General features: G+C 62.6%; 51 protein-coding genes, 1 tRNA gene and 1 other RNA gene (2 of these 53 running past the window's edge). 21 read left to right on the plus strand and 32 right to left on the minus strand.

Annotated features, from left to right (window positions below):
- The 4 genes in view from KR52_RS01490 to hisS are tightly spaced (at most 2 nt apart) and all read right to left on the minus strand, a layout consistent with a single transcriptional unit that may run on beyond the window.
- Nucleotides 1-622: the 5' portion of an NAD-dependent epimerase gene (locus tag KR52_RS01490; RefSeq protein WP_038551593.1), read on the minus strand. The gene continues 398 nt to the left of window position 1, outside the view; only the first 622 of its 1,020 coding nucleotides appear in the window; it begins with the start codon at nt 620-622; its stop codon lies off the left edge, out of view.
- The gene (locus KR52_RS01495) at nt 622-2,025 is read right to left on the minus strand and encodes a nucleotide sugar dehydrogenase (RefSeq protein ID WP_038551596.1); all 1,404 of its coding nucleotides are present in this window, start codon (nt 2,023-2,025) and stop codon (nt 622-624) included. Before KR52_RS01495 ends, KR52_RS01490 begins: the two co-directional genes overlap by 1 nt.
- On the minus strand, nt 2,022-2,972 hold the full coding sequence (locus KR52_RS01500) for a UDP-glucuronic acid decarboxylase family protein (RefSeq protein WP_038551599.1): 951 nt from the start codon (nt 2,970-2,972) through the stop codon (nt 2,022-2,024). Before KR52_RS01500 ends, KR52_RS01495 begins: the two co-directional genes overlap by 4 nt.
- Nucleotides 2,973-2,974: 2 nt before the next feature.
- A complete protein-coding gene (hisS, locus tag KR52_RS01505) occupies nt 2,975-4,267 on the minus strand; it encodes a histidine--tRNA ligase (RefSeq protein WP_038551602.1) in 1,293 nt (430 codons plus the stop codon).
- Nucleotides 4,268-4,377: 110 nt separating this feature from the next.
- Here hisS and galE point away from each other — a divergent pair, with 110 nt between their 5' ends.
- Both galE and selD read left to right on the plus strand, forming a co-directional pair.
- Nucleotides 4,378-5,412: a UDP-glucose 4-epimerase GalE gene (gene galE / locus KR52_RS01510; RefSeq protein WP_038556687.1), complete on the plus strand. Its 1,035-nt coding sequence runs from the start codon at nt 4,378-4,380 to the stop codon at nt 5,410-5,412.
- Complete coding sequence (gene selD / locus KR52_RS01515; RefSeq protein ID WP_038551606.1) at nt 5,409-7,433, plus strand: selenide, water dikinase SelD; 2,025 nt, start codon at nt 5,409-5,411, stop codon at nt 7,431-7,433. Before galE ends, selD begins: the two co-directional genes overlap by 4 nt.
- Here selD and KR52_RS01520 read toward each other — a convergent pair.
- The gene (locus KR52_RS01520; RefSeq protein WP_038551608.1) at nt 7,378-8,802 is read right to left on the minus strand and encodes a hypothetical protein; all 1,425 of its coding nucleotides are present in this window, start codon (nt 8,800-8,802) and stop codon (nt 7,378-7,380) included. The two genes, selD and KR52_RS01520, sit on opposite strands and share 56 nt — an antisense overlap.
- Nucleotides 8,799-10,010 (minus strand): CCA tRNA nucleotidyltransferase, encoded by a 1,212-nt coding sequence (locus KR52_RS01525; RefSeq protein ID WP_038551612.1) that lies wholly within the window; start codon nt 10,008-10,010, stop codon nt 8,799-8,801. The genes KR52_RS01520 and KR52_RS01525 overlap by 4 nt, the downstream gene beginning before the upstream one ends.
- An 18-nt stretch (nt 10,011-10,028) precedes the next feature.
- On the opposite strand from KR52_RS01525, the gene KR52_RS01530 reads away from it, so the two are divergent.
- Both KR52_RS01530 and KR52_RS01535 read left to right on the plus strand, forming a co-directional pair.
- Entirely contained in the window at nt 10,029-11,042 is a 1,014-nt protein-coding gene (locus KR52_RS01530) for an SIS domain-containing protein (RefSeq protein WP_173402182.1), read from the plus strand.
- Complete coding sequence (locus tag KR52_RS01535) at nt 11,039-11,590, plus strand: HAD family hydrolase (RefSeq protein WP_038551618.1); 552 nt, start codon at nt 11,039-11,041, stop codon at nt 11,588-11,590. Before KR52_RS01530 ends, KR52_RS01535 begins: the two co-directional genes overlap by 4 nt.
- Nucleotide 11,591: 1 nt before the next feature.
- Here KR52_RS01535 and kdsB read toward each other — a convergent pair whose 3' ends face one another.
- Genes kdsB through KR52_RS01550 form a run of 3 tightly spaced genes read right to left on the minus strand, consistent with a single transcriptional unit; the run spans nt 11,592 to nt 15,497 of the window.
- Entirely contained in the window at nt 11,592-12,371 is a 780-nt protein-coding gene (gene kdsB, locus KR52_RS01540; protein ID WP_038551621.1) for a 3-deoxy-manno-octulosonate cytidylyltransferase, read from the minus strand.
- A complete protein-coding gene (locus KR52_RS01545) occupies nt 12,371-13,081 on the minus strand; it encodes a hypothetical protein (protein ID WP_038551623.1) in 711 nt (236 codons plus the stop codon). Before KR52_RS01545 ends, kdsB begins: the two co-directional genes overlap by 1 nt.
- A gap of 25 nt (nt 13,082-13,106) precedes the next feature.
- A complete protein-coding gene (locus KR52_RS01550) occupies nt 13,107-15,497 on the minus strand; it encodes a UvrD-helicase domain-containing protein (protein WP_038551626.1) in 2,391 nt (796 codons plus the stop codon).
- 89 nt (nt 15,498-15,586) lie between these two features.
- Between KR52_RS01550 and KR52_RS01555 the strand changes: the two genes are divergently transcribed.
- From KR52_RS01555 to KR52_RS01570, 4 genes are all read left to right on the plus strand, one after another.
- A complete protein-coding gene (locus KR52_RS01555) occupies nt 15,587-16,411 on the plus strand; it encodes a sulfotransferase family protein (protein ID WP_038551628.1) in 825 nt (274 codons plus the stop codon).
- Nucleotides 16,412-16,512: 101 nt separating this feature from the next.
- Complete coding sequence (locus tag KR52_RS01560) at nt 16,513-18,321, plus strand: hypothetical protein (protein ID WP_038551630.1); 1,809 nt, start codon at nt 16,513-16,515, stop codon at nt 18,319-18,321.
- A 55-nt stretch (nt 18,322-18,376) separates the two neighbouring features.
- Nucleotides 18,377-19,234 (plus strand): 3-deoxy-8-phosphooctulonate synthase, encoded by an 858-nt coding sequence (gene kdsA / locus KR52_RS01565; protein WP_038551633.1) that lies wholly within the window; start codon nt 18,377-18,379, stop codon nt 19,232-19,234.
- Nucleotides 19,235-19,258: 24 nt separating this feature from the next.
- Nucleotides 19,259-20,089: a sulfotransferase family protein gene (locus KR52_RS01570; protein ID WP_038551635.1), complete on the plus strand. Its 831-nt coding sequence runs from the start codon at nt 19,259-19,261 to the stop codon at nt 20,087-20,089.
- Between the two features lie 5 nt (nt 20,090-20,094).
- On the opposite strand, the gene KR52_RS01575 is transcribed toward KR52_RS01570, so the two are convergent.
- The 12 genes from KR52_RS01575 to mtnA form a co-directional block, all read right to left on the minus strand.
- Complete coding sequence (locus tag KR52_RS01575; protein WP_038551637.1) at nt 20,095-20,955, minus strand: sulfotransferase; 861 nt, start codon at nt 20,953-20,955, stop codon at nt 20,095-20,097.
- Nucleotides 20,952-22,076, minus strand: a complete 1,125-nt coding sequence (locus tag KR52_RS01580; protein ID WP_038551639.1) for a glycosyltransferase — start codon at nt 22,074-22,076, stop codon at nt 20,952-20,954. Before KR52_RS01580 ends, KR52_RS01575 begins: the two co-directional genes overlap by 4 nt.
- Complete coding sequence (locus tag KR52_RS01585; protein WP_038551642.1) at nt 22,073-23,335, minus strand: glycosyltransferase; 1,263 nt, start codon at nt 23,333-23,335, stop codon at nt 22,073-22,075. Before KR52_RS01585 ends, KR52_RS01580 begins: the two co-directional genes overlap by 4 nt.
- A complete protein-coding gene (locus tag KR52_RS01590) occupies nt 23,335-24,474 on the minus strand; it encodes a glycosyltransferase (protein WP_038551644.1) in 1,140 nt (379 codons plus the stop codon). Before KR52_RS01590 ends, KR52_RS01585 begins: the two co-directional genes overlap by 1 nt.
- Nucleotides 24,471-25,643, minus strand: coding sequence for a hypothetical protein (locus tag KR52_RS01595; protein WP_156957555.1), 1,173 nt, complete (start codon nt 25,641-25,643; stop codon nt 24,471-24,473). Before KR52_RS01595 ends, KR52_RS01590 begins: the two co-directional genes overlap by 4 nt.
- Entirely contained in the window at nt 25,640-26,827 is a 1,188-nt protein-coding gene (locus tag KR52_RS01600) for a glycosyltransferase (protein ID WP_038551649.1), read from the minus strand. The genes KR52_RS01595 and KR52_RS01600 overlap by 4 nt, the downstream gene beginning before the upstream one ends.
- Nucleotides 26,827-28,665, minus strand: coding sequence for an ABC transporter ATP-binding protein (locus tag KR52_RS01605; protein WP_038551651.1), 1,839 nt, complete (start codon nt 28,663-28,665; stop codon nt 26,827-26,829). The genes KR52_RS01600 and KR52_RS01605 overlap by 1 nt, the downstream gene beginning before the upstream one ends.
- A gap of 66 nt (nt 28,666-28,731) precedes the next feature.
- Complete coding sequence (locus tag KR52_RS01610) at nt 28,732-29,784, minus strand: glycosyltransferase (RefSeq protein WP_371257691.1); 1,053 nt, start codon at nt 29,782-29,784, stop codon at nt 28,732-28,734.
- Nucleotides 29,774-30,487 carry a heme oxygenase (biliverdin-producing) gene (locus KR52_RS01615; RefSeq protein ID WP_038551654.1) on the minus strand — a complete coding sequence of 238 codons (714 nt, stop codon included), beginning with the start codon at nt 30,485-30,487 and terminating at the stop codon, nt 29,774-29,776. The genes KR52_RS01610 and KR52_RS01615 overlap by 11 nt, the downstream gene beginning before the upstream one ends.
- A gap of 72 nt (nt 30,488-30,559) precedes the next feature.
- Nucleotides 30,560-31,003 carry a hypothetical protein gene (locus KR52_RS01620; RefSeq protein WP_038556691.1) on the minus strand — a complete coding sequence of 148 codons (444 nt, stop codon included), beginning with the start codon at nt 31,001-31,003 and terminating at the stop codon, nt 30,560-30,562.
- Nucleotides 31,004-31,140: 137 nt separating this feature from the next.
- Nucleotides 31,141-31,812 carry a class II aldolase/adducin family protein gene (locus KR52_RS01625; protein ID WP_038556693.1) on the minus strand — a complete coding sequence of 224 codons (672 nt, stop codon included), beginning with the start codon at nt 31,810-31,812 and terminating at the stop codon, nt 31,141-31,143.
- A complete protein-coding gene (gene mtnA / locus KR52_RS01630; RefSeq protein ID WP_038551656.1) occupies nt 31,805-32,905 on the minus strand; it encodes an S-methyl-5-thioribose-1-phosphate isomerase in 1,101 nt (366 codons plus the stop codon). Before mtnA ends, KR52_RS01625 begins: the two co-directional genes overlap by 8 nt.
- A gap of 20 nt (nt 32,906-32,925) precedes the next feature.
- Between mtnA and KR52_RS01635 the strand changes: the two genes are divergently transcribed.
- The gene (locus KR52_RS01635) at nt 32,926-34,218 is read left to right on the plus strand and encodes a ChbG/HpnK family deacetylase (RefSeq protein ID WP_371257692.1); all 1,293 of its coding nucleotides are present in this window, start codon (nt 32,926-32,928) and stop codon (nt 34,216-34,218) included.
- Here the strand turns inward: KR52_RS01635 and KR52_RS01640 are convergent.
- Complete coding sequence (locus KR52_RS01640) at nt 34,201-35,151, minus strand: glycosyltransferase family 2 protein (RefSeq protein WP_038551659.1); 951 nt, start codon at nt 35,149-35,151, stop codon at nt 34,201-34,203. The genes KR52_RS01635 and KR52_RS01640 overlap by 18 nt on opposite strands.
- A gap of 82 nt (nt 35,152-35,233) precedes the next feature.
- Between KR52_RS01640 and KR52_RS01645 the strand changes: the two genes are divergently transcribed.
- The 3 genes from KR52_RS01645 (at nt 35,234) to KR52_RS01655 (ending at nt 38,900) form a co-directional block, all read left to right on the plus strand.
- Complete coding sequence (locus KR52_RS01645) at nt 35,234-36,658, plus strand: NADP-dependent isocitrate dehydrogenase (RefSeq protein ID WP_038551660.1); 1,425 nt, start codon at nt 35,234-35,236, stop codon at nt 36,656-36,658.
- A gap of 21 nt (nt 36,659-36,679) precedes the next feature.
- On the plus strand, nt 36,680-37,402 hold the full coding sequence (locus KR52_RS01650; RefSeq protein WP_038551663.1) for a sulfotransferase family 2 domain-containing protein: 723 nt from the start codon (nt 36,680-36,682) through the stop codon (nt 37,400-37,402).
- Nucleotides 37,403-37,520: 118 nt separating this feature from the next.
- The gene (locus KR52_RS01655) at nt 37,521-38,900 is read left to right on the plus strand and encodes a (Fe-S)-binding protein (RefSeq protein ID WP_038551666.1); all 1,380 of its coding nucleotides are present in this window, start codon (nt 37,521-37,523) and stop codon (nt 38,898-38,900) included.
- Here KR52_RS01655 and KR52_RS01660 read toward each other — a convergent pair.
- Entirely contained in the window at nt 38,799-40,145 is a 1,347-nt protein-coding gene (locus KR52_RS01660; RefSeq protein WP_038551668.1) for a four-carbon acid sugar kinase family protein, read from the minus strand. The genes KR52_RS01655 and KR52_RS01660 overlap by 102 nt on opposite strands.
- A gap of 14 nt (nt 40,146-40,159) precedes the next feature.
- Here KR52_RS01660 and KR52_RS01665 point away from each other — a divergent pair, with 14 nt between their 5' ends.
- On the plus strand, nt 40,160-41,311 hold the full coding sequence (locus KR52_RS01665; RefSeq protein ID WP_038551671.1) for an FAD-binding oxidoreductase: 1,152 nt from the start codon (nt 40,160-40,162) through the stop codon (nt 41,309-41,311).
- Here the strand turns inward: KR52_RS01665 and KR52_RS01670 are convergent.
- Nucleotides 41,296-42,150, minus strand: coding sequence for a galactose mutarotase (locus KR52_RS01670; RefSeq protein ID WP_038551673.1), 855 nt, complete (start codon nt 42,148-42,150; stop codon nt 41,296-41,298). The genes KR52_RS01665 and KR52_RS01670 overlap by 16 nt on opposite strands.
- A 27-nt stretch (nt 42,151-42,177) precedes the next feature.
- Nucleotides 42,178-43,089: an alpha/beta fold hydrolase gene (locus KR52_RS01675; RefSeq protein WP_038551676.1), complete on the minus strand. Its 912-nt coding sequence runs from the start codon at nt 43,087-43,089 to the stop codon at nt 42,178-42,180.
- Nucleotides 43,090-43,109: 20 nt separating this feature from the next.
- On the opposite strand from KR52_RS01675, the gene KR52_RS01680 reads away from it, so the two are divergent.
- Nucleotides 43,110-43,460: a hypothetical protein gene (locus tag KR52_RS01680; protein WP_253912430.1), complete on the plus strand. Its 351-nt coding sequence runs from the start codon at nt 43,110-43,112 to the stop codon at nt 43,458-43,460.
- A 1-nt stretch (nt 43,461) separates the two neighbouring features.
- Here the strand turns inward: KR52_RS01680 and KR52_RS01685 are convergent, their stop codons facing one another.
- The gene (locus KR52_RS01685) at nt 43,462-44,838 is read right to left on the minus strand and encodes a cation:proton antiporter (protein ID WP_038551678.1); all 1,377 of its coding nucleotides are present in this window, start codon (nt 44,836-44,838) and stop codon (nt 43,462-43,464) included.
- A gap of 214 nt (nt 44,839-45,052) precedes the next feature.
- Here KR52_RS01685 and KR52_RS01690 point away from each other — a divergent pair, with 214 nt between their 5' ends.
- The 3 genes from KR52_RS01690 to KR52_RS01700 all read left to right on the plus strand — a co-directional run bounded on the left by KR52_RS01690 (nt 45,053) and on the right by KR52_RS01700 (nt 51,142).
- Nucleotides 45,053-47,482 carry a phosphoketolase gene (locus KR52_RS01690; protein ID WP_038551681.1) on the plus strand — a complete coding sequence of 810 codons (2,430 nt, stop codon included), beginning with the start codon at nt 45,053-45,055 and terminating at the stop codon, nt 47,480-47,482.
- Nucleotides 47,483-47,543: 61 nt separating this feature from the next.
- On the plus strand, nt 47,544-50,066 hold the full coding sequence (locus KR52_RS01695) for a glycogen/starch/alpha-glucan phosphorylase (RefSeq protein WP_038556699.1): 2,523 nt from the start codon (nt 47,544-47,546) through the stop codon (nt 50,064-50,066).
- Nucleotides 50,066-51,142 (plus strand): acetate/propionate family kinase, encoded by a 1,077-nt coding sequence (locus KR52_RS01700; protein WP_038551683.1) that lies wholly within the window; start codon nt 50,066-50,068, stop codon nt 51,140-51,142. The genes KR52_RS01695 and KR52_RS01700 overlap by 1 nt, the downstream gene beginning before the upstream one ends.
- Here KR52_RS01700 and KR52_RS01705 read toward each other — a convergent pair.
- The 3 genes from KR52_RS01705 to KR52_RS01715 all read right to left on the minus strand — a co-directional run bounded on the left by KR52_RS01705 (nt 51,125) and on the right by KR52_RS01715 (nt 52,120).
- Nucleotides 51,125-51,589, minus strand: coding sequence for a hypothetical protein (locus KR52_RS01705; RefSeq protein ID WP_038551686.1), 465 nt, complete (start codon nt 51,587-51,589; stop codon nt 51,125-51,127). The genes KR52_RS01700 and KR52_RS01705 overlap by 18 nt on opposite strands.
- A gap of 37 nt (nt 51,590-51,626) precedes the next feature.
- The gene (locus tag KR52_RS01710; RefSeq protein ID WP_038551688.1) at nt 51,627-51,953 is read right to left on the minus strand and encodes a hypothetical protein; all 327 of its coding nucleotides are present in this window, start codon (nt 51,951-51,953) and stop codon (nt 51,627-51,629) included.
- A 93-nt stretch (nt 51,954-52,046) separates the two neighbouring features.
- Nucleotides 52,047-52,120, minus strand: a tRNA-Arg gene (locus KR52_RS01715).
- A gap of 38 nt (nt 52,121-52,158) precedes the next feature.
- Between KR52_RS01715 and rnpB the strand changes: the two genes are divergently transcribed.
- Nucleotides 52,159-52,549, plus strand: an RNA gene (rnpB, locus tag KR52_RS13380) — RNase P RNA component class A.
- A gap of 27 nt (nt 52,550-52,576) precedes the next feature.
- Nucleotides 52,577-53,302: a ribonuclease III gene (rnc, locus tag KR52_RS01720; RefSeq protein WP_038556701.1), complete on the plus strand. Its 726-nt coding sequence runs from the start codon at nt 52,577-52,579 to the stop codon at nt 53,300-53,302.
- On the opposite strand, the gene KR52_RS01725 is transcribed toward rnc, so the two are convergent.
- Both KR52_RS01725 and KR52_RS01730 read right to left on the minus strand, forming a co-directional pair.
- The gene (locus tag KR52_RS01725) at nt 53,260-54,087 is read right to left on the minus strand and encodes an ion transporter (protein ID WP_038551689.1); all 828 of its coding nucleotides are present in this window, start codon (nt 54,085-54,087) and stop codon (nt 53,260-53,262) included. The two genes, rnc and KR52_RS01725, sit on opposite strands and share 43 nt — an antisense overlap.
- A 4-nt stretch (nt 54,088-54,091) precedes the next feature.
- Nucleotides 54,092-54,277 (minus strand): NAD(P)H dehydrogenase subunit NdhS, encoded by a 186-nt coding sequence (locus tag KR52_RS01730; protein ID WP_038551692.1) that lies wholly within the window; start codon nt 54,275-54,277, stop codon nt 54,092-54,094.
- Nucleotides 54,278-54,332: 55 nt separating this feature from the next.
- On the opposite strand from KR52_RS01730, the gene rimM reads away from it, so the two are divergent.
- Both rimM and KR52_RS01740 read left to right on the plus strand, forming a co-directional pair.
- The gene (gene rimM, locus KR52_RS01735) at nt 54,333-54,866 is read left to right on the plus strand and encodes a ribosome maturation factor RimM (protein WP_038551694.1); all 534 of its coding nucleotides are present in this window, start codon (nt 54,333-54,335) and stop codon (nt 54,864-54,866) included.
- 76 nt (nt 54,867-54,942) lie between these two features.
- A complete protein-coding gene (locus KR52_RS01740) occupies nt 54,943-56,403 on the plus strand; it encodes a mannose-1-phosphate guanylyltransferase/mannose-6-phosphate isomerase (RefSeq protein WP_038556703.1) in 1,461 nt (486 codons plus the stop codon).
- A 3-nt stretch (nt 56,404-56,406) separates the two neighbouring features.
- Here the strand turns inward: KR52_RS01740 and glmS are convergent, their stop codons facing one another.
- Nucleotides 56,407-57,671: the 3' portion of a glutamine--fructose-6-phosphate transaminase (isomerizing) gene (glmS, locus tag KR52_RS01745; RefSeq protein WP_038551697.1), read on the minus strand. 625 nt of this gene lie beyond the right edge of the window; 1,265 of the gene's 1,890 nt are visible here — the last part of the coding sequence; its start codon lies beyond the right edge, outside the window — the gene reads right to left on this strand; the stop codon is at nt 56,407-56,409.

The following is a 57,671-nucleotide window of genomic DNA, read 5'->3' on the forward strand; positions in this document are numbered from 1 at the left end:
CGGCCAGTATCGCCCGAGCGAACAGCATCGGCGCCATATCCGGACGTCCCCAGGGGCCATACACCGTGAAAAAGCGCAGCCCCGTGGCCGGCAATCCATAGAGATGGCTGTAGGTGTGCGCCATCAACTCATTGGCCTTCTTGCTGGCGGCGTAAAGACTCACCGGGTGATTGACCGGTTGACGCTCATGAAACGGCAGATTGCGGTTGCCGCCATACACCGAACTGCTCGAGGCATACACCAGATTCCCAACACCGTGGTGCCTACAGCCCTCCAAGACATTGCCGAAGCCCACCAGGTTGCTCTGGATGTAAGCCGCGGGATTCTCGAGCGAATAACGCACGCCAGCCTGAGCCGCCAGATTGACCACAACATCAGGCTTCTCGTCAGCGAAGAGTCCCATGAGGGCTGCGCCGTCTTCCAGAGCCATGCGCTCAAATCGCCAGGCTCCTGATGAGGCAACGGTTTCGATCTGCCGCAACCTCGCCTGCTTCAACGCTGGGTCGTAATAGTCGTTCAAGTTGTCGAGGCCAACCACCCGATCACCGCGTTGCAACAGCCGCTGCGACAGGGCCGCACCGATGAAACCAGCAGCCCCAGTCACAAGGACAGTCTTCGCCATCAACCCTCTCCATCCCCCACACGCCAAAGAGTGAGGCCCGCCGCCCTCACTTGGGCGGGATCAGCAACAGCCCTGGCATCAAAAACCCAGGCCGGCTTGCGCATCCGAGCGGCAAGAGAAATCCAGTTCAGGTTGCGGTAGGCCTGCCACTCGGTGAGCACAAGCACGGCATCAGCTCCCGTGACGGCGTCCTCAACACTGGCTGCCTGCGCCCAACTCCCGGTGCCACTGAGGGCATCCGCCTGGGGGGCTGCCTCCTGTTGCAGATCCCGGGCCATCTGATCACAGGCCACCTTGGGATCGTGAATGGCCAGCTGAGCGCCCTCCTCCAGCAAGTCCAGGCAGATCCGGATCGCCGGTGCCTCACGTGTGTCGTTGGTGTCGGCCTTGAAGGCAAAGCCAAGAATCGCCAGCCGCTTGCCGGTCACCGTGCCGAACAGCCTCTCCACCACCAACCGGGCGATGCGGTGCTGTTGCCAGGTGTTCAGGGCCACAACACTCTCCCAGTAATCCGCCACCTCCGGCAGGCCGAAATGGCGGCAGAGATACACCAGGTTGAGGATGTCTTTCTGGAAACAGCTGCCGCCGAATCCAGGCCCGGCATTGAGAAATTTCGAGCCGATCCGGCTGTCGGTGCCAATCGCGCGGGCCACCTCGCGCACATCCGCCCCGCTGGCCTCACAGAACGCCGCAATCGAGTTGATCGAACTGATCCGCTGTGCCAGAAAGGCATTAGCGGTGAGCTTGGAGAGCTCGCTGCTCCAGAGATTGGTACGCAAAATCTGCTGCTGCGGAACCCAGTGGGCGTAGATCGCGGCGAGGGCATCAATCGATGCCGGATCATCACCACCGATCAACACCCGGTCGGGAGCCTCCAGATCACGGATGGCCGTGCCTTCCGCCAGAAACTCAGGGTTGGAAAGAACCGAGAAGGTGCGCTGATCGTCTCCCTCACTGGCTGCTTCAAGGATGGTTTTGATCGCGGCAGCCGTACGCACCGGCAGGGTGCTCTTCTCCACCACGATCGTATGGCCGGTGGCCGCCTGCGCCACCTCGCGGGCACAGGCTTCCACCCAGCGCAGATCGCTGGCCTGTCCAGCCCCAAGCCCCTTGGTCTTGGTGGGGGTGTTCACTGAAATGAACACCATGTCTGCCGCGGCGATCGAGGCCGCCACATCGGTTGAGAACGAGAGGTTGCGCCCCCGCGCCCGTTTCACAACAGCATCCAAGCCGGGTTCGTAAACCGGCAACTTGCTGAAGTCGGCATCATTCCAAGCGTCGATCCGCGCCTGGTTGATGTCCACCACCTGCACATCAACCTCAGGGCAGCGATCAGCGATCACTGCCATGGTCGGGCCGCCCACATATCCCGCACCGATGCAGCAGATCCGTTGAATGGTCACGTTCCGCAGCTTTCGGCCAGTCCGAGGAGACTACGGAAGGAGTCGATGGTGGGAGCCAGACCCTGCTCCAGTGACACAGTCGGCTGCCAGTTCAGCTGCTCACGAGCGAGATCAATCGCCGGCTGCCGCTGATGGGGATCATCCTGCGGCAAGGGCTTTTCCTCCAACGGCAAATCCGGCTTGATCTGCTGGCGCACCAGCTCCGCCAACTGCCGGATTGTGAATTCCTCGGGATTACCCAGGTTGATCGGCCCGCTTTGTTCGCCATTCATGAGGCGGAACAAACCCTCGATCAGATCACTCACGTAACAGAACGAACGGGTCTGGCTGCCATCGCCGTAGAGCGTCAGCGGTTCGCCCCGCAACGCCTGCACAATGAAATTACTCACCACCCGGCCGTCATCCGGGAGCATTCGCGGGCCATAGGTGTTGAAGATGCGTGCCACCCGCACCTCCACACCATTCATGCGCTGGTAATCAAAACAGAGGGTTTCAGCGATGCGCTTGCCTTCGTCGTAGCAGCTGCGAACACCGATCGGATTCACAGAACCCCAATAACCCTCGGGCTGGGGGTGCACCTCAGGATCGCCATACACCTCGCTGGTGCTGGCGAGCAGCAAGCGCGCCCCCACCCGGCGGGCCAGCCCCAGCATGTTGTAAGTGCCAAGAAAACTGGTTTTGGCCGTCTTGACGGGATTGAACTGGTAGTGGATCGGCGAGGCCGGACAGGCCAGATGCCAGATCCGATCCACCTCCAGCTTGATCGGTTCGGTGACGTCGTGACGGATCAGTTCGAAACGGGGATGGCCAATCCAGCGCGCGATGTTGGCCTTACGGCCGGTGAAGTAGTTGTCCAGACAGATCACCTCATCGCCGGCCTCCATCAGCCGGTCGACCAGGTGCGAGCCAAGAAAACCGGCACCGCCTGTGACGAGGTGAATCTGCATCCTCAGGGGTTGAGCAGTCTCTCCACGATCGCGGCCACCGGCGCAAGCGCAACGGTGAATTCCTCCGCCTGCTGCTGCAACGGCTTCAAACGCACCTCCCCACGTTCGGCCTCCTCGTCTCCGAGCACCAGGGCCCACGGCGCCCCGCTGCGATCAGCCCGCTTGAACTGCTTGCCGAAGGCCGAGCCCGATGCATCCAACTCCACCCGAAGCCCCGCGCCCCGCAGATCCCGGGCCAACGCCAAAGCAGCAGGCTCAGCCTCATCACCACGGTTCACCACATACACATCGGGAGCTGGCGCTGCGGTCAATCGGGCGGCGACACCTTGAGGATCCGCCTGGGCGACAGCCTCCAGCACCAGCAACAACCGTTCCATGCCAAGAGCCCAACCAATGGCGGGGGTCTGGGGGCCTCCCAACTGGCCGATCAAACCGTCGTAACGCCCACCACCACAGACGGTGGCCTGGGCACCCAGCTGGTCGCTGGTGATCTCAAAGGCCGTGTGGCTGTAGTAGTCCAAACCCCGCACCAGCCGCGGATTGAGCCTGAAGGGAATTCCCAGAGCGGTCAGCCCCCGCTGCACCTCCGCAAAACGCTCACGGCTGGCTTCACAAAGCGCATCCGCCAGGGTGGGTGCGTCTTCCAGCAACGCCTGGGTGTCTTTGTTTTTGGAATCGAGGATGCGTAGCGGATTGGTGCTCAGCCGCGCCTGGGAATCGGAATCAAGGGACTCTGAGCGCTGCTCAAGCCAGGCCACCAGAGCATCGCGATAAGCCTGGCGATCTTCAGCGGTGCCAAGGCTGTTCAGTTCCAACTGCAGGCCCCCCACACCCAGGCTGGCCAGCAGATCCCAGGCCAGGGCGATCACCTCAACATCGCTTAGGGCCCGCTCCGCCCCAAGCCACTCCACCCCGATCTGGTGGAACTGCCGTTGCCGGCCCGCCTGGGGGCGCTCGTAGCGAAACATCGGCCCCGCGTACCAAAGCTTCTGAGCGCCCTGACTGAGCAAGCCGTGCTGGAGGGCAGAACGCACCACGGATGCGGTTCCCTCCGGCCGCAAGGTGCAGGAGCGATCACCCCGATCCTGAAAGCTGTACATCTCCTTGCCAACCACATCAGTGCCCTCACCGATGCCACGGCAAAACAGATCCGTCGTCTCCAACAGCGGCGTACGGATCTCGCCAAACCCAGACCGCTGGAAATGCTCCCGTGCCATCGCCTCAACGGCCTGCCAGCGCTGGAGTGTTTCCGGCAGCAGATCCACCATGCCCCTGAGGCTCTGGAGCTGACTCACGTGCGGGATGCAGGTACAGCGGCCCAGTCTGCCCGGTGAGACTTCGACACCTCAAAGCCCTCGTGTCAGCAGCCTGCTTCAGAATCGTCTGGATCAGAACGATTCAGGCCATGGGACGGCGCGTGTTGATCACCGGCGGAGCCGGCTTCATCGGCAGCCACACCTGCCTTGTGCTGCTGGAGCAGGGCCACGAGCTTGTGGTGCTCGACAACTTCGATAACAGCAGTCCAGAAGCGCTAAGGCGGGTGCAGGAGCTGGCGGGTTCCACCCAGCTGACCCTGGTGGAAGGAGACGTCCGCAACCCCAGCGCTGTTGATCAGGCCTTCAGCGCTGCCGTTGCTGTGGATGGCGTGATCCATTTCGCCGGCCTCAAGGCCGTTGGGGAATCGGTCGCCAACCCACTCCTCTACTGGGATGTGAATGTAAATGGCAGCCGGGTTCTGGCGGCGGCCATGGAGCGCCATGGCTGCCGAACGCTCGTGTTCAGCAGCACCTCCACCGCCTACGGAGAACCCGAAACCTTCCCGCTGCGGGAAACCATGCCGACGGCACCGGTGCACCCCTACGCCCAGACCAAAGTGGCGGTGGAACAGATGCTGGCGGCCCTCTGCCGCTCAGGTTCCTGGCAGGTGGCCTGCCTGCGCTACTTCAATCCCGTCGGCGCGCACCCGAGTGGACGCATTGGTGAAGACCCGCTGGGCATCCCCAACAACCTGTTCCCCTTCATCACCCAGGTGGCCGCAGGGCGCCGCGAGTGCCTGCGTATCTTCGGCCAGGACTACCCCACCCCTGACGGCACCGGCATCCGTGATTACCTGCACGTGATGGATCTGGCCGAAGCCCATGGCGCGGCCCTGAACCACCTGTTCGAGCGGCAAGCATCCGACCCCTTGACGCTCAACATCGGCACAGGCCGAGGGCTCAGTGTGCTGGATGTGGTGAACGGTTTCGAACAGGCCACAGGCTTGAGCATCCCCTACGAGGTTGTGGAGCGTCGACCCGGCGATGTGCCCCGCCTCGAGGCCTGCCCCCGAACGGCGCAAACCGTGCTCGGCTGGAGCGCCCGCCGAAGCCTGGAGGAGATGTGCCGCGATGGCTGGGCATGGCAGCAGGCCAATCCAACGGGGTATCGGCACAAGCCATGAGTGCAGATGCTGGGGTGCTTTTGGCCGGCGGCGGCCACAGCCATGCCCTGCTGCTGAAGCGCTGGGCGATGCGGCCGGAGCGACGGCCGCAGCACAGCATCACGCTGGTGAACCGCAGCAGCACAGCCCTGTATTCCGGCATGGTGCCGGGGTTGATCGCCGGCCTCTATCGGCGCGAGGAACTCGCCATCGACCTGCGTCAGCTCTGTGATCGGGCCGGGGTGGCCTTCATGGAAGCGGAAATCACCGGATTGGACCCTCAGGACAGATGTCTGAGACTGCGCGATCGGCCTGCACTCCACTTCGATTGGCTCAGCCTGGATGTGGGAGCCGAGAGCCGACCCAGCGCCACCGGAGTTCCGATCAAACCGTTGGAAGCCTCGCTCGCCTTTCTGGAGCGCGAAGGCGCCAACCACCCCAAGCCCCTGCGGGTGATCGGAGCGGGAGCAGCCGGCCTCGAAGTGGTGCTCGCCCTGCGACGGCGCTGGCCACAGCGGGCCCTGGAGCTGCAACAGCGCCCTGGGCAGCTGGATCCAGCTGTCCAACAGGTGCTGCAACAGGCCCGCATCAGCTTGATCGACGACGGCAGCCACCCCAGCGGACTCTGCCTGCTCTGCACCGGTAGCCAGGGCCCCGCCTGGTTGTCGACGACCGGCCTGCCGCTGGATCCCGATGGCCGGATCCGCACCGATCCCTGCCTCAGGGTGGAGGGACACCCCTCCGTCTTCGCCAGCGGCGACTGCGCCGTGATCAGCGCAGCACCCCGGCCGGCATCCGGGGTGTGGGCGGTGCGGGCCGCACAGCCCCTGGCCACCAATCTGGAGGCGGCCTGCCAGGGCCAACCACTGCGCCCCTGGCATCCACGACGTGAGGCGCTGCAACTGATTGGCACCCACCGGAACGCCGCTTGGGCGCAATGGGGGAGCTGGCGGCTGGGGCCATCCCCCCTGCTTTGGCAGCTGAAGCAACGCATCGATCAGGCCTTCATGGCCGGCTTTCAAGGGCCGGCTGCGATGGCCGACGCGCCGCCGATGGCCTGCCGGGGCTGCGCAGCCAAGTTGCCGGCCCAACCCCTGGCCGCAGCCCTGGCACAGGTGGGGCTGGGCCGGCAGCCGGAAGATGCCGCCTCGCTGCCGGGCGATCCCGAGCTGCTGCAAAGCGTGGATGGATTTCCCGCCCTGGTGAGTGACCCCTGGCTCAACGGCCGTCTGACGGCCCTGCATGCCTGCTCGGATCTCTGGGCCTGCGGTGCTGCCGTTTCCGGCGCCATGGCAACGGTCACGCTGCCGATGGTCGCAGCCAACGAACAGCAGGATCTGCTGGTGCAAACCCTCGCCGGCATCCGGTCGGTGCTGGATGAACAGGGCGCCGAGCTGATCGGTGGACACACGATGGAAGCCCGCAGCACTGCACCCCTGCCGGCCAGCCTGGGGGTGCAGATCACCCTCACGGTGAACGGGCGCAGCCCATCGCCCTGGCTCAAATCAGGCCTGCAACCCGGTGATGCCCTGCTGATCAGTCGCCCCCTGGGCACCGGGGTGCTGTTTGCAGGGGCGATGAGCGGCGCCACCAAAGCCGCTGATCTGGACGCAGCCCTGCGGGGCATGACCTCCAGCCAGCACACGCTGCTCCAGCAGGTTGAACCGATGCGCAAGGGCATTCACGCCTGCACCGACATCACCGGTTTCGGGCTGCTCGGGCACCTGGGCGAGATGCTCCAGAGCCATCCAGAGCTCACCGTCCAACTCGATGGCTCGGCCATCCCGGCCTACCCCGGTGCGCTGACCCTGCTCGAAGGGGGCCTCTCCAGCAGCCTGGCCCCCTCCAACCGGGCCGCCTGGCGCTGGCTGGACGGCCCGGTTCAGCTGCAACAGCCGCCCTCCTCTGCCCTGCTGGAGCTGCTGGTGGACCCGCAGACCTGTGGCCCCCTACTGCTGGCCTGCACCAGCGCAGCCGCCGCAGAACTCACTGAGATGGGCCCATGGATTCAGATCGGCAGCGCAACAGCCGCCCATGGCTGAGGTCGTTGGCGTGGGGTTCACAGCGGAAACCGGCCCGCTCAAGCCATGATTGCAGGGGCTTGAGCTTGCGCTCCATCGCTGCCGGAGGCCCACTGCTGGCCAGCCAGAGCTGCCGCGGCGGATCCGGCTCCTGCAGCCGTTGTTTCAACGCTTCCTTTCCCCTCCAGGGCGCTGAAGGCGAGGGAATCCGGCCCATCGCCGCCTCCATCCGGTCGCTGAGGTTGAACAGACGTTCACGCGGGCTGTAGCGCTCCTCCAGCCCGCTGCTGCGCTGGCTGATCCGATGGAACTGGTCCTGTTCCCGCACCCCACCAACGCCGGCATCGAGCTCGCTGAACCCCGGCCCCCACCAGCTGGCCAGCAGCAACCCCAGCACCACCAGACCACAGCCGCGGCCGAAACGATTGAGCTCCAGAGCACCGATCTGCACCGCCAGAACAGGCACCACCGCCGGCAGGAGCACCACGAAGTAGCGGCTGAAGGCCATCGGCTTCACAAACGACACCACCACAACCCCAACAACCATCAGCAGGGACGGGATCAGACCGCTCCGATCCAGCAGATCTATCCCGGGCCATTGCCAACGGCACAGCCCTCCCCAGCGCCGCAGCACCACCAGCAACAGCAGCAACAAGGCCAATTTGGGCAACGGCCAGAGGCCGAGGCCGCGGGCCAGGGTCTCCTCAAACAAGGCGTAATCCGGCACACCGATCCAGCTGCCGGCCCGGGAGCTGAACAGGTAGTCCGCGGCATAGGCCATCCAGGCCAGGGCCGGGAGGGCTCCGATCAGAGCAGCGGCGGCCATGGTCCAGCGACGTTGCCAGCCATCCCAGGCCGCAGCCGCCAGCACCAGAAACAACCCATAGAAATGGGTCAATCCGGCCAAGCCGGCCACAAGGCCATAGGCGATGGGGTGGCGTGAGCGGCGCCACCACCAGGCCAGAGCCACCAGAAGCACCAACACCGCATAGCTCTTGCCCTCGATCGCGAACCGAATCGGATACGGACTGCAGAAGGCCAGCAGCGCCGCTGTGGCCGCCACCTTGGCCCTGGTGCCCGCCTGGCCGAAGGCCATCGCCTGAGCCACCATCACCAGACCACCCCCCAGATACGCCAGCCAGGACAGCAGGCGCAGGCTCACCGGGCTCTGACCCACCAGATGCCCCCAGAGCCAGAGCAGGGCGTAATAGGCCGGGGGGTGGGTGTCCTCCCGCAACATCGCCAGCAACGTGCTGAAACTGGGCTGGAAACTCTTGCCGACGCTGTAGAGCTCATCGCTCCAGAGCCCCGTGGCGTCAATCAACAACAGGGCCCGCAGACCAAAGACCAGGCAAACGGCCACCACCAGCACAAGCCAGCTGCGTGTCATCGGCTGCGGTCCTGCGCTGCGCTGCGCTGCCGGCGCAACTCATCACCAATCGCCAGCCCCGGCTGCCAGCCAGCGGCAATCAGGTCGCGCGCCGTCTGCGGCGCCTGAATCCGGCGCCAGCGGCCCCACCAGCGCAACAACGGTTTCCAATGCTTCGGCTTCAGGGTCACCGCCAGGGCCACCGCCTCCGGCGGCCAACCCTGGTGTTCGATGGCCGCCGACCAGACCGACGGGCTGGCCTGCAAGGGCAGTGGCGTTTCCTCCAGCCAGTCGCCCAGGGCCCCGCACTGCTGCAGCCATTGCTGTTGTTTGCCGGGAATCTGCAACCGCTGGGCCAGCGCAACCGGATGGACTGCCCCCAGCAGTAGGGCAGGCATCAACGGCAAACCAAGGCGCTGGGCCCAGCGCAACCGCTGCGTGCGCCGTGGATCGCTCTGAAGCTGCGGATCCAGCAGCGGCAGGGCTTGCCACTGCTCCAACAAGTCCAGCGCCTGCGGCCAAGGTTCCCGATCCAGCAACCGCTCCAGCTCCATCCGCAGTCGCGTAGCCAGAGCCGGCGGCGCCGTCAACGCCGCATCGCGCTGGCCCCAGCCCCAGGGCCACTGAGCCATGGTGCTGTGGATCTGCGCAAGGCTCTCGTCCGCTAGCTGGAAGCCGAGCCGGGCGGCGTAGCGGGCGGCCCGGATCACCCGGGTGGGATCGTCCTCCACGCTGCCGGCGTGCAGAAAGCGCAGCTGACCAGAGGCCAGATCCTCCTGGCCATGGTGGAGATCAATCAACTCGCCGGCCACCAGATCGAAGGCCATGGCGTTAATCGTGAAATCCCGGCGGGCGAGGTCGGCGTGCAGGCTGCCCGCCCGCACCACGGGGTTCTCCGCAGGGGCGGGGTAGTGCTCCTCTCGCGCCGTCGCCAGATCCAACGGGATCCCATCCAGCTGCAAGGCGACCGTGCCGAAGGCTCCATGCTCCTGAACACCGGTGATGCGCTCGCCGCCGATCTGACGCACCAGTTCCGCCACGAGCGCAGCGGCATCGCCCTCCACCACCCAATCCAGATCAGGAGCACCCAACCAGGGCCGGCCGCAGCGCTGATGCAGCAGCTGATCGCGCACGGCACCGCCCACCAGGGCCAGGCGCGGGATGCCAAGGGATCGCGCAGCGCCCTGCAACGCCTCCAGAACAGAAGACGGCACACCCGGGAGATCCATTGCAGGGCGTGCAGGAGAATGGGTCGATCATCACGGATTACATCCTTGTCCGCTCTCACCCGCTGCCTTGAGGAGGAAGCCTCAGCGATCGCAACGGCTGCCGAACGCCTGAGCAGCGACCAGGTGGAGGCCGCCCTCGCCCTGCTGGAGCGCTGTGCAGATCGCAAGGCCAAGCTGGTGATCACCGGTGTGGGCAAGAGCGGCATCGTGGCCCGCAAAATCGCCGCTACCTTCTCCTCGATCGGGCTCATGGCCCTGTTCCTCAATCCCACCGACGCCCTCCATGGCGATCTGGGTGTGGTGGCCGCCGAGGACGTCTGCCTGCTGCTCTCCAACAGCGGCGAAACCAGCGAGCTGTTGGAGGTGTTGCCCCACCTCACCCGCCGCGGAACCGGGCGCATCGCCATCGTCGGCCGTGCCGACTCCTCCCTGGCCCGCGGCAGTGATGTGGTGCTGGAAGCCGGCGTGGACCGTGAGGTGTGCCCTCTGAACCTGGCTCCCACCGCCAGCACTGCCGTGGCCATGGCCATCGGCGACGCCCTGGCTGCGGTCTGGATGGAGCGACGCGGCATCTCACCGGCGGATTTCGCCCTCAATCACCCCGCCGGATCCCTGGGCAAGCAGCTCACCCTCACAGCCGCCGACCTGATGGTGCCCGCCAGTCAGCTGCACCCCCTGCAGCCCCAGACCCCCTTGCCCGAGGTGATCGGCGGTCTGACCCGCGACGGCATCGGCAGTGGTTGGGTCGAAAATCCAGACAACCCGGGAAGCCTGCTCGGCATCCTCACGGATGGCGATCTGCGCCGGGCCCTCCAGGACCACGGCGCTGAAACCTGGAGCCGTCTTACGGCGAAGGATCTGATGACGGCCGATCCGATCACCGTGAAGTCGGATGTGTTGGTGGTGAAGGCCCTGGCGCAGATGGAGCACAACCGCCGCAAACCGATTTCCGTGCTGCCCGTGGTGAATCAAGACCATGAACTGATGGGTCTGCTGCGTCTGCATGATCTGGTTCAGGCCGGCCTGGCATGAACGGACTGCGCTGGTGGTGGCTGCGGCGCCGGCTGCGATCGATTCAGCTGCTGGTGCTGGATGTGGACGGTGTGCTCACCGATGGAGGCCTCTGGTTCGATGCCGAGGGGCAGCTCAGCAAGCGCTTTGATGTGCGTGATGGTCTAGGCATCCGGTTGCTGCAACAGGCGGGGCTCCACATCGCCTTTCTCAGTGGAGGCCAGGGAGGAGCGTCGGAGGTGCGGGCCCGGCAGCTGGGCATCAGCCATTGCCTTGTCGGCATCAAGGACAAGCCAGCTGCCCTCACCAGCCTGCAGAACCAACTGGGGGTGAGCGCCGAACAGACGGCCTTTGTGGGGGATGACCTCAACGATCTGGCCGTACGCCCGGTGGTCGGCCTGTTGTTCGCACCCGCCGACGCCTGTCAGCCGGTGCGCCGTGGTGCCGATGCCGTGCTCCACCGCCCGGGTGGCCATGGGGCCGTGCGCGAGTTGGCGGAGCGCATCCTTCAGGGGCGGGGCCGCTGGGGACAACTGCGCCGCAACGGCTGGAAAGACCGCAACGACTAACTCAGACCATGGCCCGGGCCTGTTCCAGCTGCTCAGCGGTGTCCACCGACAAGGATGTGCCCTGCACCCGGAACGTGGCGATGGTGAGTCCAGCCTCGATCAGCCGCAGCTGCTCGAGCCGCTCCAGATCCTCCAGGGATGAGGCAGGCAGCTGATCCCACGCAGCCAGCACGTCTCCCCGGAAGCCATACATGCCCACATGGCCCCAGTAGGTGGTGTGCTGATGCCAATCGGCCTCAGCCACGTCGCGCACATGGGGGATGGCGGAGCGGGAGAAATACAGGGCGCGACCGTCGTGGGCCAGCAGGGTCTTCACCACGTTGGGGTTGTGCACCGATTCGGGCTTGAGCCCATAAACGGGGGTCACGACCGCAGGCACCGGATCCTGACGCCTGAATTCCTCGACCATGGCATCGATCACGGCGGGGTCAATGAACGGTTGATCGCCCTGAACGTTGATCACAGCCGTCTCCTCCGCCACGGGATCTGCATCGCCCCAGCCCAGGGCCATCAGGGGCTGCGCCACTGATGCGATGCGCTCACTGCCGGAGTTGCAGGATGCCGCGGTCATCAGCACCGGGAAGCCCCAGCCCTCAGCCAGGCTCTGCAGCTCAGAGCTGTCAGTACAAAGCACCACCGCTTCAACGCCGGAGGCCTGACGGCAGCGTTCCAGAACACGCTGGATCATCGGCTTGCCGCCGATGTCGGCCAGCACCTTGTTGGGCAGTCGCGACGACTGAAGCCGGGCCGGAACGGCCACCACACACTTGCGAATCGCCATCAATCCCAGAGTTTCATTGCATCGTCGCGGGCGCTGAACCACTCAGCCGCCAAAGGGCCACCCATGGTGCGTTGCTCGCGGAACCAGGGACCACCGAGGGTCCAGTGCAGCATCGGAGCGGCCTGCTCGGACTCCGGCGGTGCTTGCACGTCCACCAGATGGTTCCAACCGCCCTGAATGGCACCGATCTCGTGGTCACCCTCCAACCAGTGGAAGCGGTGCAGCTCCAGGCCCGTTGCCGTGTTCACGTAGTCGGGCGTGAGTTTGGTGCAGCGGCTGCAGTTGAGCAGCATTAGGGAACTCCAGTTCTTCTTGGGGTAGGCGCTCTGCACCTCGCCGAGGAATTTCACGGTCTCCCCGGGCACATGCTCATGCTGCACGCACATGGCGCCGTAGCGGTCATCGCGCTGATCCCAGATCGCCTTGATGTCGGCCCGGCAGAGCATGTCGCAATCCATGAACAGAGCCCAGCCCTCGTAGCCCATCAGATGGGGCACCAGAAAGCGGGTGAACGAAAACGCTGTGCTCTGTTTGGGATCCCGTTCGCGGCGAAACAGGCCCTGCGCCTCGAGTTGAGGCGTCACCAGCGGCGTGATTGCCAGAGGAACACTGCTGTTCTGGTAAAGGCTGTCGATCAGAACGTTGGTCGCCGCCCGCTCTCTGGGGTCGTAGCCGATGAAAATGGGGATCGGCGGACTGGAGGTCGACACAGGCCGTGGATGGCTGCAGAGGAGATTAAGCGGTGGTCACGGGTTCGATCGGCGCCAGGCGCGGATCCAGAATCTTGGGCCCCATCCCTGCGAACTTCACCGCGATCGACACTTTCTCGCCACTGCCGAAGGTGTGGGTGATCTCACCCACACCAAAGCTGGCGTGGATGACCTGATCGCCGACCTGCCAGCTGCGGCCCGGGGCGGGGCCCGCCTGACGGCGACGCACGGCGTTGGCGGGGGCCGATGACGGCTTGTCGCGGTCCACACGGGTGAGCCGATCGAGGCGCCGTTCCCGCCGCAGCGCCGCCCCACCGGTCTGGGGAAGGTCGCCCTGAATCAGCGCTTCCGGCAACTCCGACAGGAAGACCGAGGGCACCGCCGCTTCACGCATGCCGCCCCAGAGACGCCGCTCACAGGCATGGGACAGGAACAGCCGTTCCTTGGCTCGGGTGATGCCCACGTAGCAAAGCCGCCGCTCCTCCTCCAGTGAGGCCGGGTCATCCAGGGAGCGGTAGCTGGGGAACAGACCCTGCTCAAGGCCCACCAGGCACACCACGGGGAACTCCAGCCCCTTGCTGCTGTGCAGCGTCATCAAGGTGACGCGGTCCGCGGCCGTGTCCTTGTTGTCGGCATCGCTGGACAAGGCTGCCGTGGCGAGGAATCCCTCCAAGTCGCCCTCGTCGTTTTCCTCCTGGTACTGCAGTGCGGCATTCACCAGTTCCTGCAGGTTGCGGCGGCGCTCCTCAGCCTCATCGGTGCCATCGGCAATCAACTCGCTCACGTAGCCGCTCTTCTCCATCACCTGCTGGATCAGTTCCGAGGGGGCCACATCAGCGCTGCGGGCCTTCAGATCGTTGACAAGGTCACAGAACTGCAGAAGACCCTTGGCGGAACGGCCGCCGAGGGAGCGCACCGCTTCGGGATCACTCACCACATCCCAGAGCGGAATCCCCAGCTGGTTGGCCGCATCGGTGAGCCGCTGAATCGTGGTCTTGCCGATGCCGCGCTTCGGAACGTTGATCACCCGCAGCAGGCTGACGGTGTCGGCCGGATTCACCAGCAACCGCAGATAGGCCAGCAGATCCTTGATTTCGCGCCGGTCGTAGAAGCGCAGCCCCCCCACAACGATGTACGGGATGCCCCAGCGCACCAGCGATTCCTCAATGGAGCGGGACTGGGCATTGGTGCGGTAGAGCACGGCCATGTCACCCCAGCTCAACTCAGGATTGGCCGCTTCCATCGTGCGCAGGCGGTGCACCACGGCTTCCGCCTCGGCGATCTCATCGTCACAGCGGGTGAGGGTGATCAGCTCCCCTTCCCCACGGGTGGGACGCAGAACCTTGTCGATCCGTTCGCTGTTGTTGGCGATCAGGGCATTCGCCGCTTCGAGAATCGTGGCGGTGGAGCGGTAGTTCTCCTCCAGCTTCACCATCGTCCGGGTGCTGTCATCCGGCGCCTGATCACCGAAGTCGTCCTGGAAACCCATCAGGATCGTGAAGTCAGCCGCGCGAAAGCTGTAGATGCTCTGGTCGGCATCGCCGACCACAAACACGGAACGGCCCGACCAGTCCTCCACATCCTGAGGATCCTTGCCATCGGTCACCAACAGCTTGATCAGGTCGTACTGAGTGCGGTTGGTGTCCTGGTATTCATCCACCAGCACGTGGCGAAAGCGGCGGTGCCAATAGCTGCGCACCTGCTCGTTCTGCTGGAGCAACTGAACCGGCAGCAACAGCAGATCGTCGAAATCAAGGGCGTTGTTGGCCGCCAGGGCCTTGCGATAACGCCGATAAACATCCGCGGTGAGCTTGCCCCGCTGGCCTTCCGCGTTCGCCTCGAGCTGGTCTGGCAGCCAGCCCTGGTTCTTGGCGTTGCTGATGGCCCAGCGGGTCTTCTTGGGCTCGAACCGCTTGGGATCCAGCTGCAGTTCCTGGGTCACGATCTCCTTCACCAGGCTCTGGGCGTCGGCCTCGTCGTAGATCGAAAACTGCTTGGTCCAGGTGAGTCCTTCCGCGTCCTTGAACTTGTCGATGTCGTAGCGGAGCATCCGCGCGAACAGGGCATGGAAGGTGCCAATCCACAGCTCCTTGGTCACCTCCCGGTAGATGCGTGAGCGCAGCTGACGCTGATCCACCGGAGGCAGGGTGCTCCAGGGCTGGCCGTACTGGCTCTGGGCCAGACGCTGAGCCAGAAGAACCTCAAGCCGCTCCTTCATCTCCCGGGCGGCTTTGTTGGTGAAGGTCACCGCCAGAATCTGAGCCGGATCGGCACCGTGCTCACCGATCAGGTGAGCAATCCGATGGGTGAGGGCGCGCGTCTTGCCACTTCCAGCACCCGCCACCACCAGCAGGGGACCCTCGTGATGGTCGACAGCCCGCCGCTGGGCATCGTTGAGGCCGGCCAGAAAGCTCATGGATGGAGATTAAGGGGGCTCGGATGGATCCATGGGCCATTGGAGCCAGGACCAACGCCTAAATTCCAAGCCAGGGCTGTCATCCCACCTTGCCGTTCTCGCGCACCCGGAAACGCATCCGCCGAGACCTTCGCGAGCAACGTGCCCTGTTGGCCCTGGGGTGGGCAAGACGAACACTGAGCTTGAGACGAGACAACATCGACCGGGTTGTTTTTTACACGGACCACAACATCGCCTTCAACCGAATTGCCAAAAGTGGCAATTCATCGGTGATTCTTTACCTCGATGAAGCCATTCGTGGCGCGAACACCCATACAGACGACTACAAGCAAGCCAAACGAACGGCCATGGGTGCAGGCAAAAGCCTGATCGACATGTCGAGATCAAAACAGGATCGAGCCAGCCTGAAAGAGTTTTCTTTTTTCACGGTGGTTCGCAACCCCTGGACCCGAACGCTATCGGCCTTTCTCGACAAAATTGCCAACGGTCCCCACGACAAATACGGATCCGTTCCGGGATTTGGCGACAACAGCCAAACCGGCTTCGAAGCCTTCATCGCATTTCTGGGCAACGGCGGATTGCATTCCAATCATCACTGGAAACCGCAAATCGATGCCCTGCTTCTGCCCCCATCCCATTTTCAAACGGTGTGCCGGCTCGAACACCTCGCCGAAGAGTTGCCCCTCGCCCTTGCCAGAACAGGCTTAACGCTCCCCAGCCCCGATCGGCTGCGACAGCCGCACCGCATCGAGAGCAATCAGCGCAGCAAACTCACCCAGGCGGCAAGCAAGTTGCTGAAGTACTACAGCCCAACCACCGTCCAGGCGGTCGCTGATCTGTATACCGCCGACTTCAAACTTGGCCGCTACTCCATGGACCCCCGCAGCCTCGGATTGCCTCCGCTGATGGCTTGAGCCAAGACGGGTAGGCTCGCGCCATGGCTGAAACACGGACGCTGATCAACATCGTCGACCTTTGTTGTACGTCCATACCCGACAAAGAGATTCCCTAGGCCATGCGTGAAACGACAACGGTCTTCGAACAACGCTGGAGCGTCTGGCTGTCAACGCTGTCTGGCATCGCATTGATCATCAGCGCGGGCCTGGCCCTCTGGCTTCAGCTTGGCGGCAGTGGATTCAGCACGCTTCCAGAACCAACAAGGGAGTCTCTGCTGAGCCAGTACAACGCCATCGCCCATGGAGGATTTTTCGCTGTTCTGGCTGTTCTGGCTGGACTGCTGATGCGTTCCATTGCCCAAGCGAACCCACAGGACGCAAAGCCAAAACCAGACAAACCCTGGCCCTTAGCCATCACAGATTTCATCAAACAACATCCAGTCGTCACGATCGTGCTCACGATCTATGTGGTGCTGATGGTTCAGGAGAGCAGCTGGTTCTACAAAGAGATTCTCACCTGGTACGACGACATCTTCAGCGATCAACTCCTCAACAATTTCAGCCTCAGAGAGAAGTTGATCAACGAAACGATGGGGCGAAACGATTTCCGCTTCTTCCCACTCTCCCACCAGGATCTTCATGCCCTCAGCTGGTTGACGCCTTACATCAAGGTCTGGTCATTGGTGAGTGCCCTTGAACTCATCGCCACCATCATCCTGGGCTGCAAGCTGATTGAACGGGTCAAAAACAACGGCACAAGCGCTGGCCTCATGCTGATGGGAACACTGCTGTTCCTCTTTACCAGCGCATCCGCCTACAACTATTTTCAGTTCATCTACAGCGAGAGGTTTCTCACCTTTCTGCTGGCGTTGTACGCCTATCACTACAGCGTTTACCTGGACTCCGGCCGGCTGCACAACGGCCGACTCGCCCTGCTGTTCGCACTGTTCATCCCCTTCTTCAAAGACACCGCGGTGCTGCTGGCCGTGATCCCCGCAGCTACCACGATCGTTGCAGGCAGCCTTGGAGCCATGCCCAGCCGCCCGGCATGGGGATCAACCAAGCCCTCCAAGTGGATGGAGGCCTATGCGCTGGACATCGCCATCGTCAGCCTGGCGCTCTTTTTCCTGGCCTCATTTGCAATGCTCAGTGGACTTCCCAGCCTTGCCGCTGATGTGCCCCGCTACGACGAGCATCTGGGCTTCTCCGTGCTGGCACTCGACATTCGCCTGATCATCTTCCTGGGCTTCATCGCATCACGCCTGTGGCTGATCGGCCGGAAACACGCCAATGTCACCGCACTGGACGGACTCAACCTTGCGGCACTGGCCTATGGATTTGCCCTGTACGCCTTGGTGGGCCTGGAAGGCAGCAACTACATGAGCCTGCCGATTCAGTTTGTCGCCGTTCTCGACATCCTGATGATCTGGGAAAGCCTCATCGCGCCGAAGCTGAACCACCGCATGGGCAGTCGCCAGGCTCAAGCCGTGGCCCTGGGCACCACCTTGTTGCTGCTGAACATTGAAGATCGACAAGCCGCCACGTTCCGACAACGGGCACAACTGATCAGCTGGAAACAACGTTCATGGCGGACAACCCTGAACGAAGCCAGAGCCATCACAGAACGCGCCAAAGAGAACGGAGAAACAGTCAACCTCATCTACTCAAAAGGATGGTTCAAGCATTCCGACCAGATGAAAGCTCTCAGCTTCGACCGTCTTGTCTATTACGACATCGACACCCGGCGCTACATCGTCAAAGCCGGAATCGGAAAAGGAGAGTTCTACACACCACAACCGGGCGATTATTTGGTCGACATCGACACGGGCAAGAAACTCACCCAATTCGGCATTGATCTCTCCAACTACGACGTGCTGTACCAGGAGGATCCAAACCGTCAATACGCACGGATCTTCCGCCACCGCTGATCCACCGAATACCGAATGGATGGAAGGCGGGTAGGCTCGCCGGTCATTGAACGTGATGGAAACCGTGGCGCGTCAGATCCAACTGGGCGAGATCACGTTCGCGAATGACCGCCCCTTCGCCTTGCTGGGTGGGGTGAACGTTCTTGAGGATCGCGACTTTGCCCTGCGTTGCGCCGGCCACTACAACGACGTCTGCGGAAGGCTGAACATTCCGTTGGTGTTCAAGGCGTCCTACGACAAGGCCAACCGCTCCTCCATTCATTCCTTCCGGGGCCCCGGCCTCAACGAAGGCCTTCAGATCCTCCAGGCGGTGAAAGACACCCACGGCATTCCGGTGATCACCGATGTGCACAGTCCAGAGGAAGCCATTGCTGCCGCCAAGGTCGCCGACATCATCCAGCTCCCGGCCTTTCTGGCCCGGCAGACCGATCTCGTCCGCGCCATGGCCGAAACCGGAGCGGTGATCAACATCAAGAAGCCACAGTTCCTCAGTCCGGAACAGATGCGCAACATCGTGGACAAATTCCGCGAATGCGGAAACGAAAAGCTGCTGCTGTGCGAGCGCGGCACCAACTTCGGTTACGACAATCTCGTGGTGGACATGCTGGGGTTCGGCGTCATGAAGCGCACCTGCGACGACCTGCCGTTGATCTTTGATGTCACCCACGCCCTGCAGTGCAGGGATCCAGGTGGTGCAGCCTCAGGCGGACGTCGCTCCCAGGTAGTGGACCTGGCCCGCTCAGGCATGGCGGTGGGTCTGGCTGGCTTGTTCCTGGAAGCACACCCCGACCCGGCGCAAGCCCGTTGTGATGGCCCCAGCGCCTTACCTCTTGATCAGCTGGAACCGTTTCTCACGCAAGTGAAAGCCATCGACGATCTGGTGAAGGGCATGCCAGACCTGCGCATCAACTGATGCGCGTTCGTACGGCAGCATCTCTTGGCCTCTGACGCAACCTTTCTGCTCGGCGTTGGCGCCCAGAAAGCAGGAACCTCCTGGCTGCACGATCAACTGCAACGCCGCAGCGATACCGATTTCGGTTTTCTGAAGGAGTACCACGTTTTCGATGCTCTCGAGCTGGAACGCTTTGCCAGCTTCCGGCCCAAGCGCCCCACACCACTGAAGTGGCGCACCTGGCGTCGGGCGCGCTTCATCGCACGTCCCGAGCGCTACTTCGACTACTTCGCATCACGGGTCCGGCCAGCCCGGATCCGCCTCACGGGAGACATCACCCCCTCCTACGCCGGGTTGAAAGCGGAGAGCTATCAGCACATCCAGAAGGCCTTCGCGCAACGCGGTGTGAGAACGCGGGCGGTGTTCATCATGCGCGACCCGGTGGAACGGTTTTTGTCGCAGCAACGCATGCAACTGCGCAAGCGCGGCTTGCTCACGCCCGACCATGAAACCGAGCATCTGAACAAGGCCAGCCTCAAACTGCTCAAGCGTGAATCGTCCCGTAGCGATTACCCCGCAACCATCGATGCCCTGCGGGACGGATTCGCAACATCGGAGGTCTTCATCGGCTTGTACGAAACCCTGTTCACCGCAGACAACCACCGTGCCTTGTGCCGGTATCTCGGCATCCCGGAGCAGATCCCTGATTGGAGTCATCGGGTGAATGCCAGTCAGGCCACAGCCTCGGTTCCACCGGAGCTGTTGCAACGCCTAAGCCAGCACTTCGACCCGTTGGTGAAAGCCGTGCAGGACCGCTGTCCTGATCTCAAGGTTGAAGAGCAATGGGCCACCGCCATGACCTGGCGAGAGAGCTGAAGCCGTCAACGGCAGAACAGGTCGTTGGAATACACCAGGCGGCGGTTCATCCGCGCCACCGCAGGCAGGAGCAAACCGAGATGGGCAGCCGTGGGTGCTGGCGCCCCCAACCAGCCCCCGTCGTAGGCAATCGTTCGACTGCGGTCCGCATCGAAGCGGACCCGGTTTCCAGCCAGGATGTGGCTGCTGCTGTTCAGGCCGGGAGCCAGCATCGCCTCCTGGAAATCGATGGCCAGCCAACTGCAGAGCAACTGCAGACTGCGCTGGGGCTGAAGCGCGAATTCCTCATAACCCAGACGAAACACCGGGTAGGGAGACTGGCGAAAAGCCCGTTCAAATTTGGCGTTGACACGCCACCAGCGCGCCAGTTGACGCGCTGCAGACCAACGCTGGCCTGCCTTACGCCCGGCCTGGGCCCGCGAATGAACCCAGGAGCGCACATCGCGCACCAGATGGATGATCCGAATGTCGAACATCGCCTCGGGCAACCGCGTCATCTCCAGATCGTCCTGATAGGAGTCCACATGCCACACCGCCTCCCCGGCGTGGGGTGAATGCATCAGCAACCGCCGCACTTTGTCCTGCATCGACGTTTGGTCATGCAGGCGCAACCACTCGAGCTGCGGACCCCACAGTGGGCACTCCGCCGCGATGGCACCACAGGTGCAGCGCCGCTCAAACCGGTGGGCACCGCGCAGTTGGCTGGGCCCGCGATGCTCATCCCCGGGTTGCGGCGTCGCCAGGATCCGCGCCGCCTCACCCAGGCCGATGATCAGCGGATGCGACCCCAGGGCCAGATCCAGCATCGTTGTACCGCTGTGGCCGAGACCACGGATCAGCAGCAACTTCAATCGCGTGCTGCTCATCGGCTCTGATCCACCAAACCGTTGAGGAGCATTGTGATCTGATTCACATGATGCGCCACGGTGAACCGAGCCTGGGCCCGACGCTGACCCGCAGCGCCCCAGGCAGCCGCGAGGTCCGGCCGATGCACCAGCAAGGCCATGGCCTCCGCCATCGCCCGACGATCGCCTTCCTCCACCAGCCGTCCGGTCTGCTGATCCAGAACCACGTCAGGAATGCCGCCATGACGGGTGGCCACAACGGGCAGACCACAAAGTTGAGCTTCCATCACGGAGACCGGGCATCCCTCCTCATCACCATCCTCCGCGGTGCGGGAATGCTGCACAAACACCCGCGCGCGCCGCATCTCCTGCACCACCGCATCGGGCGAGAGAACACCAGGAAACAGAACACACTGCTCGAGGCCAAGCTGACGCACCCGTTGCTGCACAACGGGAAGCAGAGGCCCATCACCCACCATCACCAGGCTGCAGGCATCGGCCTGATCCGTCAGGCCTCGCAAAAGGGCAAAAGCTTCCAATGTGTCCATCGGCCCCTTTTTGGAGACAAAACGCCCCACCGCCAGAAACCGCGGTGGCATGGAGGCGGGATTGGCCCCCTGAAAGCGCTGCTCGTCGGCACCGGATGGACTGATCACCACGTGCGCCGGCTGAGCGCCAAGGGCGATCAAACGGCTCCGCATCGTCTGGTTCTTGACGATCACAGCCGAGGTGAGCTGAAACAAGCGGCGATAGCGCTGCTCCAGGCGGTTCACGTAGCGCTCCGCGGAGGCATCGGCGCCCCGGAAGTGCACCACCAGGGGGACTCCCGTGCGAGCCAGCTCCATCACCCGAACGGCATGAAAGCCGAACTCCACCATCACCACATCCGGCCGATGGCGGCGCACCAAGAGCACAGCCACGCTGGATGCGGGCAGGGTGGCCAGCCGCAGCCAACCCAATCGGGTGCAGACCTTGCTGGTGAGCACCGCCAGGCCATAGAGCGCTTTGAGGGGCTCGCGCCAGGGAATCTCATCCCCGAAACAAGCCTCCACCGCAAACGGCAAGCGGGCCAGATTCGCGCGCACGAAGGTTTCCGTTCGGGCCCGACGGGTCGGCGCCAACACCAGAACACGTGCTGTCATGACAAGGCCAGGATCGACCGCCAGAGCGGTTCCAACTGGGGCCAATCCAACGCAGCGATTCGCTGCCTGGCCGCTGCACCCATCCGCCGGCAACGCTCTGGATCCGAGGCCAGCTCCTGCATCGCTGCAGCCAAAGCAACGGGATCATCACTCGGTACAACCAAACCGCTCACCCGTGGCTCCACCACCTCCAGGGGACCCGGGGAGGCATCCGTCACGATCACGGCCAGACCGGCAGCCATGGCCTCCAGCAGAGCATTGGGCATGCCTTCAAAACGGGACGGCAGCACAAACACAGCAGCGTCCGCCAGAAAGCGCTCGGGATCAGAGCGGAACCCCAGCCATCGCAGCCGTCCTGATACCCCGAGATCCTGCGCCTGTTGCTGCAACATCTCGCGCTCCGGCCCATCACCCACCGAGGTGACGGGCCAGGCCGCTGCGGCTCCGCTCAACCTGGGCAACGCGGCAAGCAAGACATCGAGCCCCTTCTGCGGCACCAGCCTGGCCACGGTGATGAAGCCGATGGCGTTGGACGCACCGCTGCCCACACCAGACGCGGGCACACCGGGCATCGGGTTGGGCAGCAGGGCCAACCGCTGCCAGGCCCCCATGCCGTCCAACGCCGAGAGCACGCCAGCTGTGTTGGCGGTCACCACATCCGCCCGCCGATAGGCCAGGGGCCGGAGCCGCTGCCACACCTCCGGCAGCAACTGAAGCGAGGGGTCGTTGCGCTCCGAGACCACGAGGTGGATCGGCAAGTCCCAGGCGGCGCAACAGCAGGTGATGTTGGTGCGGGTGAGCAGGGCCAGGATCCGATGGGGCCGCTGACGGCGCAACTGCCGGCGCAGCTGCCGGAAGCGAAAACCAGCCGTCGCCTCCGTTCCGACTCGAAACAGCTGCATGGCCAGGCCCCCAGCCCCTGGATCAACGCGGCCTTGAAACCAGCCGCCGAACCAGCGCAACTGCAGCTGAAACAACAAGCGGATCAACTTGTCGAGCTGCGCCAGGGTGAAACGCCCCCCACGGGCCCACCAGGAGCGATGGGTCGGTGCCCCCAGTTCAAGCAGTGGAATCCCGTCGGGAAGGGCATGGGCCACGGGATGGCCTGGGATGAGCGTGACCAGCTTCACCTTCAACCCCTGAGCTGCGAAATGAAGGGCGGCAATCAAGGCCACTTTCTGAGCACCCCCCGCCCCCAGATGCGGCAGCACGATCCACAGATCATCACGACCTGAATCCACCAGCTCCGGCACGTCCATCAAAGCGACCTCATTAAATCGAGAAACACAGGTCGCAAGCTCTCCGGTGCATTGCGTTGACGAACCGCTTGTGCTCGTGAGGCGAAAGCCGCGCGCGCAGTGACGTCCTCCAAGGCACGGCGCAAGGGTTGTGCCATATCGGTCGAGGCGACGTGCTCGGAGACGAGCCATCCGTTCATGCCTGAATCAATGAGGTCCGAGGGGCCTGTCGGACAGTCCACAGCAAGACAAGGCAAACCAGAGGCCATCGCCTCCAGCAACACATTGGGATAGCCCTCAAAACGGGATGAGAGAACAAACAGGTCGCTGGCCTCATACCAATCCCCAACATTGCCGACGTTCCCCGGAAGGATCAGACGCGAGGAATCCGAACCCATCAGCTGGCGCAGTCGGGCCACCTGATTGACGCCGCGATACGGTGCTTCCTCGATGCCCAGGATCACCAGGGACCAATCGGGGTAGTCAGCCTGCAGGGCAGCAAAGGCGGCCACCAAACGATCAAAGCCTTTCTGATGGAGCTTGGTTCCAACCGCCAGGATCAACTTCTGGCCCGGTGGCACAGAAGCCGCTGGATTCAGCTGAGGAACGAGACGCGGCATCGGCCAAACAATCGCGTTGGGCAAAACCGCTGTGCGGCGGGCCAGGCCGCGTTGATGAAGCCACTGAGCAATGCCCTGCGTTTGCACCAGATGCATATGCGCTCGGGGATAGGCCAGGCGCCGCAGCAGCCGCCAACGCCAAGCCAGCGGACGGGCCGGGGGATAGTTGCGCTCCGACAACACCAGGCGCAACGGCAGACCGATCGAAGCCAGTGCCACCTTGATCGATGGCAGCGTCGTCATGCCGATCAGGAGATCGGGCTGCTCGCGTCGAAGCAGCTTGCGCAAACGCCAAAGCTTCAACGGCCAAAACAAGGCACGATCCAACCCACCGGGCAGGACAGGCTCCTGCAAGCGGCGGAGACCAGCGGGAACGGGATAGAAATCGTGGCTGGCGGACTTTGAGGTCAACAATGTGACGCTCCAACCACCTGCCAACAACCATTCAGCCCACTGCAGGGTGACGCGCTCAGCGCCACCGAGCTTGAGCGAGTCGATGAAAAGCAAGGCCGATCTGCACCGCTGAGCTGCTGGCTTCATGGCTCAGGCTCGTTCAATTGCCTCTGCACCAACGCCGCGATCGTGTCAGTCAGGCTGCCTTCCGAGGAGTGATTCAGCAAACGGGCCCAGTGACGGCAAGCCTGCGGGGTCACGGCATCACCAGCCCGGTGAAGCTCCTCACTCCTGTTCTGCAATTGCTTGAGGAACAGGAGATGGTTTTCCTGAGGCGTCCTTCCCCTAATCCGTCGTCTCGGAGCAAGCCCTGCAGCGTTGGCAGTCGTCCAGGCGTTCAACAAAGTCAACGCATCGCTGCGAACCGTTCCGTGTTGACGTGGATCCAGCAGAAAGCCAAGGGCAAGGCCGCGCCCGAGGTTGCTGGACATCCGGAACAACGCGTCAGCATTCATCCGATCCCTGTCGATCGCTCGACTGAAGTCAGCAAAGCGTTGCCAACAGCGCGCCAGCAATGGCATGTCCCCCTCAAGCAGAGCGAGGTGATAGAGGGCACTGCTGATCGACACATACAGCTTCCCCAGGTTCTGGCGATTGGACTGCGGACAACAGGTTGTTGCTCGATCGCTGCGCAGCCTCTCTGCCATGGCCTCCAAAGCCGAAACCAACTCCGGAGCACGCGCCACACGCTTCAAGCGAAGAATCAGATAGGCGTCGGCGACCAGCGCATAGGAGCGCCGGGTGAGGTCTAGGTCAGCACGATGGGAGAGCCAACGAAACACCTCGTCGCTTTGCTGGAGATCACGGGGGCGGGATCCAGTGCGAAACAGAACCCGATCCACAGCCCGATAATCCGCAGCGAACAGGCAGTGCTCCAGCAGAGCCAAGGCCTCGGGTAAGGCACCAGCCCTCAGCGCCAAGGTGCACTGCATGGCAACAACATCGATGGCATCCGGCCAGCGGCGCCGCGCCGCATCAGCCATCCAGGAGGCCTGCTGATACCGATGAAGGCGAAGGCTGGCATCAAAGATGAGATAGCTCGTTGAAGCGGAGGAGAGCCTCCCCTGGGTGAGTCGAAACAGAGCAAGGCCGAAGGCATGACCCAGGTGGCTGTTGCGCCAGACGTAGGCCAAAGGACTGGCCCAAAGCCGTTCACGCCACTGGTTCAACGCCTTGAGCAACGCAAAAATCGGCGGAGCAACGCGTTTCAGCCATCTCTTGACAGCAGCCAGATGGAGCGAGAGCTGCTCCTTCATCCAACGCATTCCCCTTGAGAACGCAGCAAGTTGAGCATGCGCCGCGTTCGACCGGCATAGGTGTAGCCCTCGATCCCGCTCAATCGCGTCTCAAGGCTCGGCCCCTGGCCTCCCAGCACCCGTTGGAGCTGCTTGCTGAACGCCAACGGATCCGGTGGACAGAGGCAGCAAATCGCTTCGAAGGAACGAAGGGCATGAATCCGTGTGGACACCACCGGCAAACCAGCGAACAGATACTCGAAAAATTTCATCGGAAACATCGCCCGGGTGTAGGCGTTGCACTGCAATGGCAGCCAGCCGCACTGAAAGGCAGCCAAAAACCGCGGGAGTTGGCTGTAGGGCTTGGGGCCGAGCCAATGCACGTTGCTGAGGCCGCACAACTGGGAGAGATCGGTGCTGGGCTCACCCTCAGACTGTGGACCTATGAAGACGAAATGCCACTCAGGATGGCGGAGGGCAACAGCGCGAATCAGAGCAAAATCCAGTTTGTAGCTGCTGATCGCACCAACAAAACCGATTCTGGGCTCAGGAATCCCCTCCAGCTCCGGCGGATCGACAAACCCTGGGGTCTGACGAAGCACCCTTGAGGCGGAGAAATGATCCCGATCCGCCACGTTGGGCTCGTAACAAATTCGCTCTGCATGCACGGCCAATCGCTCAGCCAAATAGGGCGACGTGGTGAAGACCTGGTCGACGGAACGACACAGGCGGGCTTCCTCGGACTCGATCAAGCTCCTCGGCATGCAGGGCTGCTCCTGAACTGCATCCACTGCGTGGTAGATCGACAGCTCAAACCCTTTCAACGGCAGATAAAGCAACGTCAACGGGTTGTACGTCCAGAGCCAGGGAGCACGAAAACGCAGCAACCAACAAGCGATGGAGACACTGCAGCGCACCACCAAGCGGTTGAGGCGAAGCGAAACCCCATGGGAACCACCGGGAAGGACCAACGGAGATAAGACCCAGACCCCAGGCCGCACAGCCCGCACAAAACGCAGACCAAGAAACAACCGCCGAAGAATCCTTCTGAAATCCTGAGTTTTGACCTGAACTGAGCGAAGGCCAAGGGATTCAACGTACAGAACACGCTCGCCTTCAGCGGCCAGAGCACAGGCAACGTGCTGCTTGTTCGTCCAAAGGGGATGATCCCAGTCAGCCGTGGACAGCAGAACGATATCCGCCATTAAGTGTTTTCAATGCGATACATATCTCGGAATGTTTCCGAATTCTCGCAAAGGGATACAAAATCGCCCTGAGCATGGATCTTTCCATTTTCAATCTCAACAATTCGATCACATTTTTTGACTGTTGATAGCCGATGGGCGATCACGATGGTTGTGCAACGGCGCCCAACCAGATCCAGAGCTTGAAGAAGATCATGCTCGGTTCTGTTATCGAGAGCGCTTGTTGCTTCATCCAGCACGAGAACTTTGGCACCGCGATAAAAAGCTCGCGCCAGCGCAAGACGCTGGCGCTGTCCCCCCGACAACTTCACACCGTTTTCTCCAATCATGGTGTAAAGGCCGTAGTGCATTTGAGCAACAACATCGTCAAACTGAGCCGTCTTCAGCGCCGCCCAAATGTCCTCATCGTCGATCGAATCATTGTCCAATCCAAACGCAACATTGTCTCGAATACTTCCATCGAAAAGACGTATGTCCTGAGGGACCAAGGCGCAATTGGCCTGCCATGCCGGCAAGTCTTGGGGACTCACGGGAATACCATCCAACATGAGCTGACCCGACGTTGGCTGGAGCAAGCCCAGCAAAAGATGGCCGATCGTTGTTTTTCCACTTCCCGTGCGCCCAACCAAGGCAAAACGGGATCCAATCGGAATGGAGATATTGACAGCATCAACCACCAATCGATCGCTGCGCCGATATGAAAAACTGACATCCTTCAATTGAATCAGTCGTCGTGGCATCAACCCTTCCGGGGTTGGCACACCAGGAGAAGAGAGAAGCAGTCGCTCAGGCTTCAGATCCAACAAATCAAGTGCATCTTTAATTTCCGGAAGACCGCCACGCAAACGATTCAGGCTGCGGAATGTGTTCTGAAGTGGCCCAGAAATCTTCAACAGCGTGAACATAATTGCGAACAAATCTGGAATCGCATTGCGCACATCGCCGGAATCTCCACTCAACACTGCAGGAGCCAAACCGACCAAGAACAAAATCGAAACACCCGCTGGCTCAATCAGAAATCGCGGAACGTCGGGCAGCAAACGCGTTAATCGATCGTATCGCTTTGCAATCACTCCATCCGAAGAAAAGCGAGTCACAAAGTATTTGTCCGCGGAATAAAGATGAACATCACGAATCGATCGCAACGACTCCATCAGCAAGAGGTTGATCCGACGTCCATAACGGACGCGCTGCTTGGTCGCCAGCCTCAGATAGGGAGTGATCAGCACCGAGGCCACTGCATAGGCCATCAACATCAGCAGGAAGATGGCCAAGGCTTGGTAGCCAAGGACAAAAACAACACCAATCAATAACGACGTCACCGACAAAGCATTGCCGGCAATCGCAATCAAAGGAATGACAACCTTGGTAGAAACACTATTAAGTATTCGATTGAATTTTTCGGAAAGATTGGCGGTGCGGTTTTCAATAAAAAATTCATAACGCTGTTGCAGTACATTTTGGTAGACTTGATTTACAAGGTCGTTCCATATTTCCGCACTCAAGAGGCTTTGCATCAAAGACACAAGAAAGCGCACGAGGGATGTGAGCCAGAAGGAAGCAATCAACAGGGCCAAAAGCCAACCCGTTTGATCTAAAATTCCTCCACCAAAAACCAAAATTCCTGGCAATCGATCTGCCAGTTTTGCCCCCGAAAAAAGGCCCACAAATCGGGCCAAGAAGGCAATCAGAAGAAGATCAAGAATACCTTGGAAAAACGACGCCAGAAGAACGAAACCGACCAACCGCTTCCGCCGAGCCGGCAACTTGCCCAGCAACGCCGAAATATCTTTCCACGTCTGACTCTGCAGCGAGAGTCTCGGAAACTGACGGCTCATTTTTCCCAAGCCAGAACCGACGCATCAACCTCTTGGGTGACCGTACGCGTCAAGGATCAGAGTGAACTATCTGGAAGGCCAGACGGGCAACCGATTGACCACTCGCTGCAGCCGAGCAAGCAGCTGCTGCAGTCGCAACCGCCCTGTGGAGGGACTGCTCAGGGGTGGTCCCGATGCAGCCTCCAGGGCATCCAGATGAGCGAAGGCGTCCCGCCAGCGGTACAGCAGCGCAGCTTCTGAACACTCCTGCAGCAGGGTGTCCAAACGATCTGCCGAGGGCCGCCAGCCCTGGGGTGCAGCAACGGCAGCCTTGATCCGTTCAACATCGAAACGCAACCGGCCACAACCGATCTGATGCAAGGTGGTACCAGGGTCGCCGTAGTCGGCCAAAGCATGATTGAGGCTGCTGAACACAACACAGCCGCAGGCCAACGCTTCCAGCGGTGGCAAGCCGAAGCCCTCGGTCACGCCGCGGCCACGCCAGTACTCCGCAGAGTCGTAGAGGTAGACCGTGGAGCGATTGAACAGATCAACCAGGTCATCCACCCAGCCGGCCTGCACCTCCACCTCAAGACCCGCCTGCCGCAACGCCGGCACCAGCTGCTTGAGCACATAGGGGCTGCTTTTGCGGGCCTGCACCAACACATCAATCGGTCGGCGCCGGCCGGACGAACGGTCGCCACGGTCGATCCAAGCCTGATCCAGAGCATTTGGAACCAGGAGCAGGGGATTACGGGGAGCCTTGTTCCCCCAATAGCCCAGAGTGTTGCGGCTGACCGCCAAGACGGGAACCCCCGGCGGCAAGCCGAAGCCGTATTGACTGCTGTGGGCGTGGTAGGCCACCCGGTGGCCTCGGAGCCGACGGATCAAACCGGGAACATCAAAACCCCAGCTCACCACCCAGAGCACCTGGGCATCCGGAGGGTCTTGGCGGAGGCAGTCGTCCAAGTACGGGTGATCGCCTGAACGCTCGCAATAGGTGACCAGTTCCGTTGGGCACAGATTCGCCACCAGTCGGGCGGTCTGCTGTTCAACGCTCAGTCCGCCACACCGGAACCGGCCACTGGTGCCGGGGACCAGGAAGCGGACAAGCGCAGGAGACACAGAATCAGGCAGCAACAGCCTCCGTGCTGCCGGCCCGCTGGCGGCGGGTGAGGAAACCAAACAGCACCTTGCCGATGGCAGCGACCAGATTGCCCTCCAGCTCCTTAAACATGTTCATGTTCAGGTGGAAGGCGTGGTTGGCCTCCTCCACGATGCGATCGGCCATGGCCTGATCGATCGGCAGGGTGTCCATGGCGGAGCGATAGGTCGTCTTGAACGCCTTCTCATCGGCGATGTCGTCGAAGACGTAGAAGCGCAGACCGGCGTCGCCCTCCATGTTCATCGCCTTCTGAGCAATGTTCTTGAGGATCTGACCACCGGAGAGATCACCGAGATAACGGGTGTAGTGGTGACCCACCAATAACTCGGGAGACTCCTGCGCCACAGCATGAATGCGCTCCACATAGGCGGCTGCTGAGGGCGAAGGCTGGATCTGGTCTTTCCAGCCCTCGCCGAAGTAATAGGTGAGGTCTTGCTCGAGGGCCTCACGACGGTTGAGCTGGGCCATGGCGACAGGGCCAACAACCGGGTGATCGGACAACTTGCCGATCTCCTCTTCCATCGCGGAGTAAACGAAATACAGATCAGCCACCAGCTTGCGATAGCTGGCCTTATCAACAACTCCCTTCAGAAAGCAGCTCACGAAGCCGGTGTTCTCGGCCATGGTGTGCGACTTTTTCGTGCCTTCCCGGAGCTGGGCAGCAAGGGCGACAGACATGATTGCGAGAAATGGCCAGATATCGAACTTAAAAGGAGTTCAAGGCCAGACGGCCTTATGCGTTGCGAAGGGTTACGCCGCCGGTTCAGACGCAGCGCTTCCGTCAAAGAGTTCAAACAGCTCGCGACAGATCTGCTGAAGCTGCATCACCTGCTGCTGCTGAGGCAGATGGGGACCTTCAGGCAACCATTCACCAACGGTGGCCAGGCGCCAGCGTTCACCGTCGTAGGTCATGCCCCGCATCAACACCCCCAGCAAGCGCAGCTGGTCGTCACCCCGGTCCGCGCTGATGCGCAATTGCATTAGCAAACTGCGGCATTCCAGGCGTGGACTCCAGCCAGGAAAGTGAAAGGAGAGATCGAGTGATTCTGTTTCCGTCCACTGTCGGGTCTGCGGATCATCCCGCCAGGGGCTGAGGTTGGCCTGTGCAGCGGGAAATTGGCGACGCACCAGAGTGATTGTGGATGCCAGAGCTCGCATCCGGGCCACGCTGTGTACCGATTCGCCCGCGTTCACGTCAACCTCCCCATTCCGCACAGTGTGGGTGGAGATGCGAGAGGTTGCCGTCACGGTTGCGCGAGGTTCACGAAACCATGACGCAACCGACGAGGGCGGCCATGGCTGTCGCGAAGCAGCGAACAGCCATGGCCGCCCTAGAGGCCTGACGGGGGGTGCTCGTCAGGCTGGCCGTAGTCAAGGCCTTGAAACTGAGCATGCACCGCCTGCATCTGGGCTGGGGTCAGCAACGGCGGCTCGCCGAGCTGAAGGGCCTGGAGATACATCCGCGCCAAGGTCTCCACCTCCACGGCAATGCGCAGCGCCTGATCCAGGCTTGCCCCCGCGCTCACCAGACCGTGACGCGCCAGCAAGCAGGCCTGACGGTCCGCCATCGCCTCCACCGCCAAGCGGGACAGCTCCTCGGTTCCGAAGGTGGCATAGGGAGCACAGCGGATGTCATCACCCCCTGCCACTGCAGTCATGTAATGGAAGGGAGGGATGCCTTTGTCATGGCAGGCAAGAGCCGTGCCATGGATCGGATGGCAATGGAGCACCGCCCCGAGCTCAGGGCGGGCAGCGAGCACATCGGCATGAAGGCGCCATTCCGAGGACGGACGCCGGCCAGCGTCCTGCAACGGCTGGCCCTGCCAATTGATCGCCACGAGGTCACTCGGCCCCATGTGTTCGTAAGGAAGCGAGCTGGGAGTGATCAACAAACCCCCAGGACAACGCACCGAGAGATTGCCGGAGGTGCCCTGGTTGAGACCCGAGGCATTCATGCGCCGGGCCACGGCCACCAGATGCTCCCGGAGGGCCTGGTCAGTCATCGGCATAAAGCCCCCGAAGACCCGCTTCACTGGCCTCCGCCACACCCCGTTCCGTGATCAAGCCCGTCACCAGGCGAGCAGGGGTGACATCAAAAGCGGGGTTAAAGCCAGGGCTGCCGTTGGGGGTGAGCTGCACGCTTGTCATCACTCCCGCTGGATCCAGGCCCTGAATATGCGTCACTTCAGCCTCAGAGCGGGCCTCGATCGGGATGCCATTCACCCCGTCATCAATGGCCCAGTCGATCGTGGAAGCCGGCAACGCCACATAAAAAGGCACCTGGTTGTCGCGAGCCGCCAAGGCTTTGAGATACGTGCCGATCTTGTTGCAGACATCACCACGGCGGGTGGTGCGATCAGTGCCCACGATCACGGCATCCACCTGACCGTGCTGCATGAGGTGTCCCCCTGCATTGTCGACCACCACCGTGTGTGGCACCCCCTCCCGACTCAACTCATAGGCGGTGAGTGAAGCCCCCTGATTGCGCGGGCGCGTTTCGTCGACCCACACATGAATGTTCAGGCCGGCGCGATGGGCCTTGTAGATCGGCGCCAAGGCCGTTCCCCAGTCCACCGTGGCCAACCAACCGGCATTGCAGTGGGTCAACACATGAAACGGTTCGACCTGGCGCGCCTGTGGGCGAGCCTCCGCGAGCCGCTGAAAGATCGCCAGGCCGTGATCGCCGATCGCTGCGCACATGCCCACATCTTCATCAGCGATCCGCGCCGCCTCTGCTTTTGCCGCCTCAGCCCGTTGCTCCTCAGGCAACGCCATCACCAGATCCCGCACCCGCTCCAGAGCCCAGCGCAGATTGACCGCGGTGGGACGGGTGGCGTTGAGCTGATCAAAAGCAGTCTGAAGAGCGGCATCGGAGGGATCCGCCTGCAAGGCCAGCATCAAGCCATAGGCCCCTGTCACCCCAATCAACGGAGCACCACGCACCACCATCGTGCGGATGGCATGGGCAGCATCGTTACAGGTGCGAAGCGTGGAGGTCGTGAAGCGATGGGGCAGCAGGGTCTGATCAATCACCCCAACGGAACATCCATCACTCTCCAGCCAGATGGTGCGCCAGGCCTTGCCATCGATGTTCATCGGCTGCAGATCAGCGGTGAATGCACCATGCTGCCTCCGATGAGAACGATCCTGATGCGCTGCGATCGCGCCCAGCTGATGAAGCAGTTGTCGACCCGATGAATCTGCCGGGGGCCCTGAACCGACTGGTGCGTTACGGCTCCATCGGCTTCATCGCCGCCGCTGTGCACATCGGCGTCCTGCTGCTACTGGGCTCTTGGATGAGCCTGAGCCTGGCCAACCCCATCGCCTTCCTCGCCGCCTCGGTGGCGGGCTATCTCGGCCACGCTCTGTTCACCTTTCGGGACGAGACCGGCGGTCGCCAGTTCGCCCGTCGCTGGCTGCTGCTGCAATACGTGGTCAACATCAGCGTCTGCGCCTTGCTCCCGCTGCTCCAGGCACCAACCCTGGTGCTGGTGTTCACCCCCACGGTGCTGAATGCCCTGATCTGGAGCCGAGCAGCACGCTTCAGCGCTCAAGCCCGTCAGCTCCACAACGGCCAACCACCACTGCTCCATGCCGACGATCTCGGCTTGGCTCGTGGCGTGGATGCGGCCATCGTCGATCTGGCCCGCAACGGACAGCTCCAAGGAGCCAGTCTTCTGGTGAATGGACCAAGTGCGGCCGACGCCATGCAGGCCTGGCGCGGGCTTACTGAACCCCCACCACTCACCCTCCACCTCTGCCTCAGCGAAGGGCATCGCCTGCCCACCTGCCCGGATCTGCCGACCGGATTCGGCACCTTGTTGCTGGCCTCATTGCTGCCCTGGCAGCGCCGACGCATCGCCCCCCAGCTGCGCAGGGTTCTGCAGCAGCAGATCAGGCGCTACCGCCAACTGACCGGGCCGGGGCAGATCCGCCTCGATGGCCACCAGCACATCCACCTCGTTCCCCTTGTGCTGGATGCCGTGCTGGATCTGGCCCGTTCTGAATCGATCACCTGGGTGCGAACGACGCGGGAACCGCTGCCCGAGGGCTTGTCCCTGCGGCTGTGGTGGCGCAGCCTTCTGACAGGAGGGCTGCTCAAGTGGTGGGTCCTGCAGCTGCTGAGCGGGCTGGCCATCCCCCGCCTGCGCCGGGCCGGACTTGCCACCAACCGGCGCTTCGCCGGAGTGTTGTTCAGTGGATCGATGTTCGGAACAGCGTTTCGCCGCAGCTGGGAAACGGCCTACAGCTCCGTCGCGATCGATCGTGCTGCACGAGCCGTTGTGCTGATCCACCCGGCCCTCCCCGATGCCGCTTCAGGCATGGATCAGGAGGCGTTTCAGCAATCTGTGACCTTTTTCCAGTCGGCCAACCGGCAAAAGGAGTGGGTTTCAGCGCAACAGCTCTGAAGCCTGATGCACGGCTCGAACGAAGTAGTGCGGCCGCCGTTTGACATCGATGTAGATCCTGCCGATGTACTCCCCCAGCACACCGATGCCGATCAGCTGGATCCCCCCCAGAAACAGAACGGCAACAATCAATGAGGCATAACCCGGCAGGTCCACACCGAAAACCAGGGTGCGCAGCACAATCAGGGCGGCATAAACAAAACTCAGGAACGAGATCAGCACACCGATCACGCCCCACACCTTCAGCGGCTTCACCGTGAACGAAAAGATCCCGTCCAGGGCATAGCGCCAGAGCCTCAGAGAGCTCCAGGATGTGGCGCCACCGACGCGGGCCACACGGCTGTAGGTGATCTCCTCGCTGCGGTAACCGGTCCAGGGCATCAACCCCTTGGAAAAGCGGGTGGCCTCACGCAACCGCGTCACCGCCTCCACCACCGGAGCACTCAACAAGCGGAAGTCGCCAGCGCCCTCCTGAAGCTGGATCGAATCCACAAGGCGGTTGAACACCCGATAGAACCAAGACGCCGTGGCCACCTTCACCAGCCCTTCGGCGTCGCGGTCATCACGCACCGCCGTGACCACTTCTGCACCGTTACGCCAGGCCTGCACCATGGCCGGAATCCGCTCCGGAGGGTGCTGAAGGTCGGAGTCGATCAGCACCGCAGCGGCACAGCGGCCGTTGGCGTAGTCGAGTCCCGCCAGCATCGCCGCCTCCTTGCCGAAATTGCGGGTGAGCTCCAGCAGCGTGACGGCCTGATCGGCATGGCTCTGCTGCCAGGCACGGATCACCGCCACCGTGGCATCGGAGGAACCATCATCGATCAGCAGCAGATGATCCACATCCGGCAAGGCCACAACCCGCTCGATGAAGGCGCTGATCACCTCGGCTTCGTTGAAGCAGGCCGCCACCACCCACACGTGCTCGCTGGCCATCAATGCGCGGTCTGCAGTGTTTGGAACCGTAGGGCTCCCTGCTCAGTCATAGGCTCAGCCTGCTGACGCCCGACCAACCGCCATGGCCCAGTTCGAGAAGCTCACCGCCCCCAGCCAGGGCACACCGATCCGCTTCGAGAACGGTCAACCCGTGGTGGCCGACAACCCGATCATCCCCTTCATCCGGGGTGATGGCACCGGCGTGGACATCTGGCCCGCGACGCAGAAGGTGCTGGATGCGGCCGTGGCCAAGGCCTATGGGGGCAGCAAGAGCATCGAATGGTTCAAGGTCTACGCCGGCGATGAGGCCTGCGACCTCTACGGCACCTACCAGTACCTGCCGGAGGACACCCTCGAGGCGATCCGCGCCTACGGCGTGGCCATCAAGGGCCCCCTCACCACACCGGTGGGTGGTGGCATCCGTTCCCTCAACGTGGCCCTGCGCCAGATCTTTGATCTGTATTCCTGCGTGCGTCCGTGTCGTTACTACGCGGGCACCCCAAGCCCCCACAAGCGTCCCCAGGACCTGGACGTGATCGTTTACCGGGAAAACACCGAAGACATCTACATGGGGGTGGAGTGGGAAGCCGATGACCCCGTCGGCCAGGAGCTGCGCAAGCACCTCAATGAGGTGGTGATCCCCGCCAACGGCAAGCTGGGCAAGCGCCAGATCCCCGAGGGGGCCGGCATCGGCATCAAACCGGTGAGCAAGGCCGGCAGCCAGCGCCACATCCGCAAGGCGATCCAGCACGCCCTGCGTCTTCAGGGCGACAAGCGCCACGTGACCCTGGTGCACAAGGGCAACATCATGAAGTTTACGGAGGGGGCCTTCCGCGATTGGGGCTATGAACTGGCCACCACCGAATTCCGTGACGTGTGCATCACCGAGCGGGAAAGCTGGATCCTCGGCAACCTCGAGCAGAACCCCAACCTCAGCGTGCAGGCCAACGCCCGCATGATCGAGCCGGGCTACGACAGCCTCACCCCGGAGAAAAAAGCCGACATCGATGTTGAGGTGCAGGCGGTGATCGACGCCATCGGCAGCAGCCACGGTGGCGGCAAATGGAAAGAGATGGTGCTGGTGGATGACCGCATCGCCGACAGCATCTTCCAGCAGATCCAGACCCGCCCCCAGGAGTATTCGATCCTCGCCACCCTCAACCTCAACGGCGACTACATCTCCGATGCCGCTGCAGCAATGGTGGGCGGTCTTGGAATGGCCCCCGGCGCCAACATCGGCGAGAACGCTGCCATCTTCGAAGCCACCCACGGCACCGCCCCGAAACATGCCGGTCTGGATCGGATCAACCCCGGTTCGGTGATCCTCAGCGGCGTGATGATGCTGGAGTTCCTTGGCTGGCAGGATGCCGCTGATCTGGTGACCAAAGGTCTCAGTGCCGCCATCGCCGACAAGCAGGTCACCTACGACCTGGCCCGACTGATGGAACCGCAGGTGGATCCGGTGAGCTGCAGCGGCTTTGCCGAGGCGATCATCGCCCGCTTCTGAAGAATCAACAGCAGGTCATCTGTGATCATCAACCACTCGAAGAAATTCATATTTTTTGCCAACCGGAAAACGGCTTCAACATCAACAGCAATTGCGCTGTCGAGCAGCTGCAATCGAAAAGATGTCATTACACCTTTAGGTCGGGACGAAAAAATTCGAAGACAACTTGGCTACCAGGGGCCCACAAATTACATCCCCTGGTGGAACAAAGTTAATTATTTTGCGATCAAAGCAAAATGCAAGTTACAAAAGAAAGGACTTAGCCCATATCTTAAATCGATAGGACTGCACACACACATCGAAGCAACAACTGCTCTAAAAAAGAATTACATCGACGCATCAATGTTCGAGAGCTATTATAGCTTCTGTTTTATTCGAAACCCATGGGACCATGCCATTTCCAAATTTTTTGAACTCAAAAAAGACGAGAAATTGCAATCCCTCGACCTGGACACATTTATCGAGAGCGGTATGCTGGACAAATTCGCAAGGTCATGCCGATTAATCTACAGCGATCAAGGCGAAATTATCGTAAAACGCTTATATCGCTACGAGAATCTCCAGGAAGCAGTTGAAAGCATTTTCAACGATCTCAAGTTGACCGGAAACCCACAATTGCCAAGAGCCAAATCCAACTTAAGAACCGACAAAAGGCCCTACAGAGACTTGCTAAATACCAATCAAAAAAATAAAATCGAACGCATCTTTGAACAAGAAATTGAATGGGGAGAATATCAATTTTGAAGACCTCAAGCACGCAAAGCAAGGGTGAAACCACCGCAACGCAGCAATCAATGCCCAGCGAGCAACGATTTTTTTTCAATCCCACCCGTCAGCGTGCTGCCAAATCCAGACTCATCGCATGAGCCAGCCAGTCAGCTTCGAGCCTGAGGCCATCAGTCTCCCCGGACTCCCCGCCGGCGCCGCAGACCCTTGCGTGCACTGCGGCTTCTGCCTGCCCACCTGTGCAAGCTATCGCGTGCTGGCCAGTGAGATGGACTCCCCCCGCGGCCGCATCCACGCGCTGCGAGCAATCGAAGCCGGTGAACTGGAGCTGGATGCCACGGTGGCCAGCCATTTCGACACCTGCCTGGGCTGCTACGCCTGCGTGTCCGCCTGCCCCTCGGGGGTGCGCTACGACCAGCTGATTGAGGCCACCCGGCCCAAGCTGAATCAGGCCAATCACCGCAGCAGCTGGCAGATCAGCTTCCGCAAACTGCTGCTGCAGGTGCTGCCCTACCCCAAGCGGCTGCGGGCCCTGCTGCAACCCCTGCGAGCCTATGCCGGCACACCGCTACAGGATCTGGCCCGCCGCTCCGGGCTCACCCGTCTGTTCGGCCCGGAGATCGAGGCGATGGAGCAGCTGCTGCCACCCCTGGTGCCGCAAAGCTTCAGCGACCACCTGGCCCAGATCAATCCCGCCAGCGGCGAACGCCGCGGCCGTGTGGCGCTGCTGCTGGGCTGCGTGCAGCGTTGCTTCGACCCCAGCGTCAGCACCGCAACGGTGAAGGTGCTGCAGGCCAACGGTTTTGAGGTGGTGATTCCGCCGGACCAGGGCTGCTGCGGCGCAGTGAGCCATCACCAGGGAGAGCTGGAACTCACCCGCAAACTCGCGAGGGAGTTGGTCCGCAGCATGAATGCGATCCAGGGGGAGCTGGATGCCGTGCTGGTGGCGGCCTCCGGCTGTGGCCACACAATGAAGGCCTACGGCGAGCTGCTAAACGGCAACGCTGCGTTCAAGGCTCCTGTGCTGGATGTGCAGGAATTCCTGGCGGACCGCGGCCTCCTGGAGACGTTCCGGACCCAACTGCAACCGCTCCCCGGCGTCGTGGCCATGCATGACGCATGCCACATGATTCACGGCCAGGGGATCCAGGCCCAGCCCCGCCAGCTGCTGCGCGCCATCCCCGACGTTCAGCTGCGGGAAGCGACCGAAGCGGGGGTGTGCTGCGGCAGTGCCGGCATCTACAACCTGGTGCAGCCGGAGGAAGCCGCCGAACTGGGCCGGATCAAGGCCGATGACCTCAGTGGCTCCGGCGCTGCCCTGGTCGCCAGCGCCAACATCGGCTGCACCCTGCAACTGCGGCGGCACCTGGGCGATCGGGCCCGGGTGCAGCACCCGATGGAACTGCTGGCCGCCTCAGCCGGTCTCCATCCGCTGCCAGGCATCCCGCAAGGTCTCGGCAACGCCGAGATTGCCGGGGAACGTAAGAATCGGCAGTCCGCTGCAGGGCCCCGCTGACGGCCGCACCAGCGACAGTCCCGGCAGCAGCTGCCCTTCCAACTGAACAGATTCGAGGGCCAGGCCCCGAGCCAGCAGCGTCTGGGTGGTGATCCCCCCTTTACTGATTAAGTAACCCAGATCAGGAGCGAGGGCGGCTGCCAGACGCCCCATCAAGGCAGCCAGAGCGGACGACAAGCGCCGGCCCTCGTGTTCCGAAGCGCAGCTCAGCTCACCACGGCTTGTGAACAGCACCGGAGTGGCTCCAGCCTTGAGCCTCTCCCGCAGCTGCTGGAACCAAACCCGCTCCAGATCCGCGAGCAGCAGATCAGGGGTCGGCCCCTCCAGCACCCGAGCGATGCGAGGCACCGGCAGCTCAACCCCTTGGCACGTCGGTTCCACCAGCAGCAGCTCCAGCTGCTGATCCGCCAAGGGCACGTGGGAGCCCACCATCACCAGGCCTGGCTTCGATGTGCCGTGGGCACCCCGTCTGCGCAATCCCACCAGACCCTCGGCATCCAACGGCGGCGGGCCAGGGTCTGCCAGCGCCCTCACCATGCTGGCGGCGGAACGGAACAGAAACCGTTTCTGCCCTTGCACGGCGCGCACCGCTGCAGCCAGAGCGGTGAGCTGCTCCTGACGTTCGGCATCCACCACCACCGCTGGATTTCCCTGCAGACGACGCAGGCGATCGATCAACAGCGGCAGACCAGCCCCACAGGCGGCATCAAGCTCCCGGCCACTGATCCGCTGCACCGACCCCGCGGCAATGGCCCCATCGCTTTTTTCTTCCAACCAGCGGGCCAGATCACTGCTGCTGAAGCCGAACAGCCGGTCCTGAGCAAACGGCGTGGTGTGCACCGGTTCGCCGTGGAGGAGATGCACCCCATTCACGGTGGTGCGGCCCCCTTCCAAAAAAGCCGGCACGTGAAAGGTGGCATCAAAGGGACCGAAGGCCGCCTGCAGTGCCTCAGGCTCCAGCACCCCATGGCCGCGAAGGGTTGAGTCCCCTCGACTCACCAGCAACACCTGATCACGCGCCAATCCCTCCCGCTGCAGCGCCTGATCCAAAGCCACCGCAATGCTGCGGTTGCGTTCCGCGGCATCCATGGGCATCAGCGCCCGGGTGTCGGCCAGCAGAAACAGCAACGGGGAGGCATGACGCAACCCCCGCCGCAGGGTGTCGACATCCCAACGCAGCAGAAGCGGACAGCCGTGCACCGTCTGCGAGCCGGTGGGATCGTCATCAATGACCACAACCTTCATGGCACTATCGTGCCGTGAGCCATTCCCCAACCAGCCGCAGCGCTCTGATCGACCTGGTGCGCCAGTGGCATCAGAGCAGCACCCCCTGGAGTCCCAGTGGCCTGGGCACACGCCTGGACTGGGGCCCACCGCTGGATCCCCGCCATGAGGTGCTCTCCTGCCGTCATCTCAACCGGGTGATCGACCATGCCGTGGACGATCTGACCATCACAGTGGAAGCCGGTCTGCCGCTGCAGGATCTGCAGGATCTGCTGGCGGAGCAGGGCCAATGGCTGCCGATTGACTGGCCCCGGGCCGGTGCTCCCGGAAGCATCGGCGGCTTGGTGGCCCGTGGACTGGCGGGGGGACTTCGGCACCGCCACCTGGGAGTTCGCGATCAGATCATCGGCATCGGCCTGTTGCGAGCGGATGGCGTCGAAGCCCATGCCGGTGGACGGGTGGTGAAGAACGTGGCGGGTTACGACCTGATGCGCCTGCTCTGCGGCAGCTGGGGCAGCCTGGCGCTGATCACCGAACTCACCCTGCGGCTGCAACCCCTGCGCCCCGCCCGCAACGGTCTGCTCGTGCAAGGTGACCTGGAGGCCCAGGAGGCCTTCCGCAGCGAACTGCTGCGCTCCAGTCTGACGCCGGAACGCTTTGACTGGATCAACGGCGGCGACGGTGCCTGGCGGCTGCGACTGGTGGTGAGCAGCGTGTCGGACCAGGCGGTGGACGATCAGCTGAAGCAGCTCGAGGCGTTGGCGCTGAACCAGCAGCTCAGCGCCGAACGCCAGCCTTGCGCCGATGCCCTGACCACTCCCCTCGACGCCAGCCCCTCCGCGCAGCTGGTACGGCTGGTGCTGCCGCCGGCCCAGCTGCAGAGGCTGCTGCGGGATGAGGCCATGACGGCCCTGAAGCCATGGTGCTGGGAGCTGGCCGCTGGAGCCGGCTGTGGCGATGGCTGGTGCAATGCAGCAACACCGGATCACCAGCTGGACGCCCTGCGCCGCAGCGTGAGCCGCCTTGGCGGCGAAATGACGCTGTTGAAACGCGCCGCTAGATCAACTGTGCCGGCCTGGCTCGACCGTCCCTCCCGACCACTGATCGAAGCGGTGAAACGCCAGTTCGACCCCAAACTGCAACTCAGCCGAGGCCGGCTGCCGGGGGTGGATCAGGAGACGCTGTAACGGCAGGTGAGGGTCTGATGGGTGCCAGGCTCCAGCACCAGTTTGCGATCACCGCTGACAAGAGCCTGCCGGGGCCCCGACCAGGGTTCCAAACAGACCATCCGGCGCGGGGGCTCGGTCCAGACCACGCTGAGATCCAGCGGTGCCTGATGGTGCAGTTCCAGCTTCAGGCCGGTGACGTCATCGATCAGGGTGACCGGACCGGCGGGGCGGCAGAGGAAATCCACCCCCTGCGGCAACCGCTTGAGCTGATCAGCGGTGGCGGCCTCGGCCATCTCCAAGTGGTTGAGACAGCGCTCCGCCAGTCCCATGAGCCGGGTCTGGGCCAGATCGCTCACGTTGAAGTAGGGATGCAAGCCGAAACTGAACGGCATCGCGGCATCACCGCAGTTGTGCACCGTGGTGGCAATCTCCAACTCAGAGGCAACCGGGCGCAGCTCCATCTCCAAACGAAAGGGGAACGGATAGGCCGCCAGGGTGGCCTCAGAACTCGACAACGACAGCCGAACGCCGCTTTGATCGTCCAGCAACTGAAGCTGCCAGGGCAGATCCCGGGCGAAGCCGTGCTGCTTGAGGGGGTAATCAATCCCATCCAAGGGGAGCACGTCTCCGGGGAGATTGCCGCAGATCGGAAACAACACCGGGATGCCGCCGCGAATGCTTTTGCTGGGATCGGCGTAGCGGTCCTGATCGAAATAGAGGATCTCCTGGCCCCCGCACACCCAGCCGCTCACCAAACCACCCCGCTCGGGGATGATCCGCAACCGATCACCGCTGCTGGGATGCACAAAGTCCCAGTGGGCGTAGGGGGCCGTCTGCTGGGTGAGGGTCATGGGCATCCGCCGAATGCGGGGGGACTCACTGACTCACTTAGCCAGCAGATCGGCATTTGTCGGTGCCGCAGCCGACTGAAGGCCCTCCAGCCATTGCAGCAACGCCGCATTCACCTGATCCGGCACTTCATCGTGGGGGCAGTGTCCGGCCTCCAGAACCACCTCAGTGGTGACCTCCGGAGCATGGCGCTGGAAGGTGGAGCGGCGACCAGGAGCATTGATCCAGGGATCACGGATGCCCCAGACCAGCAGCAGCGGTGCCGTCAGTTCCGCGAAGAGCTCATCGAGGGGCTGACCGCGGGGAATATCGAAGACGGTGCGAAACACACCGAAGGCACCAGGATCAAGGGAGGGGCGCCGAATCGACTCCACCAGCCAGTCATCAACGTTGGTCTTGTCCACATACACCTGGTTGAGGGTGCGGCGAATCGTGGAAGGCCGGCGCAGGTTCTCGAACAGCAGCCGCTGCAGCACCGGACTCTTCAGCAGGGCCGTGCCGATGCTCTGGCGGGCGATGGCACCCCAGCCTTGCGGGGGTTTCTGCTCATCACTGAAGGGACCGGCGGCATTGAGCAGCACGACACCTGCACAGTCGGATCCCAAGGCGGCCCCGGCGGCAAGAGCCGCAAACCCTCCCAGGGAATTACCTGCGATCACCGTCGGACGCCCGATCCGCTCGCGCACGTAGGCCACCAATTGGTCACGCCACAGAGCGCCGCCGTAATTCAGCCCCGCCGGCTTGGCACTCCTGCCGAATCCCAGCAGGTCAATCGCATGCACAGCATGGGTCTTGGCCAGCACGGGGATGTTGTGGCGCCAGTGATCGGTGGATGCCCCAAAACCGTGCACCAACAGAAGGGCCGGATGATCGGCACTATCCTCAGCGGGACACTGCTGCACCGTGTGCACAGCGTGGCCGAGATGGCTCCAGGTGACGCGATCCACAGCCCGCTGCGAGGGACGCGATGCTAAGCAGCACTGAGGCGGCCTTGATGCTGAACTACGAGGTGATGGGCGGACCGCTGGCGGACCCCTCCGTCTGGCGCGGAGCTTTGCTCTGGGCCGTTGCTCTTTACGTGCCGCTGAGCGCACCCCTCAGCACGTTGGAATCCAGCCTTGAGGAGAGTGAGCTACCGGAATCGGTGCGTCAACCGGTCCTGGTGATCAGCAGCTTGCTGCTGTCCCTGGCCACCGGCGTGGTGACCCAGCTCGGATTCAGCTGGGCCTTGGGACCAGGCTGGGCCTCCAGCCTTGGCGTTGTAGCCGTGGGCTGGAGTGTGTTGCTCATCCTTGCCAATACAGGCAAAGCCGACTGATTCAGGAGGCACCAGCCAGAGGATCGGCTGCCAATTCCTCAGGCACTTGATCACCATCCTCAGGCGGCTTGCCCTTCAACACCAAGCGCAGCAACACCGGTGCCAGGAACGTGGTGCCGATCACCATCAGCAGAATCGCCGCTTCGAGCCCAGGGGTGAGCAAACCGGAGGCGGTGCCCAGGCCCAGGAAAATCAGGCCGACCTCGCCGCGGGGCATCATTCCCAGACCAACAACCAGGTTGTTGGTCTTCTCCTTGCTGAAGATGGCCCAGCCGGCTGCCACCTTGCCGATGATCGCCACCACCAAGAGGAAAGCAGCCACCACCAGGGCGGAACTGGCCCCGGGGTCAGAGGGATTGATCACTGAGAGGTCCATGCCAGCACCCACCAGCACAAAGAAGACGGTGGCAAACAGATCAACGATGGGGGTGACCGACGCCTGAATCTCATGACGGTGTTTTGAGGTGCTGGCGATCAAGCCGGCGGCGAAGGCACCGAGGGCGGCTTCAAGTCCGATGGCAGACGCCACAAAACAGCTGGCTGCGAGCAAAAGATAAGAACCGATCAGTTTGGCTCCGGGGGCCTTGAGCTGATCAATCACCCAGTCGAAGGCAGGGGCCGCCTTCTGGCTCAGCAACAGGGCCACCACCACAAACAGCACCGCTGCTGCCACCAGCTGAACGATGGGGCCGACCTCGAGGCTGCCGCCGGCCGCCAGGGAGACCACGATGGCCAGGATGACGATGCCGAGGATGTCGTCGAGCACAGCGGCACCGATCACGATCTGGCCCTCACGGGTGCGCAGATAACCCAGCTCACTGAACACGCTGGCGGTGATCCCGATGCTGGTGGCCGTCATCGAGGCGCCGGCGAAGATCGCGGGGATCGCATCCACATGGAAGATCGCCATCAGACCAAAGGTGCCGAGGGCGAAGGGCAGCACCACACCCACCACAGCAACGCTGAAGGCCTGAGCTCCCACCGCCATCAGTTCCTCCAGTTCACTTTCGAGACCAACGGAGAAGAGCAGGGAGTAAAGCCCCAGCGTGGCCACCGACTGCAGGGCGCCGAAACTCTCGTTGTAAAGCTCTGGGATTTCGTCCACCGGCACGTGAGAGAGGCTGGCGACCACCTCTGAAAACGCTCCTGAGAGCTGCACATGGGTTTCCGGCGGCACCAGAAGATGCAGACCGGAGGCCCCGATCAGCACCCCCGCCAGCAGTTCACCAAGGATCGTGGGCAACTCGAAGCGCACCAGCACCTCGGCAAGGGAGCGGGCCGCCACGAAGATCAGCATGAAGCGGAGGACGCCGATCAGCGTTTCCGCCAATTCGAAGTCGTGGCTGCTGATTTCGCTCAGCAGGGTGGGCAACAGCATCAAGCCGGGCGTGTCTCACGCCGAACCTTAATGGTGATTCCGCCGGCGAACTGTTCGCTGAATCATCCCAATTGACCGGGAATGCTGTAAGGGCGCGCAGTGATGCTGGCAGTTTCAGTCGCGATGGCTACGGTCCGAACAATCCGAAAAGGCGGCCGCACAGCTCACCCGGAGCCTGACGGTGATTTGTCGTTGAGGAGCACGCAGAACAGCCATGACCACCGCCCCCCATCCAAAGGCACTGGAACCGCTCACGGCACCCACCGATGAGGAGTTGCAGCTGCTGGATGCCTACTGGCGCACGGCCAATTACCTGGCCGTTGGCATGATCTATCTGCAGGACAATCCTCTGCTGAAGGAGCCCCTCCAGCCCGAGCACATCAAGAACAGGCTGCTGGGACACTGGGGCTCAAGCCCGGGGCAGGCCTTCATCTGGACCCATGCCAACCGACTGATCAACAAATACGACCTGGACATGATCTACATGTCCGGCCCTGGTCACGGTGCCCCTGGCGCCCGTGGTCCGGTGTACATCGACGGCAGCTACAGCGATCGCTACCCCGATAAATCCCTGGATGCAGAAGGGCTGAAGAAGTTCTTCAAGATGTTTTCCTTCCCCGGTCACATCGGCAGCCACTGCACCGCCGAGATGCCCGGCTCCATCCATGAGGGCGGCGAACTCGGCTATGTGCTCTCCCATGCCTGCGGATCCGTGCTCGACAACCCCGAGCTGATCACCATCGCTTGCGTGGGTGATGGTGAAGCGGAAACCGGACCTCTGGCCACCAGCTGGCACGTCAACAAGTTCATCAACCCGATCCACGACGGGGCCGTTCTGCCGATCCTGCACCTGAACGGCTACAAGATCGCCAACCCGACGATCCTCAGCCGGATCGATCCCGAGGAGCTGGACAACCTGCTCAAGGGGTATGGCTGGACGCCGATTGTTGTGGAGGGATCCGACCCGCTCACGATGCACCGCGAGATGGCCGTGGCTTTCGAGCAGGCCGTGCTCGAAATCAAAGCGGTGCAGGAGCAGGCCCGCAGCAGTGGAGAGGCTTTCCGTCCCCGCTGGCCGATGATCGTGTTGAGGTCCCCCAAGGGATGGACCGGCCCCGAAGAGATCGACGGCAGGAAGGTCGAGAACTTCTGGCGCTCGCACCAGGTTCCCGTCGCGGATGTGAAGACCAACGAGAGCCACCTGCGGCTGCTCGAAGACTGGATGAAGAGCTACCGCCCTGAGGAGCTGTTCGACGAGAACGGCGCCGTGCGCGACCACATCCGGGCTTTGTCGCCCAAGGGCGAGCGTCGCATGGGCAGCAACCCCCACACCAACGGCGGCGTGCTGCGCAGAGATCTGCTCTTCCCCGCCATTGAGCGCTACGCGGTCGACGTTCAGAGCCCCGGCAGCAGCGAAGTGGAGAACACCTATCCCCTGGGAGAGGTGATCCGGGATCTAATCCGAGACAACCCCGGCGGCTACAAGTTGTTCGGGCCCGACGAAACCCACTCCAACCGGCTGGAGGCGGTCTACGAAACCACCAAGAAAGTGTGGATGGCCAACTACTTGCCGGAGGATCTCAACGGCAGCGAGCTTTCCCGTGATGGCTCGGTGATCGAGATGCTGTCCGAGCACACCCTCGTGGGAATGATGGAGGGCTATCTGCTCACCGGTCGCAACGGCTTCTTCCACACCTACGAGGCCTTCGCCCATGTGATCAGCTCGATGTACAACCAGCACTGCAAATGGCTGGAGCACTGCGAAGAGATCCCTTGGCGCGCCCCGATCGGACCCTGGAACTGCCTGATCTCCTCCACCGTCTGGCGGCAGGACCACAACGGCTTCACCCACCAGGATCCCGGCTTCATGGACCTGGCCGGCAACAAGAAAGGATCAATCACCCGGGTCTACCTGCCCGCTGATGCCAACAGCCTGCTCGCTGTCGCCGAGCAGGCCCTGGTGGAGACGAACGTCTCCAACATCATCATTTCCGACAAGCAGAAACATCTCCAATACCTGACATTGGATCAGGCACGGCGCCATGTGGCGAAGGGCATCGGCATCTGGGACTGGGCCTGCAACGACGACTGCGGCACCGACCTTGATGAACCGGATGTGGTGCTCGCCTCCGCCGGTGACATCCCCACCAAGGAATGCCTGGCGGCGATCGAAATCCTGCGGGAGCACATCCCCCAGCTGAAAGTGCGGTACGTGAATGTGGTCAAGCTGTTCTCCCTGGCACCGGCCGGAGAGCACCCCCACGGCCTCACGGACAAGGACTTCAACAGCCTGTTCACAACCGACAAACCGGTGATCTTCAACTTCCATGGCTACCCCTGGCTGATTCACCGGCTCACTTACAGCCGAACGAACCATGCCAACTTCCACGTTCGCGGTTACAAGGAGAAAGGAAACATCAACACACCGCTGGAACTGGCCATCAGCAACCAGATCGACCGCTTCAACCTGGTGATCGATGTGATCGACAGGGTGGAGACCCTCGGCTCCCGGGCCGCTCACATCAAAGAGCGGATGAAAGACGAGATCCACAACCACCGCTGCTACGCCTACACCCACGGCATGGACGCACCGGAGATCAACAACTGGCGCTGGACATTCAGCCATGGAGGGTCCATCTCCTGAACCGCTCAGCACCATCCACCCCATGGGGGGAGTCCCTGCTCTCCCCTTTCCCCCTCCTGCCATGACCACCTCCAAACCCCTCGATCTGCGTCTACCGACCCCCGGGTGTCACAACGACCCGGAGCGCGCCGGCCTCGATGCCAAAAGCGTGTTCGACGGCATGACCGAGCACCTCTTCTTCACGCTCGGCAAACTCGCCCCCACCGCCAGCCGCCATGACCTGTACATGGCCCTGAGCTATGCGGTGCGCGATCGATTGATGATGCGATACCTCGCCACCACCGAGGCGATGCGGGCGCACCCTCAGAAATCAGTGGCCTATCTGTCGGCGGAATTTCTGATCGGACCGCAGCTCAACAGCAACCTGCTGAACCTGGGAATCCAGAAAGAGGCCGAGGACGCGCTCAAAAATTTCGGCATTGAATCGCTGCAGCAGATCCTGGATGTGGAAGAGGAACCGGGCCTTGGCAACGGTGGTCTCGGCCGTCTGGCAGCTTGTTATCTGGAGTCGCTGGCCAGCCTGAAGATCCCGGCCACCGGCTATGGCATCCGCTACGAGTTCGGCATCTTCAACCAGCTGATCCGCGATGGCTGGCAGGTGGAGGTCACCGACAAGTGGCTCAAGGGCGGCTGGCCCTGGGAACTGCCCCAGCCTGATGAGGCCTGCTTCGTGGGCTTCGGTGGCCGTACCGAGAGCTACATCGACGACAAGGGCAACTACCGCTCCCGCTGGATCCCGGCCGAACATGCCATCGGCATTCCCCACGACGTGCCGGTGCTGGGCTATCGGGTCAACATCTGCGACCGGCTGCGGCTCTGGCGTGCCGATGCCACCGAAAGTTTCGACTTCTATGCCTTCAACATCGGCGATTACTACGGCGCCGTTGAGGAAAAAGTAGGCAGCGAAACGCTCTCCAAGGTGCTGTATCCCAACGACGGTACCGACGAAGGCCGGCGTCTTCGCCTGAAGCAGCAGCACTTCTTCGTCAGCTGCTCACTTCAGGACATGCTGCGCAGCCTCGACAACCGTGGATTGGCCGTCGAGGACTTCCCCAATTACTGGACGGTTCAGCTCAACGACACCCACCCGGCCATCGCCGTGGCCGAGCTGATGCGCCTGCTGATCGACGATCGACATCTCGAGTGGGACAGGGCCTGGGACATCACGTCACGCTCCGTGGCCTACACCAACCACACGCTGCTGCCCGAGGCGCTGGAGAAGTGGGATCTCAACCTGTTCAGCAGCCTGCTGCCCCGCCATCTCGAGCTGATTTACGAGATTAATCGGCGCTTCCTGCAGCAGGTGAGACTGCGCTACCCCGGCAATGATGCCATCCAGCGCAAGCTCTCGATCATCGATGAAGAGGGCAGCAAAGCCGTGCGCATGGCCCACCTGGCCACGATCGGTGCTCACCATGTCAATGGGGTGGCAGCGCTGCATTCCGATCTGGTGAAAACCGATCTGCTGCCTGAGTTCGCGGCACTCTGGCCAGAGAAGTTCACCAACGTGACCAACGGCGTCACGCCCCGCCGCTGGGTGGCCCTGGCCAACCCCGAGATGTCCGCCCTGCTCGATGAGCATGTGGGGCCGGACTGGATCTCCAACATGGAGACGCTGCGCAAGCTGGAAGACCAGCAAAATGACCAGGGTTTCCTTGAGCTGTGGGGCAACACCAAGCTGTCGGTGAAGCGCAAGCTGGCCACCTACATCCACCGCAACACCGGCGTGCTGGTGGATCCGGCCAGCCTGTTCGACGTGCAGGTGAAACGCATCCACGAGTACAAGCGTCAGCACCTCAACGCCCTGCAGGTGATCACCCAGTACCTGCGGATCAAGAACGGACAGACCGAGGGCATGGCGCCTCGCACCGTGATCTTCGGCGGCAAGGCTGCGCCCGGCTACTACATGGCGAAGCTGATCATCCGCTTCATCAACGGCATTGCCGACACCATCAACGCCGACCCCGACATGGATGGTCTGCTGCGGGTGGTGTTTCTGCCGGATTACAACGTGAAGCTGGGGGAGCAGGTGTATCCCGCCTCCGATCTCTCCGAACAGATCTCCACCGCCGGCAAGGAAGCCTCCGGCACCGGCAACATGAAGTTCGCCATGAATGGCGCCCTCACGGTCGGCACCCTCGATGGGGCCAACGTTGAGATTCGCGAGCTGGTGGGAAGCGAGAACTTCTTCCTGTTCGGCAAGACCGTGGAGGAGATCACGGCCCTCAAGAAGAGCGGCTATCGCCCGGGCGATGTGATTGCCGCACTTCCGGAACTGCAGGAAGCCCTGCGCCTGATCGAGATGGGGCACTTCAGCAACGGCGACGGCGAACTGTTCCGTCCTCTGCTCGACAACCTCACCGGCAACGACCCCTTCTATGTGATGGCCGACTACGCCGATTACCTCCGGGCCCAGGATGCGGTGAATCGCGCCTGGAGCGACAGGATGCACTGGAACCGAATGTCGCTGCTGAACACGGCCCGCACCGGGTTCTTTTCCTCCGACCGATCCATCAGCGAGTACTGCAACAACATCTGGGCCGTCGACCCACTCAACGTGGAGATCACCTGCGACGTGCACTGATGGGCGACCTCTGCCTGGTAATCAATCTGGGCAGTTCAAGCGTCAAGGCGGCCCTGGTGGACTCCACCGGGGCTTTTTCTTGGCATGGCAGTCGCAGCCTGGCAAGGGAGGACGTCCTGGAGGAGGTGCTCGACAGCTGGCTGACCCCGGCGATCGCGCCCCATCAACAGCGGTTGGAGCGCATCGGCCATCGCATCGTCCACGGCGGGGAGCGCTTCACCGCACCGACGCTGATCACACAGGAGGTGGAGTGCCTGCTCAGAGAACTCATCCCTCTGGCCCCCCTGCACAACACACCGGCCTTGAAGGGCCTGGCCTGGGCACGGCAAAGGGCACCGGAGTGCCCGCAGTGGGCCTGCTTCGACACGGCGTTTCACAGCAGCCTGCCGGCGGAGGCCAGCACCTATGCCATTCCCATGCCGTTCCGGGCCCAGGGGTTCCGCCGCTATGGCTTCCACGGCATCAACCACCAGCATGTGGCCGAGTCCGTGGCCAAGCAATGGCAGCAGCAGGGCCGGGACCCCACCAGCCTTCGACTCATCAGTGCTCACCTGGGGGCGGGAGCCTCCCTGGCCGCCATCAAAGGCGGGATCTGCATCGACACCACCATGGGCTTTACCCCCCTTGAGGGGCTGGTGATGGCCACACGCTCCGGCTCGGTTGATCCCGGCCTGCTGCTGGAACTGATGCGTGAGGGATACGACGCTGACGCTTTGGCCAACACCCTGCAAAAGGAGTCGGGCCTGAAGGGGCTGTCAGGCCTCAGCGGCGACATGCAGGAGATCCGGGCTGCAGCTGCGACCGGCCACAACGGTGCGATCCAGGCCCTTGGCGTGTTTCGTCACCGCCTGATCCAGTTGCTTGGTGCCATGGCCGCCAGCCTGCGTGGGGTGGATGTCCTGGCCCTGACGGGAGGGATCGGCGAATACGACAAAGAGCTCCAGCAGGAGCTGCGGGAAGCGATCCGATGGTGGGGGAGAGTGGAGCTGATCGTCGTCCCCGCGGATGAAGAGGGAATGATTGCCCGACTCTGCTCGAGCCACAACACGGCTGTTGGTTCAGCTGCGATCCGGTAAGTCAGGCGTCTGGTGCAGGAGACGGTTGAGCCGGAGACGATCGAGGTTCAACGGGTCAGGAGCAAGCTCACCGGCCAGTTCACGAAACTTCTGCTCGATCTCCTCAGGGACGCGCACATCAAACACGCGTTCCATCAAGGCCTCAATCGAAAACAGATGGGCATTGATGTTCTCCAGGTCGGCGATGGCCTGCTGGAGAGCGTCACCGGATTCCTCGGAAACCTGGGCTCCTGCCGCTGCTGGCTTGGCAGTTGCGTCGGCGCTCTTGCGGGAGCCGTGCTGCTTCTGCAGATCCTCGAGAACCCGACCAGAAAGGGTTCGAAACGACTGGAGTGCCGCCCAGTTGAGCTCCTGCTGCTGACGAAGCGAGGGAGATTCCCGGATAAGCCGGTCATGCTCCCGGTAAAACCGTTGGCAATCCGGGCATTGGCAGGGCTCTTCCGGCAATGTCGTCCATCGCGGTCATAGTCCACTATGCCACCGATCAGGCAGCCTGGGGTCCCAGATCTTCCTCAGGCTGAGGGCCATCCTCACCAGCCGTAGCAGGCAGAGGGATCTCAATGGACGACACCACACCGATGACGTCGCGCAGCCGCATCGAATCGGCAAACCATCCCATGGCCTGTTCCGTGTCGCTGCGACGTTCAGCATCACTGGCCTGATCCTCATGGGCTTCCGCCAACAACGCCAGCCAGCAGAGGCAGCGGGCCTGCACCACCGAGAGATCCAGGTCTGTGGGCTGAGACTCCGCAATCCGCTCACTCTCCTGCTGCACCAACAGACGCAGACGGAGATCGTGTAGCTGGGTCATGGCACCCGCACCCGGTTCAAGCAACCCTAGCGGTGGTACGCGATCTGCCCACCCCACCAGATGTAGCGTTGATCACTTCTTCAGCAATTTTCACGGGGCTGGCGGGACTCGAACCCACGACCTACGGTTTAGGAAACCGTCGCTCTATCCAGCTGAGCTACAGCCCCAGACCTCTGAATTATGCCCACGAGGCATGATGAGATCTGAAAGCAGGCGAGGTGGTTGCGGCCGAACTCTTTGAGTGTCGGCTGAGGAAAGTCCGGGCTCCCTGATGGCCAGGCTTGCTGGGTAACGCCCAGTGCGGGTGACCGTGAGGAGAGTGCCACAGAAACACACCGCCGATGGCCGGTTCACCGGCACAGGCAAGGGTGCAAAGGTGCGGTAAGAGCGCACCAGCAGCATCGAGAGGTGCTGGCTCGGTAAACCCCGGCTGGGAGCAAGGCCAAGGAACGACGGCTGGCCATTGGCCCCGTTCCGCTTGAACGCGCCGCTTGAGGCCGTCGGTAACGGCGGTCCCAGATAGATAGCCACCCACCCTCTGCAGACCAACCTCTGTGGGGCGTGAACAGAACCCGGCTTATGTCCTGCTTTCAACCCCCTTTCAGCGTTGCTCAGGAGTGCCTGTGGATCCATCCCGCGCCGCCGAGCTCACCGACCTGATCCAGCGCCTCGACGCTGGGATTCCGATCGAACCGAAGCTGCTGATTCAGGTGGATCAGGCCCTCACCCACGTGTCGAGCGGCCGGGCCCGCAATCTGGAACGGCTGGAGTTCCTCGGAGATGCGGTGCTGCGGCTCGCCGCCACCGAATTCATTGATCGCCACCACAGCGATCTCGCAGTAGGAGCCTGCTCCAACCTGCGGGCCCAGCTGGTCAGCGACCGGTGGCTGGCGGACCTGGGTGCAGCCCTTGCCATCGAACAGCATCTGCTGCTGGGGCGACACGCCCAGGGTGACCGTTCCGCCCAATCCAGGCTGCGGGCCGATGCCACCGAAGCTCTCATCGGTGCGTTGTACACCGCCCTTGGCGACCTGCAGGCCATTCACCGCTGGCTCACCCCCCACTGGTGCGCCACGGCCCAAGCGGTGCTGGCCACCCCCAACCAGTTCAACGGCAAAACATCCCTGCAGGAGTGGAGCCAGGGCCAGGGGCTGGGACTCCCCCACTACGCCACAGAAGAATGCAACCGCCAGCACGGCGACCCCGAGCGCTTCTGCTGCCGTGTCAGCGTCCAGGAACGGGAGCTGGCGGAGGCCAAGGGGCGTTCCCGCAAGGAGGCCGAGCAGAACGCCGCCGCTGTTGCCCTTCAGGCCCTGGAGGGCAACGATGCGCCGCAGGCATCGCAGTGACGGGCATCCCGGCGATGCCCCTGACGCCCGCAGCTGCTGCAGGCCAGCTCCGTACCCCGTTGGTGGTGATGCCGCACCCCAGACACCGTCAGAATTCCCGTGGGGATGGCGATGATCCCGAAACCCAGGAGCATCACCACCGAAGCCAGCAACCGCCCCAGCTCCGTCTGCGGCACCACGTCGCCGTATCCCACCGTGGTCATGGTCACAATCGCCCAGTACACGCCGCTCGCCACGGTCTGAAACTGCGAGTCGGGCCGAGCGCTTTCGATCACAAAGATGCTGTAGCCCAGCACCACCTGCAGCAGAAAGACAAAGAACAGAAAAACGCCGATGGTGCGGGCACTGCCCCGCAGAGCCTGCCCCAGCACGCGGGCCTCATCGATGAACTTCAGCAGCTTGAACACCCGCAGGATGCGGCCGAACTTGAACACCCAGAGCAACAGTTCGCTACGCACCTGAGGCACAAAGAAGAACAACACCGCCGAGGCGTCGATCAATCCGGTGAAGCTGAACAGGTAGCGACGGGGCTTCTCCACCAAGGTCAGGTGCAGGACAAAATCCGCCGCAAACACCGCCAGGCAGACGTCCTGCACTAGATCGATCCAGGGCACATTCGTCTGGCGCAAGGCTGAATGGCCCAAGGGATCGGGCTCCACCAGCAGCGCCAGAACACTCAGGAGAATCGCCCCGAAAATGACGACGTTGTACGCCCTTCCCGCCGGGGTACTGGCTTCAAGCACGGTGGCCTGCAGGCGTTGACGCAGGCTGCGATCCCCGTGCATTGCCCTAAGCCGGCTGAAGGTCCTTCAAACGCAGGGTCACCAACTTGTCCCAGTTGCCGCCTTCGAACAGAACAGCCGCACGGTCGCCGCTGATCCGCTGCACGAAGCCGATGTAACCGTTGTAAATCGAGGTGGCATCGGCCACGGTCACGGTGGAGCCGGGAAGGATCGGAGCGGGTGCTGACGCCATGGCTCAGTCGCGGACGGGTCTGGAGCCATTATCGGCAGAGTGTGACGCTGATGGCATGGCGGAGAGCAACGGCTGGCTCAGCGTTGGCAAGGTTGTGGGAGTCCAGGGACTCCAGGGGGAACTGCGGGTGAACCCCGCCAGTGATTTCCCGGAGCGCTTCACGGCACCGGGGCCCCGGTGGCTGCGAAGCAGCAAGGGGGGTGCGCCCAGGGAGATCCAGCTCAAGAAAGGCCGGCAACTCCCGGGGAAGTCTCTGTTTGTGGTGCGGTTTGAGGGGATCGACAACCGCAGCGCCGCCGAAGCCCTGGTGGGGCAGGAGCTGCTGGTGTCGGCGGACGATCGCCCCGAGCTCGCGGAAGGGGAATTTCACCTGCTCGATCTGGTCGGGCTGCAGGCACGGCTCACAGCCGACGGCCCCGCCATCGGAACGGTGAGCGACCTGATCAGCGGCGGCAACGACCTGCTGGAAGTGACCACAGCGGACGGCCGCAAGCTGCTGATCCCCTTCGTGGAGGCGATCGTGCCAGAGGTTCAGCTCGACGGCGGCTGGCTGCTGCTCACCCCGCCGCCGGGCCTTCTGGAGCTCTGACGGGGATCCAATGCCTCCTGGCCATCGACAGAAGCCCAGAAGGCAAGCGAACCTGGGTCACCGCTTTCAGCAAATGATGGCTGCCACACCGCTGATTCCCGTGATTCTCTGCGGAGGCACCGGCACACGGCTGTGGCCACTCTCTCGGGCGAGTTATCCCAAGCAGTACTGGCCTCTGAGTGGTGACGGGGACGCCACGTTGCTGCAACAAACCCAGCAACGACTCCATGGGCTGGAGGCTCTGGCGGCTCCTCTGCTGATCTGCAACGAAGACCACCGCTTCATCGTGGCCGAACAGATGCGGCAGATCGGGGTCGAACCGAACGCGATCCTGCTGGAGCCGATGGGCCGCAACACTGCCCCGGCCGTAACGGTGGCCGCACTTCAGGCCACCGCCAATGGCGAGGACCCCCTGCTGCTGGTGCTGGCGGCGGATCACCTGATCCGCAATGCCGCCGAATTCCGCCAAGCCATCGATGCCGGGCGCGGGCCCGCCGAGGAGGGTCGTCTGGTGACCTTTGGCATCGTGCCGACGGCCCCTGAAACCGGCTATGGCTACATCGAGGCCAGCGAACCGTTCTCCCTCGGAGGACCGGCCCATGTGCCGATCAAGCGCTTTGTGGAGAAGCCCGACCAGGCCACGGCAGAGCAGTTCCTGGCCACTGGCCGCTTCACCTGGAACAGCGGCATGTTCCTGTTCCGCGCCAGCGCCATGCTGGCGGAACTGGAGCGGCTGTCCCCGGAGGTGGTGAGCTGCTGCCGGGCGGCTCTCGAGCAGGACACGGCCGACCTGGAATTCCATCGGCTGGAGCGGGAGGCCTTCGCCAAATGCCCCAACGTGGCCATTGATGTGGCGGTGATGGAGAAAACAGAGCTGGGCAGTGTGCTGCCGCTGGATGCGGGCTGGAGCGACGTCGGCAGCTGGAGTGCCCTCTGGGAAACTTCGGAGCAGCGCGATTCCCAGGGGAATGTGCTGCAGGGCCACGTGATCGCCGAAGGCAGCCGCGACTGCTATCTGCGCAGCGAACACCGCCTGGTGGTGGGTCTTGGGGTCGAAAACCTGGTGGTGGTGGAAACCGACGACGCCGTGTTGATTGCGGATCGCACCAAGGCCCAGGAGATCAAGACCGTGGTGAAGCAGCTTGAAGAGGAAGGACGACCGGAGGGCAAGGCCCACCGCAAGATCTATCGCCCCTGGGGCTCCTACACGGGCGTGGTGGAAGACAGCCGCTGGCAGGTGAAACGGATCTCGGTGAAACCCGGCGCCAGCCTTTCGCTGCAGATGCACCACCACCGCGCCGAGCACTGGGTTGTGGTCAAGGGCACAGCCCTCGTGGAACGCGATGGCGAAGAGCAGCTGGTGGGGGAAAACCAGAGCACCTACATCCCCCTGGGTTGCAAACACCGCCTATCCAACCCTGGCCGGATCCCGGTGGAACTGATCGAGATCCAGAGCGGCACTTACCTCGGCGAAGACGACATCGTGCGCTTCCAGGACCGCTACGGCCGCAGTGATCTCAAAATCAACGCCAGTTGAAGCTCACTCCACCGTGACGCTCTTGGCGAGATTGCGGGGTTGATCCACATCCAGGCCGCGATGGGCGGCGATGTGGTAGCTCAGCAACTGCATTGGCACCACGGTGAGCAGGGGGCTGATCCACTCACTCACGGCGGGCACCGGCAGCAATTCATCAAATAGATCAGTGTCGGGCCCCTGCGGCGCCACACCGATCAACTGAGCATCGCGGGCCTTGGCTTCCTGCGCATTGCTGAGCACCTTCTCGAACACCACACCGGGAACGGCGATCGACACCACCGGCACGCGCGAATCAAGCAGGGCGATCGGACCATGCTTCATCTCGCCGGCCGGGTAACCCTCGGCGTGGATGTAGCTGATTTCCTTGAGTTTCAATGCCCCTTCAAGAGCGATCGGATAATTAATTCCCCGACCCAGGAAAATCACATCCTGGGTGTCGGCAAAGCGATGGGCCAGGGATTCAGAGCGCTGATCGTGGAGCTCCACCAGCTGACGCAACTGCTGGGGCAGGCCGCGAAGTTCATCTGCCAAAGCGTTGATCTCAGCGGCGGAACGAGCACCACGACGGGCCGCAAACGCCATCGCCAGCCCGTAGAAGGCCAACAGCTGGCCCAGGAAGGTCTTGGTGGCAGCCACACCCACCTCGATACCGGCGCCAATATCGAGGATGTGGGAGACCTGACGTGACAGGGAGCTTTCCGGACGGTTGGTCACCCCCAGCTGACGGGGAGCAAAGGCCGGATCTCCATGGGCGTGGCGCCTCTCGGCCTCCATCGCCAGGGCCGCCAGGGTGTCAGCCGTTTCACCGGACTGGGTCACCCCAATGGTGAGGGTGTGGGGAGCCAGCGGCGGCGGCGCGTAGCGGAATTCACTGGCGTAATGCACCGATGTGGGAAGTCCGGCGAACTGCTCCAGCAGATAGGCACCCACCATGGCGGCGTGGCGGCTGGTGCCGCAAGCCAGAATCTGGATTCGCTCAACCCCGGCATAGAAGGCATCCTCCATCGGCAGCGCCACCGGCTGCTCCGCCGGCAAGCCCTGGGGCATATGGCGCGCCACCCACAGCTCTGCGGTCTCCGGTTGCTCATGGATTTCCTTGAGCATGAAGTGACGGAACTCGCGCTTGTCCGCCACGTGGTCCACACCGGTGAGCTGGGTGGGCATCCGTTGTTGACGCGCCCCTGAGGCGTCGTAGAGCTCCACCCCCAGGGGTGAGAGCAAGGCCACTTCGCCGTCTTCCATCGGCAGGATCGTGCGGGTGAACCCCG

It is taken from the genome of Synechococcus sp. KORDI-52 (assembly GCF_000737595.1).
Taxonomy (GTDB): domain Bacteria; phylum Cyanobacteriota; class Cyanobacteriia; order PCC-6307; family Cyanobiaceae; genus Parasynechococcus.

Excerpts from the sequence above, each read along its gene's own strand:
- KR52_RS01500 (WP_038551599.1), bottom strand. The coding sequence starts at position 2,972 with ATGCAGATTCACCTCGTCACAGGCGGTGCCGGTTTTCTTGGCTCGCAC.
- galE (WP_038556687.1), top strand. The coding sequence starts at position 4,378 with ATGGGACGGCGCGTGTTGATCACCGGCGGAGCCGGCTTCATCGGCAGC.
- selD (WP_038551606.1), top strand. The coding sequence starts at position 5,409 with ATGAGTGCAGATGCTGGGGTGCTTTTGGCCGGCGGCGGCCACAGCCAT.
- KR52_RS01520 (WP_038551608.1), bottom strand. The coding sequence starts at position 8,802 with ATGACACGCAGCTGGCTTGTGCTGGTGGTGGCCGTTTGCCTGGTCTTT.
- KR52_RS01525 (WP_038551612.1), bottom strand. The coding sequence starts at position 10,010 with ATGGATCTCCCGGGTGTGCCGTCTTCTGTTCTGGAGGCGTTGCAGGGC.
- KR52_RS01530 (WP_173402182.1), top strand. The coding sequence starts at position 10,029 with ATGGGTCGATCATCACGGATTACATCCTTGTCCGCTCTCACCCGCTGC.
- KR52_RS01535 (WP_038551618.1), top strand. The coding sequence starts at position 11,039 with ATGAACGGACTGCGCTGGTGGTGGCTGCGGCGCCGGCTGCGATCGATT.
- kdsB (WP_038551621.1), bottom strand. The coding sequence starts at position 12,371 with ATGGCGATTCGCAAGTGTGTGGTGGCCGTTCCGGCCCGGCTTCAGTCG.
- KR52_RS01550 (WP_038551626.1), bottom strand. The coding sequence starts at position 15,497 with ATGAGCTTTCTGGCCGGCCTCAACGATGCCCAGCGGCGGGCTGTCGAC.
- KR52_RS01560 (WP_038551630.1), top strand. The coding sequence starts at position 16,513 with ATGCGTGAAACGACAACGGTCTTCGAACAACGCTGGAGCGTCTGGCTG.
- kdsA (WP_038551633.1), top strand. The coding sequence starts at position 18,377 with ATGGAAACCGTGGCGCGTCAGATCCAACTGGGCGAGATCACGTTCGCG.
- KR52_RS01575 (WP_038551637.1), bottom strand. The coding sequence starts at position 20,955 with ATGAGCAGCACGCGATTGAAGTTGCTGCTGATCCGTGGTCTCGGCCAC.
- KR52_RS01580 (WP_038551639.1), bottom strand. The coding sequence starts at position 22,076 with ATGACAGCACGTGTTCTGGTGTTGGCGCCGACCCGTCGGGCCCGAACG.
- KR52_RS01585 (WP_038551642.1), bottom strand. The coding sequence starts at position 23,335 with ATGGACGTGCCGGAGCTGGTGGATTCAGGTCGTGATGATCTGTGGATC.
- KR52_RS01590 (WP_038551644.1), bottom strand. The coding sequence starts at position 24,474 with ATGAAGCCAGCAGCTCAGCGGTGCAGATCGGCCTTGCTTTTCATCGAC.
- KR52_RS01595 (WP_156957555.1), bottom strand. The coding sequence starts at position 25,643 with ATGAAGGAGCAGCTCTCGCTCCATCTGGCTGCTGTCAAGAGATGGCTG.
- KR52_RS01600 (WP_038551649.1), bottom strand. The coding sequence starts at position 26,827 with ATGGCGGATATCGTTCTGCTGTCCACGGCTGACTGGGATCATCCCCTT.
- KR52_RS01605 (WP_038551651.1), bottom strand. The coding sequence starts at position 28,665 with ATGAGCCGTCAGTTTCCGAGACTCTCGCTGCAGAGTCAGACGTGGAAA.
- KR52_RS01615 (WP_038551654.1), bottom strand. The coding sequence starts at position 30,487 with ATGTCTGTCGCCCTTGCTGCCCAGCTCCGGGAAGGCACGAAAAAGTCG.
- KR52_RS01625 (WP_038556693.1), bottom strand. The coding sequence starts at position 31,812 with ATGACTGACCAGGCCCTCCGGGAGCATCTGGTGGCCGTGGCCCGGCGC.
- mtnA (WP_038551656.1), bottom strand. The coding sequence starts at position 32,905 with ATGAACATCGATGGCAAGGCCTGGCGCACCATCTGGCTGGAGAGTGAT.
- KR52_RS01635 (WP_371257692.1), top strand. The coding sequence starts at position 32,926 with ATGCACCATGCTGCCTCCGATGAGAACGATCCTGATGCGCTGCGATCG.
- KR52_RS01640 (WP_038551659.1), bottom strand. The coding sequence starts at position 35,151 with ATGGCCAGCGAGCACGTGTGGGTGGTGGCGGCCTGCTTCAACGAAGCC.
- KR52_RS01645 (WP_038551660.1), top strand. The coding sequence starts at position 35,234 with ATGGCCCAGTTCGAGAAGCTCACCGCCCCCAGCCAGGGCACACCGATC.
- KR52_RS01655 (WP_038551666.1), top strand. The coding sequence starts at position 37,521 with ATGAGCCAGCCAGTCAGCTTCGAGCCTGAGGCCATCAGTCTCCCCGGA.
- KR52_RS01660 (WP_038551668.1), bottom strand. The coding sequence starts at position 40,145 with ATGAAGGTTGTGGTCATTGATGACGATCCCACCGGCTCGCAGACGGTG.
- KR52_RS01670 (WP_038551673.1), bottom strand. The coding sequence starts at position 42,150 with ATGCCCATGACCCTCACCCAGCAGACGGCCCCCTACGCCCACTGGGAC.
- KR52_RS01680 (WP_253912430.1), top strand. The coding sequence starts at position 43,110 with ATGCTAAGCAGCACTGAGGCGGCCTTGATGCTGAACTACGAGGTGATG.
- KR52_RS01685 (WP_038551678.1), bottom strand. The coding sequence starts at position 44,838 with ATGCTGTTGCCCACCCTGCTGAGCGAAATCAGCAGCCACGACTTCGAA.
- KR52_RS01690 (WP_038551681.1), top strand. The coding sequence starts at position 45,053 with ATGACCACCGCCCCCCATCCAAAGGCACTGGAACCGCTCACGGCACCC.
- KR52_RS01695 (WP_038556699.1), top strand. The coding sequence starts at position 47,544 with ATGACCACCTCCAAACCCCTCGATCTGCGTCTACCGACCCCCGGGTGT.
- KR52_RS01700 (WP_038551683.1), top strand. The coding sequence starts at position 50,066 with ATGGGCGACCTCTGCCTGGTAATCAATCTGGGCAGTTCAAGCGTCAAG.
- KR52_RS01710 (WP_038551688.1), bottom strand. The coding sequence starts at position 51,953 with ATGACCCAGCTACACGATCTCCGTCTGCGTCTGTTGGTGCAGCAGGAG.
- KR52_RS01725 (WP_038551689.1), bottom strand. The coding sequence starts at position 54,087 with ATGCACGGGGATCGCAGCCTGCGTCAACGCCTGCAGGCCACCGTGCTT.
- KR52_RS01730 (WP_038551692.1), bottom strand. The coding sequence starts at position 54,277 with ATGGCGTCAGCACCCGCTCCGATCCTTCCCGGCTCCACCGTGACCGTG.
- rimM (WP_038551694.1), top strand. The coding sequence starts at position 54,333 with ATGGCGGAGAGCAACGGCTGGCTCAGCGTTGGCAAGGTTGTGGGAGTC.
- KR52_RS01740 (WP_038556703.1), top strand. The coding sequence starts at position 54,943 with ATGGCTGCCACACCGCTGATTCCCGTGATTCTCTGCGGAGGCACCGGC.